Origin of the sequence: Xanthomonas sp. BRIP62409, from assembly GCF_003992965.1 — a bacterium.
Classification (GTDB): Bacteria; Pseudomonadota; Gammaproteobacteria; order Xanthomonadales; family Xanthomonadaceae; genus Xanthomonas; species Xanthomonas euroxanthea.
On sequence record NZ_QEZJ01000023.1, the window covers coordinates 115343 to 162337 of the forward strand.

Below are 46995 nucleotides of genomic sequence, written 5' to 3' on the forward strand. Positions count from 1 at the left end.
CATCAGCGGCAGTGCGGTGACGGCGCCGTACTGGCCCGGCAGCGGCGTACCGTCCGGACGCCCCACCCACACCCCGACCGTGTAGCGACGCGTGCCGCCGATCGCCCAGGCATCGCGGTAGCCGTAGCTGGTGCCGGTCTTCCAGGCCACGCCCGGGCGCGTGGCGGTGTCGAAGGTGCCGCTGCCGTACCCGGGGCGCGGATTACTTTGCAGGATCTCGCGCACGATCCAGGCCGCACCCGGCGACATCAGCCGGCGCTCGATGCGCGGATCGTCCGGCGTATAGCGCACGCGCCCGGCGATACCGCCACGATTGAGCGCCGCAAATGCACCGACCAGTTCCTGCAATTGCGCGCCTGTGCCACCCAGGATCAACGCCAGATTGGGCACGCTGCCGTGCGCAAAGCGCAGCTCGATCCCGGCATTGGACAGCCGCGCAGCAAACCGCGCCGAGCCGATCCGGTCGAGCAGGTCCACCGCCGGCACGTTCAGCGACAACCGCAACGCCGTTGCCGCGCTCACCGGCCCATTGAAGGCCGCATCGAAATTGCCGGGCCGGTAGCTGCCAAAACTCTGCGGCGCATCCACCAACAGGCTTTCGGAGTGGATCAACCCATCGTCCAACGCCATGCCGTACAGGAACGGCTTGAGCGTGGAACCGGGAGAGCGCCAGGCCTGCACCATGTCCACATGCCCCAGCCGTTTGCGATCGCCGAAGCTGGCCGAGCCCACATACGCGCGCGCTTCCATGGTGGTGTTGTCCACCACCAGCAATGCCGCAGAGGTGCGCTCGGGCAGCTGCGAAAAGTATGTGGTGACGCGTTCTTCCAGGGTGCGCTGCAGCTCCACATCCAGCGTGGTCACGATGCGTGCCGCGCGCGGTTGCGCGCTGTGCAACCGCTGCGCGAGCAGCGCCGCATGCAAGGGCGGTTTGAGCGAGCGCGTCACCACCGGCTCGATCCGCGCATCGTCCACCTGCGCGCGCGACCACACGCCCAGCTCCACCATGCGATCGAGCACCTTGTCGCGCGCGCGTTGCGCTGCTTCGGGATGGCGATCCGGGCGCAGGCGGCTGGGCGATTGCGGCAACACCGCCAGCAACGCAGCTTCGGCCTGCGACAAGGCCTTGGCCGGCTTGCCCAGGTACGCCCAGCTGGCCGCTTCCACGCCTTCGATGGTGCCGCCATAGGGCGCGCGCTCCAGATACAGCGTCAGAATCTCGCGCTTGCTCAGGTGCGCTTCCAGCTGCAGCGCGCGCAGCAGCTGCTTGGCCTTGCCCCACGGCGTGCGCGTATGCGGGTCGAGGATGCGCGCCACCTGCATGGTCAAGGTCGAACCGCCGGAGACGATGTGCCCCTGCCCGATCCATTGCCCGCCGGCACGCAACAGGCCCCACGGGTTGACTCCGGGATGGCGCCAGAACCAGCGGTCCTCGTAGTTCAGCAATGCCTGCAGGTACAGCGGCGACACACTCTGCGGGCTGGCCGGATAACGCCACACCCCGTTGCGGTCGGCGAACGCGCGCAGCGGGGTGCCATCGCGTGCCACCACCAGCGTGGAGGTGTCCCGTGATCTGGGCAGTGGCAGTGGGAAGGCCAGGTCCAGCAGCAACACCGCAGACAACAGGGCCACGGCGCTCCAGCGTAGCCCCGTCAACCAGCGCCGGCCACGCCGAGCAACACCATCCTTGCCAGCGACGCGTTCCTGCGTCTGGTCGATCCTTGCCTGCGCGTGCTGCTGCTCATCCATCCTGCCAAGGATGCAGGGCAAAACGCATTTCGGCCACCATCGCGCGCGGCAAGCTGCGGCGTTGAGCGATCAACGTGACTGGACGCTCCTGCTTGCGCGACGACAGCTGCGCTAGCCCACCACGTCCGCGTGCGGCGAGCGACGCGGCCTTACGAACAGCCGCAGTAACCCCATCGCCAGGAATACCGCAGACAGGCGCAACGCAATGCCGAGCCAGCCGCTGGCCGCCGAATCGGAGACCGCAAAGACCGTCCAGGCCGCGTTGAGCGAGACATGCAACACCCAGCCGCTCCAGATCGTGTAGCCATCCTGCGCGTCCACGATGGCAAACAGCAGCGCACCGATACCGGTAATGGCGAAGATCAGCAACGCCTCGCCACCTCCACCGCCGGCCCCGAGCCAATGCACACCGCCAAACACAACCGCCTGCACCAGCGCGGCGATTGCCGGACGCCAGCCCAGCGCACGGCAGGCAAAGACGAAGCCGAAACCGCGAAACACGATTTCTTCCGCTAGCGGAAACAGCAGCGCCAACCAGAGCAGGCCAAGCAGATCGTCGGTGCCGACCGAGCTGGACTGCGTCCACAGCCCCAGCCAACACGGCAGTGTGGCCAGCAACGTCAGCGCCGGGCCGCGTAAGCCGTTCCAACGCAACCCCAGACGCGCCGCGAGCTCGCCTGGCATGCCAGGACGCAGCAACGCCGCTGCGACGAGCACGACCACTACGCTGAGCAGATTGTCGAGAATCCCACCGCCGTAAGGCACCGGAATTTTCGGGATTGGAAAACCAAGGGCCTTGGCCACATCACGCACCTGCAGCGCGACCAGCAGCACCAACAACCAGACGACATGCGGCGTGAGTCGGCGCAGGGATGTATCGAGCGGCATGCAGACGCCCTTGCGTGCAAACGAACGCTGACTATAACGGCAACACCACCGCCGCAGTTCCACGGATCACATTGCGCGGCGACATCCGCTCCCGTCGCAGGCCAGCTGCATGCGATGATGCAACGCGACGCTCACCGCTGCTCCAGCGACGCGCGATAGCGCAGCAAGGCTTCTGGCGCATCGGTCTGGATGATCGACACGCCTTCGCGGTACAGGCGGCCCCACACCTTGTCGGGATCGCGCTCGGCATCGGCGTCGCCGCCGTAGCCGGCGATGAAGCCTTCCCACAGCGAGTTGACCATCAGCCGCACCTTGTGTGCCTTGCTCACTGCAACCAATGCCGGCAATTGCGCTGCCGACATCTTGGGCAGCTCGAACGCGACCGGATGCGCGTTGCGTGTCTGCGCAGTGGCGATCGCGGCCAGGTCGGCAGTGCCATGGGCGTTGATCAGGATCGGGAAGAAATACACCTTGTCGAACGGCAGCATCGCCGCTAGGGGCGGCGTGGCGATGCCGGCTTCGGCCTTGACGATCACCTGGTGCTGCATGCCGGCACGGGCAACCGCATCGACCACCTGCACGTAGATCGCATCCTTGACGTCCAGATTGAGCAGGATGTGGCCCTTGGACCTGGCCAGCATCTGCTCGAGCGTGACCACGCGTTGATCGGTCAGCGGTGCCTGCGCGCCACCTTCGTCGCTGCGCAGCCGCAATTTTTGCAGATCGGCCAAGGTCAGCTCGGACAGCTTGCCGGTGCCGTCCGTGGCGCGGTCCACGGTGGCGTCGTGCAGCATCACCAGGGTGCCGTCGGCGGCGCGGCGCACATCGGTCTCCATCACGTCGGCACCGATGGCGATGCAGCGCTCCAGCGCGGCCAGCGAGTTCTCCGGTGCGCTGTCCTTGAAACCATGTTCCGGTGCCGGCGCATGGCAACCGCGATGGGCCACCACCACGATGCCGCCGTCAGGATTGGTCAGCCGGGCCTGGATTGCAGCCACGCCGGTGGGCGCCGCGCTCGCATGGGTAGCCAGTACCGCCCACAGCATGGCGGCGACGGTGGCGGCAGTACGTAAGCTCATCGAACAACTCCGCTTGAAGGGATTAACAGAACCACTGCGCTACCGTCAGGTGAGCGCGGTCGGCACACGGCATGGCCTCTGCCAGGTGCACATCTTGATTTCCACGCACCGCGCGCACTTGCCTGAGCTCTGCTCGCAATGCCAGCTTCGCCGCGCCTAGAACGTTGGCGTAAAACGCAAGCCGAACCAGTACGTCGTGGGTACCGAATAACTGTCCTTGAGCAGGTTCTGCCCGGGGCCGGTCACGCTGGTGATGCGGCTGTGGGTGAGGTTGCTGACCTGGCCGATCAGGCTGAGCTGTTTGCTGATCGCATAGGTCGCGGTGAAATCCAGCTGCGAACGCGGCGACCAATACAGGTCCTGCCAGTCGATATTGCTGACGATGGCACGCAAGGCCTTGCCCTGACGATTGTAGGCCGCGCGCAGCTCCAGTCCGCCGCTGTTGTAGAACAGCGTGGCATTGGCGGTGTAGTCGGGCTGCCCGACCAGGTTGTCGAGCTTGCGCTCGCGCTGGCTCATATTGCTGCCGCTGCCAACGCTGTAGGGCACATCCAGGCTGCCATCGAGCACCGCAAAATTCGCACTGAAACCGACCCCACTCAGCCACGGCGCGATCGGCGCCAGGGTGTTGACGATGCCGTTGAACTCCACCCCGCGGATACGCGCCTTGGCGGCATTGGCCGGCGTGCTGATCAGCGCGTTGGCGTAGGTGGTGCCGTCGAACGTGAAGCTGTCGGTGCGCGACAGCGTAAAGATCTCGTCCTGGATGCGCTTATTGAACACGGCCGTGGACGCGAACGCATCGAAGTCGCCAGGCAGGCGCCATTCCAGCGACAGATCCAGGTTATTGGACACGCGCGGTTTGATGTCCGGGTTGCCGATGGTGACGGTGACGCCTTGCGCATTCGGGTTGCCGGCATCGGCCGTGTTGACGAAGCCGATCGAGGTGCGCGCCGCGTACGCATCGTATGGCGGGCGGCCGAGCGTACGGCTTGCGCCGGCGCGCAGGTCCAATGCATCTGTCAGGTGGTAGGTCATGATGGCCGAGGGCAGCAGATAGTGGTAATCGGCACTGGTCGGGTTATCGACATACACATAGCGGTTGGTCGCGGCATCCAGCTGCCGCTGGCGGCCGACCGTATCGAGCCTGGTGCTGTCGAAATGCAGGCCGCCCTGCACATTGAAACGCTCGCTGCGATAGCTGACCAGGCCATAGCTGCCGAAGGTCTTTTCGGTATGTGTGAAGTTGTCCTGATTGCTGAAGGCCTGCTGGTCGGTGCTGTTGAACGCGCTCAGCGGCGTTGCAGCCAGCGCACGATTGGCCTTGTCAGGATCGATGGTGATCAGGTTCAGGCCGGCGTAGCGCATCGGTGCCCGGCCGGTGCCCGCCACATCGGCCAGGCCAAACGCCGGCGCACTGGTATTGGGCTGATATTCGACGCGATAGATGTCGTAGGACGGTTTGTCGGTGGTGTACGACACGCCTGCGGCAAAGCCGATCCCCTGATCGCTCTCGCCCTGGTTGAAACCGTAATCCAGCCGGCCGGTGAGGATGCGATCGGCGGCAGTGCGTTTGTAGTCCGGGCGCCAGTACGACAGGCTGTAGTTGCCCAGATCGTTGTAGGCCTGCGGCGACACGCCGAAGCGCTGATCGAAGCCGGAGGTGTCGTAGTTGAATGCGTAATTGGGCGTGGCATTGATGGTCACACCGCTGCCGGTCTGGCCCACCTGTACCGGTGCGGCGCGGGTGATGCCGGTGGCGTACTTGATCATGCGGATCGGCTCGTCGTAGGTCGCATCCGACCACGCGCCGCGCGCGGAGAACTGTTGCCGATCGGTGGGCCGCCAGATCGTGCCCAGCTGCGCGACTTTGGTGCGTGTGGTGACGATCTGGTTCGAGTAACCCACCTCGATATCGCCGCCGGGATAGCTGCCGGAGCTGGCAGTCTGATTGAACACCTGGCCACGGTTGCGCGGGTCGATGATGACCTCGTTGCGCTCCATGTTGTCCTTGAAATAGTAGTAGCCGGCCGTTGCATAGGCTTCCAGCGCGGCACTGGGATGCACTTCGAACTTGCCGGTGACGCCATAGCGGTCGCGCTGGTTCTGCACGTACCAGTACTTGTCCTGCTGCGGCACCGCCCAGCCATTGCCGAGATTGGCGCCGGTCTGCAGCACGCCGTTGTTGTCGTAGAACCCGTAATGCACCGTGTCGGTGGTCATATGGGTTTCGGTATAGCTGCTCAGCGTCTGGTAGTTGGCCGACAGGGTGACCCCGTACTGCTGCTCGCTGCCGAAGGTGCGGCTGCCGGTGGCGTTCAGGCGGTAGCCGGGGTCGTCCTGGTCGCGCGGCTTGCCGACATCGTTGGCGTGGCCGAGCGCCGCTTCGGCACTGAAGAAGGGCTTGCCGCCGTTTTCGAACGCGCTGCGTGTCTTGAGGTTGATCGCCCCGCCCGTTGCGTTGGGGTCCAGGTCGGGCGTGAAGGTCTTGACCACCTGCAATTCGCTGACCATCGACGCCGGCAGCAGGTCCAGACGCACGCCGCGGGTGATCGAGCCGAGCGTGCCGTTCGGCGTGCCGGGCGATGCAATGGTCAGCCCATCGATGGTGACGTTGTTGTAGGACGGGCCCAGGCCGCGCAAGACCGGGGTGGCGGCCTCGTCGCGCGGATGCTCGTTGTCGGTGGCCGGCAATACCGACAGACCGGGCACGCGGCGCAGCGCTTCGACGATGGTGCTGTCGGGCAAGGCGCGCACATCGGTGGCGCTGATCACATCGGTGATATTGGTCGCCGCGCGCTTGCTTTCCACCGCAGCGGCATTGGCACGGCGCACGCCGGTGACCTGCATGGCATCAAGGGTCTGCACGCCGGCTTTGTTGGTGACCGATACGTCGCTAGTGGATGCCTCGCCTTGTGCGGATGCAGGCAAGGTGGGCGATGCAGGCGACGTGGACGATGCAGGGGATGCAGGGTCTATGGAATCAGCGGATGCATCTGCTGGCAATGGAGAACGTTGCCTTGCAGTCGCAACTTCAGCCCCGGGCGTGGATGCCTCGTCATTATGAGCTGTAGCTGTAGCTGTAGCTGTATCTGTAGTTGTAGCTGCGCTCGCTGATGCGCCCGCGGTCGCGGTCATGGCCGCAGCAGACGTTTGAGCGAAGTCACCGGCTGCAATAGCCGCCCACTCGTGGGCGCATGCCTGCGGAGCTGGCGAACACGCCGCAATGGCAACGGCGAGAACGGACAAGTGCAAACGGTACGAATCGGAGCGCTGCATGGAATCCCGAGATCGCGCAGCGGGAATGCCGCGCCTGTGAGAAAGCACGCCACCGTAGCCAGCAAAAATGACCCCTGCATGTCGCTTACATCGCATCGAAAAGACAGTGCGCAGCGATGTCGCCGTAAGCGAAGAAGCGCTGGCGTAGGAGCGCGCTTGCGCGCGATGGGGCTTTCCCGGTGATGCCCGATCGCGCGCAAGCGCGCTTCTACGGCAGCCAGATTGCATCCCAGAATGGATAATCGCCGACCCGCTCGACCAGTCCGGCGCGTAGCGGGTTGGCGATAAGGTAACGAGCCGCGAGGCGCAGATCGTCTTTCCCAACGATCCTTGCGTGTCGCTTACATCTCATCGAAAAGACAGTGCGCAGCGATGCCGCCGTAAGCGAAGAAGCGCTGACGTAGGAGCGCGCTCGCGCGCGATGGGGCGTTACCGGTAACGTCCCATCGCGCGCGAGCGCGCTCCTACCTTGTTGTCCTACGGCTGCACCACCGTCATCGTCGCTGGCGTGCTGCGCCCCACGCCGCGCAGCTCGGGCCGGTACATGTCTTCCACCAACGATGGCGGCACCGTGTAGGTGCCCGGGGTGACTGCGCGCACCAGGTAATACAGCTGTGCCTTGCTGCCCGAGGACAGCGCCAGCGCGGCCACATAGCGGTCGTCGCGGAACTCTTCGTGCTTGACGTCGGCGGCGCTGGAACGCTCGCTGATGCCGATGCCGTCCACCACCACATCGGCCCACTGCTTGGCATCGCCGAGATTGAAGTTCTCGATCTCCAGGCCGGCCGGCAACAGGTCGGTCAGTAGCGCGTCCGGCATGTCGCTGTTGGCGGTGATGGTGACGCGCACGATCAGCGCTTCGCCTTCCTTCAATGCACGTGGGGTCCAGGGTTTGCCATCGGTGGTGTACCAGCTGCGCTCCACGCTGAGGTTGCGCGTGTCCGGCTCCGGTGCGCTGCGCGGGATGCCGGCCACTTCCAGGCTGGCGTACATCGGTGCCTCGCCCTGCGGTGCGAACTGCACGCCGCGCGCCAGGGCGGCGCTGTCGAAACTGCGCCCGAACAGGCGTGCCGGCGCAATCTCCTGCGTCTGGCCGCCAACAGTCAAGGTGCCGGACACCTGCTTGCCCTGCCCGACCATCAAGGCCTTGCCCAAGCGCGCCAGCGCCACCTGCTCCTGCGTACTCAGCCACAGCCAGCCGGTGGCGCGGCGTGCATCCAGCGCGCGGCCCAATGCCACTGCGCGGGTGTCGTACTCGGGCTTGGACAAGCCACGCTCGTGCAGCAACGCCATCATCAAGGCATCGTCGCGAATCGCGCTGCCGTAATCGGCGAAGTACGGCGGGCGCTCGCTGCTGTCCTTGGCAAAACCCGCCTTGATCGCCGCCTGCCCACGCTTGGTGTCGCCCTGCAGCGACAACGCCGCGCCCAGATGCACCAGCGACAAGCCGGTCAGCGCCTTGTCGCGCTGGTTGTCGTACAACGCGCGCAGCGTGCCCAGCGGCGCGCGGTTGACGCGTGCCAGCACATAGCCAGACCAGGCCTGGTTGGCGAACTTCAGGCTATCGCGGCGGTCCTGCCCGTAGAACTCGTTGCCACCGGACAGCAGGTCCTCGCTGAGCCGATTGAGCGCCTTCTGCAGCACGTTGTCGGGCACCGCAAAACCGGCGTCCTTGGCGTCGAGCAGGAACTCGGCGATGTAAGGGGTCAGGCCCGGATTGACGTAACCGTCGTCGCCCCACATCGAAAAATGCCCGCTGGCGATCTGCATCGAGGCCAGGCGACCGAATGCGCCTTCCATGCGCTCGCGGCGCTTGCCCGCCTCCAGCCCCTTGGTGCCCAGCGCCCTGGCGGTGGCATCGTCGAGCAAGAGTGCGGCATAGCCCTTGCTGGTGGTCTGCTCGGCGCAGCCATACGGATAGTCCAACGCCCCCTGCAGGGCGCTGGCGAACGGAATCGGCGGCAGCGGGCTGACCACCATGCGCGCGGTCACCGAGCCGGCCATCAGGCCATCGGCAAAGCCGCTGTCCAGGGTGATCGGCGCCAGCGGATCGAGCACGCGCGTCTGCGCACGCAACACCTGCGGCCAGCCGGCACGCACCGGCAGGTCGTAACTGCGGTCGGCCTTGAAGCCGTTGCCGTCCACACGCACGCGCACCTTGGCCACGCTATAGCCTTCGGTGGCGCTCAGCGGGAAGCTCAGCGTCTGCTTGGCATCCACACCAAGCTTGACGCTGCGCGCCGCCTCGGCGATGGCCAGCGGGCCGATCCCGTCCACGCGCACATTGAACTCGCCCGGCTTGCCGGTGAAGTTCTGCACATCCAGCGTCACCGTGCTGCGGTCGCCCGGTGCCATCACACGCGGCATGCTGGCCTCGGCCAGGATCGGGGCGCGCACCACGGTTTCCAACGCGTGGTTGCCGAACCGCGTATCCGAATACACCAACGCCGACACCCGCAGCGTGCCGTTGAAATCCGGTACCGGCAGTTGCACGCGCGCATTGCCCTTGGCATCGAGCTTCACCGAGCCGGAGAACAGGTCCACGGTCTGCACGCGCGCGGTCGGGCGCTTGGCCTGCGGCAAGGCTTCCAGCGCCATGTCGCCGCCGAACTTGAGCTTGCCGCTGGCGCCTTCGAAGCTCTCGATCACGCGGCCGTAGATGTCGTAGGCATCGGTGCCCAGACGACGCTGCGCGAAGAACTGCGCGTTGGCATCGGGCACCGGGAAGCGGGTGATGTTGAGGATGCCCACGTCCACCGCCGAGATGGTCACGTGCGCCGCCTTGCCGGCCAGCTCCGGCACGCTCACCGTCACCGGCAACGCCTGCTCGGGGCGCATCTGCTTGGGCGCAGCCAGGCCCACCGCAACGCGTCGCGCCTTGCGATCCATCGGCACATACGCCACGCCCACCGCACGCGCCGGGGTGATCTTGCTCGGCGCACTGCCGCCGCGGAACACCAACGCGGTGACGTAGACATCGTGGCGTTCCCACGCGTCGGTCACCGGAATTTCGAAGCTGCTGCCCGGCTTGACGTCGATGTCCTGCACGTACAGCAGCTTGTCGCTTTCCACCAGCAGCACGCCCTTGCCGGCATGCGGCGGGGTCAACGTGACGGTGAGCGTGTCGCCGGCGCGGTAGCCGGTCTTGTCCAGCGCCAGCTTGACCTTGTCCGGGCGCGCGTCCAGGCCGCGGTTTTCGTCGTTCCAGCTCCAGCCGGCGCGGAACGGGTAGCGCGTGGTCAGCCCGGTGGCCGGGTCGAACACGTCCAAGCGGTACTCGCCCCACTCCACCGGGACCTCGAGCTTGGCGTTGCCGCCGGCGATGTCGAGCGTGCGCGTGTCCTTGTTCTCGAAGCGGCGGGTGAAGTCGTAATCCCAATGGTCGTCGGTGTAGTTCCAGTGGTAGTCGCGCAGCTCGCGCACCAACGTGGCCTTCAGGCCCTTGGCCGGTTGCGGCTTGCCATCGGCATCCACGCGGGTGATTTCGAAGCGCGCGGTGCCGTTGGCATCGGTGCCGTCCTTGTCGTCGAACAGGGGGCGCACGCCGACCAGCGCCTTGGCCGGCCACAGCACGCGCTTGACGCTGCGGGTGACGGTACGCCCGCCGGTCTCGTACACACTGCCCGAGACCACCGCCGCAATCGTGCTGACCGGCTTGGCTTCGGCAGGCAGCGCGATGTCTTCGCGCAACACGCCATCGCTGCCGAACTCGGTGTCGATCACGTCCTTGGCGTCGCGCGGCAGCTCCAGCGTGGGGTCGCCGAAGAACCAGCCCGGCAAGGACTCGAGCGGATGCTGCTCGACGCTGACCGCAAGCTTGGCGGTGAAACGGTTGCCATCGGCCGGCGCGCCATACAGGTACGCGGCATTGGCGACCAGCGTGAACGGCTGGCCGGCGCTCAGGGTCTTTTGGGTGCTGTCCAGATCCAGCTTCATGCGCTCGGGCAGGAACTCTTCCACGCGCACGGTCATGCCCTGCACGGCGTCCTTGCTGGCCGGATCGGTGCGGAATTCCACCTGCCAGCGACCGGTCGGCGCATCGGCCGGAATCTGCTGGCTGAACTCGAAATAGCCCTGCTCGCCCGGCTGCAGCTTGGTCTCGCGGAAGGTCTTGCCGTCCGGCTGCTTGAGGCGCAGGAACACCGGCTGCGGCTTGGTAGGCTTGCCGTCGTTGTCGCGCAGGATCGCCGACACGCGCATGGTCTCGCCGGGGCGATACAGGTCGCGGCCGGCCCAGGCGAAGACGTCGAACCAGGCACTCTCGCGCCCGGCCACCGCAAATTCGCTCAGGTCCAGCGCCGGCTGGTTGAACGGCAGCACCGAGATATCGGTCTTGCTGCGCGCCACCAGCACGTGGCCGGCATCGAGCGTGTAGTTGAGCAGCGCATTGCCGTTGCCGTCGGTGGCGCCCTTGAGGAACAGCTCGCCCTTGGCATCGAGGACGCGCACTTCCACGTTCTTGATCGGCTCGCCGCTCTGCAGCGAGGCGGTGTGCACGAACAGCTTGTCCTTGTAGGCGCGCGTATGCAGGCCGATGTCGCTGACGGTGAAGAACGCCGTCTCCTGTTCGTTCTCGAAGCTGCCGGCGCGCTTCATCACCGCAAAGTACAGGCCCGGCTCCTGCAGCTCCTTGATGTCCTGCGTCGGCAGGTAGGTCAGCACGCGCTCGTTCTGCTTGCCGCCCAGGATGAAACGATTGACGTACACCGGCTCGGCCAGCCTGGACAACGGCTGCTTGTCGTTATATTCGCTCTCCAATTCCCAGCTGCCGCGACGACCGCCGCGCTGAAACTGCTGGAAGAACGCGGGCAGCGACTTCTCGCGCACGCGCAGGAACTCCACGTCCACTTCCGGTACATTGACCGACACCACCGGCAGACCGCGGCTCTCGCGTGCCGGCAGCACGCTGCCTTGCGAAGCGAACCCGGCCACTGGCTTGAGCGCGCCGGTGTAGACCTTCTGCTTGAGCGGCTTGCCCAGGCGGCTGCCATCGGCGGCCAGCAGGTTGGCGTCGACCAGCACGGTGTAGTCCTTGGCCGCTTCCACGTACGGGTAGCGCAGCGTCTTGCCGTCGTCGGACAGCGTCCAGCTGCTGTCGCCGGTGCCGACCTTTTCCTCGAAACGCACCAGCGCATCGAAGTCCTGCGTGCCCACCAACGGCCGCGAGAATTCCAGCGCCAGCGACAGGCCGTCGCTGGTCTGGTCGGGATAGGCGCGCGCCAGCGCAAAACCGGTGATGGCCTGCTTGTCGGCCTTGATCGCCTCGCCACTGGCGGCAGGCAGCTGGCCGCTTTCGTTGCGCTTGCACGCCACCGCGCCGATCGCCACGCCCAGCAAGACCACCCACAGCAACATGCGCCGCGTACCCGACCACGTCATCCCTGATTCCCGGCTATCCATTCGCACTACCCCATGACTGAGGACGCAAGTATAGCGATGCCGTTCACTTCACCGATGGCGGCATGGGGCGACGCAAGGACTTGCCGATGGGCGGCGATGACGCGCCATCGGGCCAGGGCTGCGATGGCACCGGCGCGCCCGACCAGTGGTGAGCGCAATGGTTTGACACCGGTCCATGGCAGGCCGCTGAGTTGCGGCTTGGCTGCGGGGCCCTTGCCCGCCCACCATCGCAGGACACGCCGCAAGTACGTCCATGTAGGCTCTTACGCGACATCCATGCCGCGTAAGGTCCCGCGACGGTGGCCGGGCAAGGACCAGTCCAGATGGTCGGTGTGCAGGGGCGCACACAGGGCATGGCGTGCATTGTTCGGAGGATGGTGCGTCCAACAAACGTTCCATCACAAGCAGAGCAACAAGCAGGCGTTCAACCAAGCAACCGACGCATTTTCTGGTGCGGTGTCCTCGCCGATTGCGGGACCGTGTGGCGGCATGGATGCCGCCACCGAGCCTACAAGGACGTACTTGCGGCGTGTCCCGCGAGCGGTGAGGGCACCGCGCACACGACCAACCAGGCTTTTGACTGCATCCCAAAGTACGGCCAATAAAACCACTGCGCTCGCCACCAAGCCGGCGCTCACCACATCTTGATAGCCACTCCTAGCGCAACTGCAGCACCGTGCGCATGTACAGGTCGATCAACGCCGGCTTGCCCGCGCGCAGGCAGGCCTGCACGTTCGGTGTGCCTGCGCCTTCGCGGGTGTAGCCCTGCGCATCGACGTCCAGATGCAGCGGCGTGGTCGGGCACAGGTCGGGGCGCAGCAGCCAGGCCACCGGCACTGCGTCGAACAAGGTCGGCGTGGCGCTGGCCCAGGGCTGGTCGGTATTGCGCCACTGGTAATACAGCTGGGTGAGCGCATCGGTGAGCCCATCGCCATGTGCAAACAAGGCGATGCGCTCGGGTTCTTCCAGCGTGATCTGGGTGGCGTCCAAGGGCAGCAACACGATCGGCACGCCGGCCGCGAACACCCGCTGCGCCGCCGGCACATCGGCCAGGATGTTGTACTCCGGCGCCGGCGCGCTGGCCGGACGGTAGGCCGACTTGCCGTAGCCGACGCGTACCGACCCGCCCATCGCCACGATACGCTTGAGCTTGGCAAAGCCGGCCGGGTCGCGCTGCTGCGCCACTGCGGCGTCGGTCATCGGCCCCAATACCAGCAAGGTCACCTTGCCAGGGTGCAGGCGCGCCTGCTGCAGGATCATCGCCGCCGCATCCGGCAGCTTGCCGGGCAACTGTCCCCTGGCGGCCCAGCGCGCCTGGCTGAAGGGGATCGCGCTGGTGGTGCGTGCGCCCACCGCCAACGGAATCTCGCTGCGCCCGGCCTGCTGCAACAGGCGCTGCAGCAACTGCGCACGCAAGCCGGTGTCGCCCCAGGCCGATGCGATGCCCAGCACATGCAGCTGCGGGCTACGCAGCAACAGCCCGAGCGCAAACGCATCGTCGATGTCGTCGCCGATGTCGGTGGAGACCACCAGCAACTCGGAGGACGTCGACGTAGACGTGGGCATTGGCGCCAGCTGCGCGGCAGTGGCGGCAGGCGTCTGCGCCCATGCCACTGCCGACGCACACCACAACCCCAGCATCCACCACATGTTTCGCCATCTCCGCTGCATGCATCCACTCCTGCGACCATAAAAAAACCGCCGGCATGTTGGCCGGCGGTTCGATAGTGCTACACCACGACGCCGATCAGAAGTTGGCGCGGAACTGCGCGCCGACGATGCGCGGGTCGTTGATGAAGCCGGTGAGGTTGTTGAAGTCGATCGCACCGGTCACGCGGATCTGGTTGGTGCAGTTGCGGCAGAACACCGACAACTCGTACGCGCCCGCGCCCCAGTTGTAGCCGATCTTGGCGCCGCCCTCGACCAGCGGCTGGCCGGTGAACTCCTTGGAGTCGTACAGGAAGAAGTTCACTTCGCTGCGGTAGGACCAGTCGGTGTAGAAGAACAGCTCGCCGTCGTTGCCCATCGGGATGCCGTAACGCAGGGTGGCGTTGGCCATCCACTTGGCAGCCTGCGGCAGGTCGTTGCCGTCGATGATGGCATTGCCGGCCGCATTGAGCGGGTCGGTCACGGTGCAGGTGCGGCACACGCCCACCGACAGGGTCGGGTCGTCGATGCGGGTCCAGTTGTAGGCGCCGCCGGCGGTGACGCGCAGGTTCTGGGTGAGCAGCGCTTCGAAGTCGAACTCTGCGCCGCGCGCCTTGGTCTTGTCGGCGTTGAGCAGGCGCACGTCGTTGGAGACGCCGCCCACTGCGGTGAGCTGCTGGTTCTTGACGCGGAAATCGTAGATGTCAAAGCTCAGACGCGCGCGGTTGTCGAACAGGTCGGACTTGATGCCGATCTCGAACGAATCCACCGTCTCCGGCTCGGCCACGGTCAGCGGCGCGGTGCCCGAGGGCACGCCGAAGCTGGCGCCGCGGAAGCCGCGTGCGGCACGGGCGTACACGTTGACGTCGTCGTTGATGGCGAAGGTGGCGGCCAGATCGCCGGTGACCTTGGAGTTGTCGGTCTCGCCGCTGGACGGCTCGACCAGCGTGACGCGGTCCAGCGCCAGCACGTCGAAGGTCTTCTTGTCGTAGGTGTAGCGAATGCCGGCGCGCAGGTTCAGGCGATCGGTGGCCGCATAGTTCAACGAGCCGAACGCCGCCCACGAGGTATTGCGCTGGCGGGTCAGCTGGTAGCTGGCCAGATCGCCGCCGCTGAAGGTGTTGTAGGTGTAGTTTTCGCCTTCCACATCGTCGTGGAAGTAGTACAGGCCGGCCTGCCAGTTGAGAGGGCCTTCGTATTGCGATTCGGCACGCAGTTCCTGGCTGTACTGGTCCAGGCTCTTGATGCCGCCGGCGGTTTCCACCGGGAACGGAATCACGCCCGGGCCGGACGGCGGTGCGAACACCGCGCCGAAGCCGCCGTCGATATCGCCGCGGCTGTAGTACTTGCCGATGCCTTCGTAGGCAGTGATCGAGTGCAGCGCGATGTCGCCCAGGTCCCAGGTCAGATTGGCGCTGCCGCCGTAGGTCTGCAGTTCCTGGTTGTTGGCGCCGTCGATGAAGGACTTCTCTTCGTCGAAGCCGTCCACCAGCTGGTTGGTGCCGGGCTGGATGATGTTGGCGCGGAACAGCCGCGCGGTGCCGTCCAGGTGACGCGCATGCGCGTTGAACAAGGCGCTGAAATCGTCGCTGGCCTGGTACAGCAGCTGCAGGCGCACGGCCGAGTCGGTATAGCCTTCCAGATCGCGGCCATCGCGGTTTTCCACCCAGTCGTCGCGGCGCTGGCCCAGCGTGGACAGACGCGCCGCCCAATGGTCGCCCATGGCGATGCTCAGGCCGCTTTCCAGGGTCATGGTGCCGTAGGTGCCGTAGGACAGGCTGGCGTAGCCGTCATTGGCGCCGATGGCCGGCTTGACCGAGTTGAACTTGACCACGCCGGCCGGCGTGTTGCGGCCGAACAGCGTGCCCTGCGGGCCGCGCAGCACTTCCAGGCCTTCCAGATCGAAGATCGGGAAGCCCTTCAGGAATGCGTTTTCCTGCACCACGTCGTCATAGATCAGCGACACCGGCTGCGAGGCATAGGTGTTGAAGTCGGTGTTGCCGTAGCCGCGGATGTACACGCGCGGGAATACACGGCCGTTGGACGACTCGATGTTGAGGCTGGGCGCCTTGCCCGCGAGCACGCGGATATCCGAGCCGCTGGTGGAGATGGCATCCAGGAATTCCGGACGCAGCACCGATGCCGAGACCGGTACGTCCTTGGAATCTTCCGAGCGGCGCTCGACCGTGACCTTGACCGCGTCCAGGCGCACGACACCGTCGTCGCCGGGCGCCTGCTGGGCAGCGGCATGAAGCGGGAGAAGGGAAGCAACGGCAACGGCGAGCGCGCTGATCTTGAGCGACCGGCTGGCGGACATGGGAAGACTCCGAATTCGGTTGGCGGAGCGGCCTGATCTGCATGCCGCGTTGCAACAGAATTAACACGATTTACACAAATTTGGCAGAGCGCGTGCGAAAAAGTTTTCCGAATTCGAAAAGGCGTTCGAATTAATGCAACACGCGCATGCAATTTGTGCGTTGGGGCCTGCCCGGTCTCAGCGGGCGATCAGCCGACCCCGGCGGCGTCGACCGGCACCCGCACCCAGCCTTCCATCAGCACCCGCGCACTGCGGCTCATCAGCGCCTTGGTCACCTGCCACTGGCCGTCCACCAGTTGCGCCTCGGCGCCGACGCGCAAGGTTCCGGAGGGATGTCCGAAGCGCACCGCAGAACGCGCCGCGCCGCCCGCTGCCAGATTGACCAGGGTGCCGGGCACGGCGGCCGCGGTGCCGATCGCCACCGCGGCGGTGCCCATCATGGCGTGATGCAACTTGCCCATCGACATCGCGCGCACCAGCAGATCGAGCTCGGCAGCGTGCACCGGTTTGCCGCTGGAGGCGGTGTAATCGGCCGGCGGCGCCACGAACGCCACCTTCGGCGTGTGCTGCCGCGTCGCAGCGTCTTCCACCTTCGCAATCAAGCCCATCCGCACCGCGCCGTGCGCACGCAGGGTCTCGAACATCGTCAATGCACGCGGGTCGCCATTGATCGCTTCCTGCAGCTCGGTACCGGTATAGCCCAGGTCGCGCGCGTTGACGAAGATGGTCGGGATGCCGGCATTGATCAGCGTTGCGGCGATCGTGCCCAGGCCGGGAATCTCCAGCTGATCGATCAGCTGGCCGGTGGGGAACATCGCACCGCCCTCGCCTTCGGCATCGTCGGCCGGGTCGAGAAATTCCAGCTGCACTTCGGCGGCAGGAAAGGTCACCCCATCCAGTTCGAAGTCGCCGGTTTCCTGCACCTGGCCATCGGTCATCGGCACATGCGCCACGATGGTCTTGCCGATATTGGCCTGCCAGATCCGCACCGTTGCCACGCCGTCGCGCGGCACCCGCGCGGCATCGACCAGGCCATTGGCGATCGCAAACGGCCCCACCGCCGCCGACAGGTTGCCGCAGTTGCCGCTCCAGTCCACGAACGCGCTGTCGATGGACACCTGCCCGAACAGGTAGTCCACATCGTGCCCGGCACGCGTGCTGGCCGACACGATCACGCTCTTGCTGGTGCTGGAGGTCGCCCCACCCATGCCATCGATCTGCTTGCCATACGGATCGGGGCTGCCGACCACCCGCAGCAACAACGCATCGCGCGCAGGCCCGGGCTGCTGCGCGGCAGCGGGTAGATGCTGCAGGCGAAAGAACACGCCCTTGCTGGTGCCGCCACGCATGTAGGTGGCCGGGATGCGGAGTTGGGGGAGAGGGGTCATGGGCTTGGTCTATCTCGGTTGATCGTGATCGCGGCGAAGACGCATCGACTGCGGCGCTGCCGGAGAGTTGAGGCAAAACTCGCGTCGAACCGCTCAGGCGTCGCCGCTCATCCACGCAGGAATGTCGCGCTGCATCTGCAGCACACGCCAGATGACGATGTCCGTGTCGCGTTCGATGTAGAAAATCAAATAGGGAAATCCCTTGAGTGGCCACACCCGCAGGTCCTGCAGCTTCAACAGCACCGCATGTCGGCTGGAACCGACACCCGGGTGCTGCATCAGCATCTTGACCGCCGACTCCAGCGCGTCGGCAAACGCCAGTTCCAGCGCGAGCCCGGCTTGTTCGCCATACCACGCAGCGGCTTCGTCGACGTCACGCAGCGCCAATGGGCGCCAGCGCGCCGGCTTCACTTGCTGGCAGCGCGTGCCTGCGCGCGCTCACGCATCTTGTCGAAGAAATCAGGTTCCGTTGCCACGGCCGGCCCGGAGTTGGCCCCATCCAGCAGCAACCCACGCAGCTGTTCCACATCACGTTGCTTGCGGATCAGTTCGCGCAGGTACTCGCTGCTGGAACCGTAGGCGTGCTCCTGGACTTGCTGATCGACGAACTGCTTGAGCTCGTCGGGCAAAGAGATATTCATTGTGGCCATGCGACCTCCTGATGGCAAAGATTGCCAAAGTGTGCGCGCCTGCACGGGTGGGTGCAAGCGGGCGACCTGGCGTCCTCGGGCGTCGACGCCATCAGGCTGCCGAGGCCTCAAGAAAATCCTGCGCAAACCGTTGCAGCACGCCGCCCGCCTCGTAGATGGACACTTCCTCGGCGGTGTCCAGGCGGCAGGTGACCGGCACCTGCACCTGCTCGCCGTTGCGCCGATGGATCGACAGCGTCAGCGTGGCGCCCGGCGTGCGCTCGCCGACCACATCGAAGGTTTCGCTGCCGTCGATGCCCAGCGTCTTGCGATCGGTGCCCGGCTTGAACTCCAGCGGCAACACGCCCATGCCGATCAGGTTGGTGCGGTGGATCCGCTCGAAGCCTTCGGCCACGATCACCTCCACCCCGGCCAGACGCACGCCCTTGGCCGCCCAGTCGCGCGAGGAGCCCTGCCCGTAATCGGCACCGGCAATGATGATCAGCGGCTGCTTGCGCATCATGTAGGTTTCGATCGCCTCCCACATGCGCAGTACCTGCCCTTCCGGTTCCAGCCGCGCCAGCGAACCGGCGGTGACCTGTCCATCGATCACCGCCATTTCGTTGACCAGCTTGGGGTTGGCGAAGGTGGCGCGCTGCGCGGTGAGGTGATCGCCGCGATGGGTGGCGTAGGAATTGAAGTCTTCCTCCGGCACGCCCATCTGCGCCAGGTATTCGCCTGCCGCGCTGCCGGCCAGGATCGCATTCGACGGCGACAGATGGTCGGTGGTGATGTTGTCGCCCAGCACCGCCAACGGGCGCAGGCCCTGCAAGCTGCGTGCACCGGCGAGCGCGCCTTCCCAGTACGGCGGGCGCCGGATGTAGGTGCTGGCCGGCCGCCAGTCGTACAACGGGCTCACCTGGATGCCCTGCCCCACGCTGCGCTTGAACATCGGGTCGTAGACGCTGCGGAAATGCTCCGGCTTGACGCTGCGCGCCACCACCGCATCGATCTCCGCATCGCTCGGCCATAGATCCTTGAGCGTCACTGCAACGCCATCGGCATCGATACCCAGCACATCCTTTTCGATATCGAAGCGCACCGTGCCGGCGATGGCATAGGCAATCACCAACGGCGGCGATGCCAGAAACGCCTGCTTCGCATACGGATGGATGCGCCCGTCGAAATTGCGGTTACCCGACAACACCGCGGTGGCATACAGATCGCGGTCGATGATCTCCTGCTGGATCGCAGGGTCCAGCGCACCGCTCATGCCATTACAGGTGGTGCAGGCAAACGCGACGATGCCGAAACCCAGTTGTTCCAGCTCGCCCAGCAACCCGGCCTCTTCCAGGTACAACTGCACCGCCTTGGAACCCGGCGCCAGCGAACTCTTCACCCAGGGTTTGCGCGTCAATCCGCGTGCATTCGCATTGCGCGCCAGCAAGCCTGCGGCAATGACGTTGCGCGGGTTGGAGGTATTGGTGCACGAAGTGATCGCGGCGATGATCACCGCGCCATCGGGCATCTGGCCCGGCACGGCATCCCAGACGCTGGCAATGCCGCGCTCGGCCAGCTCGCTGGTGGCCACGCGTTTGTGCGGATTGGATGGCCCGGCCATGTTGCGCACCACGCTCGACAGGTCGAACTGCAGCACACGCTCGTACTGCGCTGTGACCAGGTCATCCGCCCACAGGCCGGTCTGGCGCGCGTAGGTCTCCACCAAGGCGATCTGTGCGTCCTCGCGCCCGGTCAGGCGCAGGTAATCCAACGTCTGCTGGTCGATATAGAACATTGCCGCGGTGGCGCCGAATTCCGGCGTCATGTTGGAGATGGTCGCGCGATCGCCGATGGTCAGCGCGCTGGCGCCGGCCCCGTAGAACTCCAGATAGGCACCGACCACACGTTGCTGGCGCAGGAACTCGGTCAGGGCCAGCACGATGTCGGTGGCGGTAATGCCGGGCGCCGGCCGGCCCAGCAGTTCCACACCGATGATGTCGGGCAGGCGCATCCACGAGGCGCGCCCCAGCATCACGTTTTCCGCTTCCAGCCCGCCCACGCCCACTGCGATCACACCCAGCGCATCCACATGCGGGGTGTGACTGTCGGTACCTACGCAGGTATCGGGGAATGCCACGCCGTCGAGCGTGTAGATCACTGGCGACATCTTCTCCAGATTGATCTGATGCATGATCCCGTTGCCCGGCGGAATCACTTCCATGTTTTCGAATGCGCGCTTGGTCCACTCGATGAAGTGGAAGCGGTCGGCGTTGCGGCGATCTTCCACGCTGCGATTCTTGGCGAAGGCCTGCTTGTCGAAACCGGCGTATTCCACCGCCAGCGAGTGATCGACGATCAACTGCACCGGCACCACCGGGTTGACCTGCGCCGGGTCGCCACCCTGTTCGGCGATTGCATCGCGCAGCCCGGCCAGGTCGACCAGCGCGGTCTGCCCCAGAATGTCGTGACAGACCACCCGCGCCGGAAACCATGGAAAATCCAGGTCGCGCTTGCGCTCGATCAGCTGGCGCAGGTACGCCTCCAGCATCTGCGGTTCGGCACGCCGCACCAGATTCTCTGCGTGCACACGTGCGGTGTACGGCAGCCCTGCGTAGGCGCCGGGTTGCAGCGCATCCACGGCGGCGCGTGCATCGAAGTAGTCCAACGAGGTGCCCGGCAAGGGCTTGCGGTACTGGCTGTTCATGGCTGGCGATATCGAAGCGGGCGGGGGTATTTCGGGATTCGGGATTCGGGATTCGGGATTCGGGATTCGGGAATCGGGAATCGGGAATCGGGAATCGGGAATCGGATTCAGGATTTCAGGCGTGTGGGGGGACTGCCATCTCTCGTTGCGGTTGCCATCGCCTGATCGCCTTCGTTGAACGAAGGCGATCGTGGCGGATCAATCCAATCGCTGGCGCTTCCTCAGGAACGCTGATCCAGCGGCACGAAGACCTGATCTTCCGGGCCGGTGTAATTGGCCGAGGGACGAATGATCTTGCCGTCCATGCGCTGCTCGATGATGTGCGCGCTCCACCCGGCAGTGCGCGCCAGCACGAACAGCGGCGTAAACATCGCCGTCGGCACGCCCATCATGTGGTAGCTCACCGCACTGAACCAATCCAGGTTCGGGAACATCTTCTTGATGTCCCACATCACCGCCTCCAGGCGCTCGGCAATGTCGTACATCTTGCGGCTGCCCTGCTCGTCGGAGAGTTCGCGCGCCACCTCCTTGATCACCTTGTTGCGCGGATCGGACACGGTGTAGACCGGGTGCCCGAAGCCGATCACTACTTCCTTGCGTTCCACACGCGCCTTGATGTCGGCCTCGGCCTCGTCCGGGGTGTCGTAGCGCTTCTGCACCTCGAAGGCCACTTCGTTGGCGCCGCCGTGCTTGGGCCCGCGCAATGCGCCGATGCCGCCGGCGATGGCGCTGTACATGTCGCTGCCGGTGCCGGCGATCACCCGGCTCGCAAACGTGGACGCATTGAATTCGTGTTCGGCGTACAGGATCAGGCTGGTGTGCATCGCACGTACCCACGAGTCCTTCGGCGCGAACCCGTGCAGCAGATGCAGGAAGTGCCCGCCGATCGAGTCGTCGTCGGTTTCCACCTCGATGCGCTTGCCGTTGTGGCTGTAGTGGTACCAGTACAGCAGCATCGATCCCAGCGAGGCCATCAGCTTGTCGGCGATATCGCGCGCGCCGGGATGATTGTGATCGTCCTTCTCCGGCTGCAGGCAACCCAGCACCGACACGCCAGTGCGCATCACATCCATCGGATGCGCCGACGGCGGCAGCTGCTCCAGTGCAGTTTTCACTGCCGCCGGCACGCCGCGCAGCGAACGCAGCTTGGCCTTGTAGCCGCGCAGTTCGCCGTTGTTGGGCAGCTTGCCGTGCACCAGCAGATAGGCAATTTCCTCAAACTCGCTGGTGGTGGCCAGATCCAGGATGTCGTAGCCACGGTAATGCAGATCGTTGCCGCTGCGGCCCACCGTGCACAGCGCGGTGTTGCCTGCAGCAGTGCCGGACAGTGCGACGGATTTCTTCGGCTTGAAGCCGGGATTGACGGTGTCGTTCATGCGATGCGCTCCCAAACGGTGTCGTGTTGCAGTGTCACGGATGAAGTGGCCAAACCTGCACGCAGCAAGGCGCGATCATGCGCCTTTGCGTGCAAACAACGCGTCCAGGCGCTGCTCGTAGCCGTGGTAGCCGATGCGCTCGTACAGCTCTTCGCGCGTCTGCATGGTGTCCAGCACGGCCTGCTGATGGCCGTCGCGCCGAATCGCGGTATAGACCGCCTCGGCCGCCTTGTTGGCCGCACGGAATGCCGACAGCGGAAACAGCTGGATCGCCACACCGGCCTGCGCAAGCTGGTCGCGCGTGAACAGCGGCGTCTTGCCGAATTCGGTGATGTTGGCCAGCACCGGCACGCCCACTGCATCGACAAACCGCGTGTAGGTGTCCAGGTCGTACGCGGCTTCGGCAAAGATGCCGTCGGCACCGGCTTCCACGCAGGCGATCGCACGTTCGATCGCCGCATCCACGCCTTCCATCTGGATCGCATCGGTGCGCGCAATCAGGAAGAACGCCGCATCGGTCTTGGCATCGGCTGCCGCCTTGACCCGGTCAACCATCTCGGCCTGGCTGACGATCTCTTTGCCCGGCCGATGCCCGCAACGCTTGGCGCCGACCTGGTCCTCGATATGGCAGCCGGCTGCACCCGCCTTGATCAGCGACTTGATGGTGCGCTCGATATTGAACGCGCTCGGCCCGAAGCCGGTGTCCACATCCACCAGCAGCGGCAGCTCGCAGACATCGGTGATGCGGCGCACGTCGATCAGCACGTCTTCCAGCGTGTTGATGCCCAGGTCCGGCAGCCCCAGCGAACCGGCCGCTACACCGCCGCCAGACAGGTAGATGGCCTGGTAGCCGGCACGCTGCGCCAGCAGCGCATGGTTGGCATTGATCGCGCCGATCACCTGCAGCGGCGATTCGGCAGCCAGCGCAGCGCGGAAGCGCGTGCCGGCGGAAGCGGTGGGTGAGGACGTCATGGCGATTCCAGAGTTGGGATGCGGGACAAGGCGCAAATGGCATGCCAACGCCAAGTCATTGATTCCGCTCGGCCACAGCGGACCATATGTTGCAAATCTGCAACGCAACGCGCAGCATGCAACATCTTTGCAACGCGACACCAACGATGCGCAGCCCCAGGTTTACCGAGCCGATGGAGCCCTCTCCACCGGTCATCTGGACCGTCAGCGTCTCTCGCCTGACCGGCCTGCTGGCCGACGTCATCCCCGAGTTCGACCAGCGCGCGCGCATCGAGCAGGTCAACCTCGGCTTTGCCGAGGCGGTGGAGGTCATCGGCCAGCGCCTGCGCCGCGAGCGCTGCGACGTGCTGGTCGCCGGCGGCTCCAATGCCGCCTATCTGCGCAGCCGGCTCGCACTGCCGCTGGCGCCGATCCAGGCCACCGGATTCGATCTGATGGAAGCGCTGGCGCGCGCACGCCGCATCGCACCGCGCATCGGCGTGGTCACCCATGCCACCGACGTGCCCTTGTTCCGCGCGTTTCAGGACAGCTTTGACCTCGACATCGAACACCGTCGCTTCGTCACCGCCGAGGACGCGCGCGACTGCATCGCCGACCTGCGTGCCAGCGGCATCCAGGTCATCGTCGGCACCGGCATGGCGATCGATTTCGCCGAGCAGGCCGGCTTGCCCGGGGTGCTGCTGTACTCGGCAGATTCGGTCCGCCTGGCACTCGAGCACGCCATCGCGCTGGGAAGCGCACCCGGCCACGATCACTCCGCCAGCCGCACCGTCACGCGCCGGGTGCGGCGCACCGACGCATTGCTGGGCGACGATGCTGCAATCACGCAGGTGCGCGAGCTGGTGCAGCTGTACGCCCCACATCCGGGCACCGTGCTGATCAGCGGCGAGACCGGCACCGGCAAGGAACTGGTCGCACGCCAGTTGCATGCCGGCAGCCGCCGGCGTGGCCGCTTCGTCGCCATCAACTGCGGCGCCATCAGCGAGTCGTTGCTGGAGGCGGAATTGTTCGGCTACAGCGACGGCGCCTTTACCGGCGCACGCCGCGGCGGCCATGTCGGCCTGATCGAAGCCGCGCAGGACGGCACGCTGTTTCTCGACGAAATCGGCGAACTGCCGATGCCGCTGCAGACACGCCTGCTACGCGTGCTGGAAGAGCGCGAAGTGCTGCGGGTTGGCGCCACTCTGCCGGTCGCCGTGGACGTGCGCGTGGTCGCCGCCAGCCTGCAGTCGCTGCAGGCACTGGTCGAGCAAGGACGCTTCCGACGCGACCTCTTCTATCGCCTGGCAGCGCTACGCATCGCCCTGCCGCCACTGCGCAACCGCCCCGACGAGATCGCCTTGTTGCTGGCGCATTACTTCCAGCACCTCGGCGGCATACCTTCCCCGCTGTCATCGACAGCACTGCAGCGGCTGCAACAGCACCTATGGCCGGGCAACGTGCGCGAATTACGCAATCTGGTCGAGCGCCTGTGCATTCATTGGAAGGCACAACCGCGCCACAGCCTTGACCTGGATCAACTGGAACGCTGGGCACCTGAGCTGTTCGAGATGCGCATTGGCGATGGCGATGGCGCAGCAGCACCCGGGCACACCGATCTTGCGAGCTCGCGCCTGCAACTCACCGCAGCGGTGGTCCGCGCAGCGCTCGATCGCGCAAACGGCAATCGCGCCCTCGCCGCACAGGCACTGGGCGTCTCGCGCACGACGCTGTGGCGCTGGATGCAGGCACACGCGGCGGCATCGCGGGATTGAGATACAGGCCTCGCCTGGCGGGGCTGCACGCGCAGACCTGTTTCGCGAATCTTTACAACGCCAGCCGCGCGCTCGCGGCGACAGGTCATGCGCCGCGTTCCACACGCCGGGGGTGCTGCCCCATTGGTGATGTGATCACACGCAGCGCCGCTATCCAGCACCCGCCCATTGAACGAGTGCGCAGCGATCACTTGACCCGCATGTACTCGGTATCGCCCGTACTCAGGTGCCCGGTCGCCTGGTCGATCGCATAGTTGACGGTGCCATCGGCGCCGGACACCTGCAGCACGCCCTTGTTCAAGATCGCCGGATGATTCTTCGTCCTGACGCCGCCGCCGAGCCGCTCCGGCGTGGTATCGCGAATGATGAAGCTCTCGCCGTTGTGCTCGATGCTGAGCACGTTCTTCTCCGACGTCATGTTGACCCACCTGCCCACGTACTGCTCGCCCACATCGCGTGCACAGCCGGCCAGCAACGCCATCGCAACCAGAGCACTTCCAAGCAGCGCCTTCATCGCCACTCCTTCTTCAACGCGGGGGACTGCAGGATGGCGATTCGTTCCTGCGCCTGCAACAAGCAGGCACAACCGGATGAACAGGCCTGTCAGCGAGTTGAACAAGTCGTTGGGATCAACGGGCTCTGCATCCCACTCGCACGGATAGCGGCGACACCTGCGATTTGACGGCATCGGCTGTGGTCCACACCACTTCAACCGAGCCAGACGCCCAAGGCGGTTGCAGGAGCGCCTTCAGGACAACAAAAAAGCCGGCGCATGGCCGGCTCTTCTTCTCGCGTTGAAACCCTTGTTGTTGCTGGATTTCGATGGTGGGCGGTACAAGGTTCGAACTTGTGACCCTTGCCGTGTGAAGGCAATGCTCTACCGCTGAGCTAACCGCCCGGTGACGCGAGCCGCACATTATAGGGCAGCTGCGGCGATCGTCAACAGGTTCATCGGCGACGGCGGCAATGCGCTCGAAAACGCCCGTTCCGGTGGCTGGGCGTGGCGCCATGACTCCCTGGCGCGACGCTGTGGCAATCGATTCGGCGCCGTTCAGATGCCCGATACGCCCGTCGATGCCCCGCGCCAGACGGCGATCACGCGCGCGGCCGCGGCGCGCCGCATCACATCGTGTGCGTCGGCTTGTCCGAGGTCGTCAATCCCGCCAGCAGCGTCTCGATCTTGTTGCGCACACTCTCGCCTTCCTGGCCGTCCGGGAACTGCACGCCGATGCCGGCGGCGCGGTTGCCTTGCGCACCGGCCGGGGTGGTCCAGATGACCTTGCCGGCGACCGGCAGGCGTTCGCTGGAGTCCGGCAGGGTCAGCAGCAGGAAGACCTCGTCGCCGAGCATGTAGCGCTTGGGCGTGGGCACGAAGATGCCGCCACCTTTCACGAACGGCATGTAGGCACTGTAGAGCGCCGGCTTGTCCTTCAACGCCAGCGACAAAATGCCCTGGCGTGCATTCATTGCACTCATCGAGTTCCCCTAGAACGTGCCGGACGCTCTCCCTCGCGCCAGGCCAGCAACAATTCCGTCACCGCCAGATCGGCGCGGACGGTGGTGCGCAGCAGGTCGCGGGTGCGATTGGCGGCGTCGAACCAGGTCGCCAGCTTGTGCAACCGCGATGGATCGGTCAAGCCGGCCGATGCCTGTGCCAGCGCAAGGTCCGCCGCGTGGCGCAGCCGTTGGTCGGCCTGGCCGTCGTTGGTCCAGCGCTGCGCAACCTCCACTGCGCCGGCGCGGCCGGCGGCGACCTGTTCCAGGTCCTGCGCCACCGCGCGCCGCACCGCCAGGCCGTCCTCGCGCAGCCACTGCGCCGCAAGCCCCGGATGACCACGCGCGGCGTCCAGCGCTTCCTGCGCAGCCCGCTCGTCGACGCCCTGCGACAGCAGCCAGGCCAGCGCCTCGTGCGCGGGCGGCAGCTTGAATTCCAGGCGCTGGCAGCGGCTGCGGATGGTCGCCGGCAAGCGTGCCGGCTGCGCGCTGATCAGCCACAGGTAGCGCCCCGGCGAGGGTTCTTCCAGCGTCTTGAGCAACGCATTGCAGGCAGCGCGATTGATCGCATCGGCCGGGTCGACGATCACGATCTGGGCGATGCCGTACTGCGGGGTCAACGAGAGCTTTTGCGAAATCTCGCGCACCTGCTCGATCACGATCTCGGTGCGCAGCTTGTCGCCGGTGCGGTTGGGAATGAACGAGATCAGCTGCAGATCCGGGTGGGTCCCGGCGGCAATCAGCTGCCGGCTGCGCTGCGCCAGCGCCGGGTCCGGCGCGCTGGCCAGCACGTGCTCGGCCAGCGCCAGGGCCACCGCACGCTTGCCCAGGCCATCCGGCCCGCAGATCAGCAAGCCGTGGCCAAGCCGGCCGGCGTCCAGCGCCGCCAGCGTCTGGTCGTAGGCGCGCTGCTGCCAGGGTGAGAACACAGTGGTCATGGAGTGGGCTCCGGTTGCGGCAGGCGGCGACGCTGCAGGTAACGCGCCACCGCCGCATTGTGTTCGGCCAGGGTGGCCGAGAACACGTGCGCGCCGGTGCCATCGCCGACCGCCACGAAGTACAAGGCATTCCCCGGTGCCGGACGCACTGCCGCCAGCAAGGCCTCGCGGCCGGGCATGGCGATCGGGGTCGGGGTCAGGCCGGTGCGGGTGTAGGTGTTGTACGGCGTATCGGTGGTCAGGTCGCGGCGGCGGATATTGCCGTCGTAGCTGCTGCCGATGCCGTAGATCACGGTGGGGTCGGTCTGCAGCTTCATGCCCAGCTGCAGGCGGCGCAGGAACACGCCGGCAATCAGCGGACGCTCCGCACCCAGCGCGGTTTCCTTTTCGATGATGGAGGCCAGGATCAACGCCTGTTCCGGCGAGCCGAGCGGCAGATCGGGCGCGCGCTGCGCCCAGGCCTGCGCCAGCGCTTTGTCCATGGCGAGGTGAGCGCGCTTGAGCACGTCCAGATCGCTGTCGCCGTGCTGGTAGAGATAGGTTTCCGGCAGAAAACGGCCTTCCGGGTGCTGGTTGGCAAAACCCAGCCGCGCCATCACTGCCGCATCGTCCAGCGCAGCCATGGATTGCCGCAGCGGCGTGGCGGTGGCGATCGCGGCGCGCAGCTGGCGGAAGTTCCAGCCTTCCACGATCGTGAAGCGGTACTGGATCACCCGGCCCTGGCGCATGCGTTCGAGCAGCTCGCGCGGCGACAGCGCCGGGGCCAGCGCGTATTCGCCCACCTTGAGCTTGCCGGCCGCATCGACCTGGCGCGCGAGCAGCTGCCATTCCAGATCGGTGCCCTGTGCCACGCCGGCGGCGCGCAACTTGCGCAGCGTGGCCTTGAGTGAATCGCCAGGCGCGATCACCACGCTGGGCGCACTCGCGCTCATCGGCGTCTGGGCAAAGTGCAGGTAATGCCGCCACGCCACCACGGCCGCAATCGCCAGCAGCGCTGCAAGCAACAGCACCGTGCCCAGCACGGCCAGACATCCACGTTTGCCAGTCACCGCCACACGCACCTCGTCATTGCCCCAGCGCCGCGCAGGATACCGCGCGCCGGTGATGTCCCGTTGAAGCGCTCATGCCTGGTCGAAGGCGCGCAGCACGCCGCGCGCCTTGGCGCGGGTTTCGTCCAGTTCGCGCTGCGGGTCCGAATCCACCACGATCCCGGCGCCGGTGCGGAAATGCACCTGGTCCCCGGCCACCTCGGCGGTGCGGATCAGGATGTTCAGATCCATGTCGCCGTCGCGATTGAGCCAGCCGAATGCGCCGGTATAGGCGCCACGCGCGGTGCCTTCGAGCTCGGCGATGATCTGCATGCAGCGCACCTTCGGGCAACCGGTGATGGTGCCACCTGGAAATACCGCAGCAACCACCTCGCCCGGGGTGACGTCGGGGCGCAGACGGCCACGCACGTTGCTGACGATGTGGTGCACATGCGCGTAGCTTTCCACGCCCATCAGCTCGTCCACCTCCACCGTGCCCGGTGCGCAGATGCGCCCCAGGTCGTTGCGTTCCAGGTCGATCAACATGACGTGCTCGGCGCGCTCCTTCGGATGGCCGACCAGCTCGCGGATGCGCGCGGCATCGTCGTCGCCGGCAAAGCGCGCGCGGGTACCGGCGATCGGGCGCGTCTGCACCACATCGCCCTGCACCGACACCAGCCGCTCCGGCGAGGAACTCACCACCGCGCGGCCTGCCGCGACGAACAGGCCGGCAAACGGGGCGGGATTGGCCGCGCGCAGGCGCGCATGCAACGCCGCCGGATCGACCGCAGCGGCGAATGCCGCATGCCAGGCGCGCGAGATATTGGCCTGGAACACGTCGCCGGCGCGCAGGTAATCGAGCACACGCTCCACGGCAGCGGTAAAGCGCTCCGGCGCATCTTCTTCGACAGCCACCGGCCCGGCCCACGCTGGCAACGGCGGCAGCGCGGCGCAGGCGGCGATGTCCTCGACGATGCGGGTCAGCAGATCTGCACGGCCCGGCTCGGCCAGCGCGATGCAGCGGCCCTGCACCCGATCGCGCAGCACCGCGGCCGGTGCGCGCAGCGCCAGCGCGCTCGGCAAGCCATCGCTGCGCGTGGGTAGCTGCAGAATCGGTTCGACCTGCGCGGCCAGCTCGTAATCCAGCAGCACCGCCCAGCCACCGCGAAACGGCCACGGGCCGGTCGCAGCGTGCGGCAGGCGCTCGGCCTGCCAGGCCGCATCCAGTGCCTGCAGAAATCCGCCGTCCAGCACCCGTCCATCGCCGTCGCGCGTGCGCCCGTCGGCGTCCAGCCGCAGGCGTGCGCCGTCTGCCAGCAACAACACATCCCAGCGGCCGTGGGCGGTGCCGGAAGCAGTGGATTCGAGCAGTGCCGGATAGCGCTGCGGCGCCAGCCGATGCAGCGCCAGCAGGTCGATGTCCGCGTGCAGGGGTCTGGTGAGCGTCATCGGCCTGGTGTGGCGTGGGGTGCTAAGACGCGCCACCCTGCGATGGAGGCAGGGCACGCATGATGAGAGGGATCAGGTCGCGCAGCGACGTTTGGCAGCGCTAATGTCCGGCTGCGTGGCGGGCGGAATCCCATGCGTCATGTACCGCGAGACATCGCTCGCGGTACACACGCACAGTGATCTCAGATGCGCTTGAACACCAGCGTGCCGTTGGTGCCGCCGAAGCCGAAGCCGTTGGACATCACCGCGTCCACCTGCACTTCGCGCGCCACGTTCGGCACGTAATCCAGGTCGCAGCCTTCGCTGGGCTCTTCCAGGTTGATGGTCGGCGGAATGATGCCGGTGTGCAGCGCCATCACCGAGAAGATCGCTTCCACGCCGCCGGCCGCGCCGAGCAGATGGCCGGTCATCGACTTGGTCGAGCTGACCATGGTCTTGTAGGCGTGGTCGCCCAGCGCGCGCTTCATCGCCAGGGTTTCGGCCAGATCGCCCAACGGCGTGGAGGTGCCGTGCGCATTGAGGTAGCCGATCTGCTCGGGATTGAGCTTGGCATCGCGCATCGCCGCGGCCATGCTGCGCGCCGCGCCCTCGCCGTCTTCGCTGGGCGCGGTCATGTGGAAGGCATCGGAGCTGGCGCCGAAGCCGACCAGTTCTGCATAGATGCGCGCGCCACGCGCCTTGGCGTGTTCGTACTCTTCCAGCACCAGCACGCCGGCACCGTCGCCCAGCACGAAGCCGTCGCGCTGCTTGTCCCACGGACGCGAAGCGCCGGTCGGATCGTCGTTGCGGGTGGACATCGCCTTCATTGCGCAGAAGCCGCCCACCGAACTCGGCGAGGAGCCGCGCTCGGCGCCACCGGCCAGCATCACGTCGGCGTCGCCGTGCTGGATCATGCGCATCGCGGTGCCGATCGAATGGTTGGAGGTGGCGCAGGCCGACACCGCCGAGAAGGTCGGGCCCTTGAGGCCCTTGATCAGGCTCACCTGGCCCGGCAGCATGTTGATGATGGTGCTGGGCACGTAGAACGGCGAAATCTTGCGCGCGCCGCCCTCGTGGAATTTGATGGTCTGCTCTTCGATACCGAGCAGCCCGCCGATGCCGGAGCCGAGAATGGCGCCAACGCGTTCGGCATTGCTTTCGTCGATTTCCAGGCCGGAATCGTCCAGCGCCATGAACGAGGCGCCGACGCCGTAATGGATGAACGAATCCATCTTCTTGACGTCCTTGGCGGACACGAACAGCGTGGGATCGAAATTCTTGATCTCGCCGGCAATCTTGGTGGTGAACTGCGAGGCATCGATCTGCGTGATCGGGCCGATGCCTGAGCGCCCGTGGATGATTCCATCCCAGCTGGTGGCCAGATCATTGCCCAGCGGCGACACCATGCCCATGCCGGTAACGACAACACGACGACTCATTGCAGATCTCCTCACCACGGAACGGACGGTGCTTGCGGTTTGCGGATGACGCTTGAAAAACACAGGGCCGCATCAGCGGCCCCATGGAATGTCTGACGCAGCAACGGCTTGACGCACGCCGCCGCAGTCAGGAACAACGCATCAGCTCTTGACGTGAGCCTTGACGTAGTCGATCGCCTGCTGGACCGAGGTGATCTTCTCAGCCTCTTCGTCCGGGATCTCGCACTCGAACTCTTCTTCCAGCGCCATCACCAGCTCGACGGTGTCCAGCGAGTCGGCACCCAGGTCATCGACGAACGATGCGCTGGTGGTGACTTCCTCTTCCTTGACGCCGAGTTGTTCGACGACGATTTTCTTGACGCGTTCTTCGATGGTGCTCATTGGGGATATCGCTCCAGATGGAGTAGTGGTGGTACGAAAAAAACGCCATCGCCGCTGCGATGGCCGCGTTGGATAGTGTAGTGGAAGCGACCGAGCCTTGCATTGCATCACAAGTCCCCGCCAATCAGCCACTTAGCGCCTCCCGGCGCCGCACGCTCACGGCATGTACATGCCGCCGTTGACGTGCAGGGTCTCACCGGTGATGTAGCCGGCACTCGGCCCGGCCAGGAACGCCACCGCGTTGGCGATGTCGTCCGGCTGGCCCAGGTGGCCCAGCGCAATCTGCTGCAGCAAGGCGGCCTTGGCCTCGTCCGGCAGCGCCTTGGTCATGTCGGTATCGATGAAGCCGGGCGCCACCACATTCACGGTGACCCCGCGCGAGCCGATCTCCTTGGCCAGCGACTTGGAGAACGCAATGATGCCGGCCTTGGCCGCGGCGTAGTTGGTCTGGCCGGGATTGCCGGTCACGCCCACCACCGAGGCGATGTTGACGATACGGCCCTTGCGCGCCTTCATCATGCCGCGCATCACCGCCTTGGAGGTGCGGAACACGCTGGTCAGATTGGTGTCGATGATCGCCTGCCAGTCGTCGTCCTTCATCCGCATCAGCAGGTTGTCGCGGGTGATGCCGGCATTGTTGACCAGGATCGAGATCGCGCCGAACTCTTTGCCGATCGCATCGATCAGGCCATCGACCGCCGCAGCGTCGGTGACATCGAGCTCACGGCCGTGGCCGCCTTCGGCAGCCAGGCGCTCGCCGATCGCCGCAGCGCCGGAGGCCGAGGTCGCGGTGCCGATCACGGTGGCGCCCTGGGCGGCCAGCGTCGCGGCGATGGCCGCGCCGATCCCGCGACTGGCACCGGTGACGAGGGCGATCTCGCCCTGCAGAGGCTTGCTCATGAATGCTGTTCCTCGAGTGGGAAGCGCGCGACCGCAGCCGCGAGCGGTGAGGGCTGCCGGCAGGACCGGCAGGTGCGTCGAATCAGTGGGTCCACGCCTCGAGCGCGCCGGCGTAATCGGCCGGCGTGGCCAGCGGACGGGCGTCCAGGCGCTTGTCGATACGCTTGATCAGCCCGCTCAGCACCTTGCCGGGGCCGCATTCGGCGATCCGGGTGATGCCCTGGGCGGCCAATGCCTGCACGCAGCCGGTCCATTGCACGGGCAGGTACAACTGCTCGGCCAGCGCCTGGCGAATCGCCTCGCTGCCGGTATGCACGCGTGCATCGACGTTCTGCACCACCGGAATCTGCGGGGCGTGCCAGCTCAGGCCGGCCATCGCTTCGGCGAGCTGGTTGGCGGCATCGCGCATCAACGGGGTGTGCGAGGGCACGCTCACCGCCAGCTTGACCGCCTTGCGCACGCCACGCTCGGCCAGCAAGGCCAGCGCGCGATCCACCGCCGCCGCATCGCCGCCGATCACGATCTGACCGGGCGAGTTGAAATTGGCAGGCACCACCACCTGGCTGCCTGCCGCCTCGGCACAGACCTCCTGCACCAGCGCATCCTCGGCGCCCAGTACCGCCGCCATTGCGCCGACACCGGCCGGCGCGGCGGCCTGCATGAACTGGCCGCGCAGCCGGACCAGGTGCGCGCCGTCGTGCAGCGACAGGGCGCCGGCAGCGACCAGCGCGGTGTATTCGCCCAGGCTGTGCCCGGCCAGGACCGCCGGGCGCTGCCCGCGCTGCGCATTCCACAGCCGCCAGACCGCCACACCCGCGGCCAGCAGGGCCGGCTGGGTGTATTCGGTGCGGTTGAGCATCTCTTCCGGGCCGCCCTGGGACAGGGCCCACAGGTCGACGCCGGCGCCATCGGAGGCTTCGGCAAATGTTTCGCGGATCTGCGGGTGCAGTGCGGACAGTTCGGCCAGCATCCCTAAGGACTGCGAGCCCTGGCCGGGAAACACGAAGGCGAGAGTGGATTCGGTCACGCGTTGCTGCCTACAAAAATCGAGCCGGGATGATACGTGCGAAATCGTCCCGGCGTCTGTACTGCCGCGTATGCAAGCCCCCGCCAGCGGGGCCGCCGACACGCCTACAGCAAGGCGTTGAGCAGATCCATGTCGCCATCGGCCAGCCAGTCCACGCACATCACCAGCACCAGCAAGACGCCGAGCGAGGTTGCCGCGTGGATGGCCAGGATGGCACGCGCCAGCGCCCCGGCAGAGCGGCCCAGGCGGCCGGTGAGCTGCGCAAACCGCTGCAATCGCCCGGTCACCACATGCGCATGCGCCGCCACCGCCGGGCCGGCCGCATCGAAGGCGCACGTCATCAACCGCTGCAGCACCGCGCGGCGGCCGCGGTAGTACTTGGCCACCCCGTAGCCGAACACCAGCCAGTCGCGCGCCTGGGCCTGCGCCAGGTCCATCACTTCCAGCGGGTCTTCCTCGAAATCGATGAAGCCGACCGCCTGCCCGTCGAAGGTCATGTTGCGCGGAAGCGGCTGGCCGAAATAGGCGCCATCGCGATGGGCATCGGCGATGGCCGCCACCGCCAGCGAAACCAGCCGGTCGCGCTCGGGCGCATCGGCCTCGCGCAGGCAACTGGCAAAGGAACGCCCGTTGTCGCTGAGCACCAGGGCCGCCTGTCCGCAACCGACCACGCGCGGCACATTGACCGCTTGCGCCTGCAGCTCGCCGAGCCGGCGTGCCTCCAGATCGCGCGCAGCATCGCCGCCACGGTGCGGCGGTGGACGCAAGGCATCCAGGCCCCAGCGGCGGGCAACGAAGTTGAGTGCTCCAAGCGAGACCGCGCGGCTGTGGCGGCGGTACTGCTTCAGCCAGACGCGCTGTCCGGCGATGACGATGGGTTCTGCCATGACGGGCCCGTCCCTGATGCTGTCAGGCAGCGCCGGCGGACGCGGCGCTGCCTGCCGGACTCAGTAGCGCAGCAGCGCCGAGCCCCAGGTAAATCCGCCACCGAATGCTTCCAGCAGCAGCAATTGACCACGCTGCACGCGGCCGGAGCGCACCGCTTCGTCCAGCGCCAGCGGCACCGAGGCCGAGGAGGTATTGCCGTGGCGGTCCACGGTGACGACCACTTGCTCCATCGGCAGATCCAGCCGCTTGGCGGTGGCCTCGATGATGCGCAGGTTGGCCTGATGCGGGATCAGCCAGTCCAGGTCGTGCTTGTCGTAGCCATTGGCGGCCAGGGCCTCGTCGACCACCGAATCCAGGGCCTTGACTGCGTACTTGAACACGTCGTTGCCCTTCATCAGCAACGCGCCGCCGCCGTTCTTGCCCTCGCCGAAGCCCACCGATACGCCAACCGGATCCCACAGCAGTTCCTTCTTGCTGCCGTCGGCATGCAGATGGGTGCTGAGGATGCCGGTTTCTTCGTCGGCCTTGAGCACGACCGCGCCAGCGCCGTCGCCGAACAACACGCAGGTGGTGCGATCGGTCCAGTCGACGATGCGGGTCAGGGTTTCGGCGCCCACCACCAGCACGGTCTTGGCGTCGCCACTGCGCACGAACTTGTCGGCCACGCTGAGCGCATAGACAAAGCCCGAGCACGCCGCGTTGACGTCGAAGGCACCGCAGCCGACATTGCCCAGCCGCGCCTGCAGCAGGCAGGCAGTGGACGGGAAAATCAGGTCTGGGGTGGTGGTGCCGACAACGATCAAGTCGATCTCGTCGGCGGTCACGCCGGCCGCTTCCATCGCCTTCAACGAGGCGAAATACGCCAGGTCGCTGGTGGTCTGGTCGTCGGCGACGATGTGACGCTCACGGATACCAGTGCGCGAGAAGATCCATTCATCGCTGGTGTCGACGATCTTGGACATGTCGTCGTTGGTCAACACCTTTTCGGGCAAATAGCTACCCGTGCCCGCGATTCTGGAATAGATCCGCTTGCTCATACTGTTCCCTGTTGCAAGAGCCGCGGTGGTCGGCGGCTCCGGAAGAAGCGAGGGTCACCCGGCCGCGTCGAACGCACCGGGTGCCACGAATCAATCTTCTTGGACGGCCGACGACTTGGTCGCAATCACCTTCTTGCCGCGGTAGTAACCGTCAGCGGTGATGTGGTGGCGCAGATGGATCTCGCCGCTGGTCGGATCGGTCGACAGCTGCTTGGCGGTCAGGGCATCGTGCGAACGACGCTGGCCACGACGCGACGGGGTAACTCGGGATTTCTGCACAGCCATGGGATTGCTCCAACTTAAGTTCGATAACTTGTCTGTCGAGTCGAACTGGACGCTTCACGCCCGCGCCGACCTGTCTTTCCGCCCTTCACAGCGGCGGTTACTGTTTTTTGAACGCTGCCAGCGCCGCGAACGGACTGGCCTTGTCTTGCTCTTCCTGGGTCGGAACCCACTCGGCCTCGACGGCCTCGCTGCCCGGCGCCATCGGCACCACCGGGATCGACAGGACCAGCTCGTCCTCGACCAGGTCTGCGGCCCGCAGCATGCCATCTTCCGGCACCAGCAAGGCTTCGTACTCGGCCGGCAACGCCGCTTCGTCGGCTTCGTCACGGATCAAACCAAGACGCTGCCTGATTTGCACCGGATACAGGAAACGCTGCAGGCTGCGCTGGCAGGCCAGCGGAAGCTCGACATCGACACTGAGCTCGACGTAGGCGACCTTCAACAGGCTGTCCTGATCGAACTGGAGCGAGTAGACACACTCGCCCTCGGTATCGACCAGGCTGCCTTGCAGGCGGGTCATCGCAGAGAGCGGGATGCGGCCATCGAAGCGCCTGCGCGCTGCGACCATCCGCCAAGCATCCAGCATTTCGGGTACGTTCGCGGACATAAGCCGCAGAATGTTAAAGATCCGCCGACGCCCTGTCAAATGCCCTTATTCACGCACATGGCGCGGCGCCAAGGCTGCCAGACTTCCCTACCCGTCCGACGCAGCGCCCCATGATGCCACGCCTGATTCTTGCCTCCACCTCAGTCTATCGGCGCGAGCTGCTTGGCCGGCTGCGACTGGACTTCACCACCGCCCGGCCGGAGGTCGACGAGCAGGCGCACCCCGGGGAGGCCCCGGACGTGCTGGCCAGCCGGCTGGCCGCGGAAAAGGCGGCGGCGGTGGCCGCGCAGGCGCCCGACGCCTGGGTGATCGGTTCGGACCAGGTCGCCGATCTGGACGGCCAGGCCCTGGGCAAACCGGGCACGCTGGAGCGGGCCCATGCGCAGCTGACGGCGATGTCCGGCCACGTGGTGCGCTTCCATACGGCAGTGAGCCTGGTCGGCCCTGGCCGCACCACGCACGCGCTGGACCTGACCGAGGTGCAGCTGCGCCCGCTGACGCGCGCCGAAATCGATCGCTACCTGGCCGCCGAGCCCGCACTGGATTGCGCCGGCAGCTTCAAGTGCGAGGGCTTCGGCATCAGCCTGTTCGACGCCATTCGCTCGCAGGACCCCACCGCCTTGGTCGGCCTGCCGCTGATCGCGCTGGCGCGGCTGCTAAGGCAGGCGGGGTTCGAGATTCCGTAGGAGTTGCATTGCGGCCGAGCGTGGAGGCCGCACACGGAAAGATCGGGCATCAGCAAAAATTCCGAGTCCCCAGTCCCGGCATCCATGCAGGCGGATTCGGCCGCACACGGCCTTAATCGGGCCGAGCCAGCGGGCAGAACTGATACGGATAGTCGGCCTGCCCCACATGCGAGGACAGCGTGCGGCAGCGCGCAGGGTCCAGCGTCAGCCCGTACGCGGCCAGGCGCTGCTGCGCGGCCTCGCGCACGGCACGGTCTGCAGCGGCGATGTCCGCCGCCCTGCCCTTGGCAATGGTGAGTACGCAGTGGCCCGGCTGAGATGCATCCAGCTCGGCGCGCAGGCCGCGCGCGATCAACCAGCGCAGGTGCGTGCATTGCGGTTGCACGCTCCACCCCAGCTGCTGCGCCCAGCGATTCATCCGGTCGACCCGCAGTTGCTGCTTGTCGCGCGCCGCGCCCAACATGGCGTATAGCTGCGGCCGCTCGGCAATCAGCGTGCGCACGCGCTGCCGGTACTGGTCGGTCTCGGCGATATTCGTCGCCACACCGATATACCGCGCCTGCCGCGGAAGCAGCGGCACCCGCCAGGATTGCGGCTCGTCGCCGACCAGCAACACCGTGGAGGCGGCAGGTTCGCCCATCGCCGGTTGCTGCACCTGGAAGCTGTCGCGGGCCCAGGCTTCATGCCCCCAATCTTTCCACCCGACCACCGCGACCAGGGCACATAGCCCGATCAACCAGGCCGCCTTGCGATCGGCGCGTATGGCGAATGCGTGCCGACACACGATCCAGAGCACCAAGGGCGCAAGCAGCTCCAGCACCACCAGATAGCGATGAATGCTGAAAATGGCCTGCCACAGCGCGTAAGCAACGCTGAAGAACATCAGCAGGACCATGGCCGAGCGATCCAGCTCAACCTGCCGTACGGGCCGGCGCAGCACCCCGCGTCCTGCAGCGACCAGCGTCACCGCATACAGCACCGCCCAACCGGCTTGCACCAGACCAAGATCGCCGATCCGTTGCGGCTTGAAGGTAAACAGCAGCGGCCAGATCAGCTGCTCGCCGAGATTGCGCGGCAACCACCGCACATCGGCGATCGACACCGGCTGCGCCAGCGGCGATTTGAAGACTCCGTTGAACTGCGGAAACAGCGGATTGCCAAGGTGTTGCCAGACCTGCCAATACCAGGGCCCGGCTATCAGCACCAACACCAGCACCGCAACGCCGGCCAGCACGCCGAGGCCCAGCACGCGCGAGCGCATCCGCCCGCCATCGCAAAGGACCGCCGGCACCAACGCCAACGCGTAGAGCGCATTGGTGAGCTTGAGCGAGACGGCCAGACCCATCAGTGCGCCAGCGATGGCCCATCGATGCACAGCGTGCGCACCGTGCCGCGCACGCGCTTGCGCTGACAACACCAGCGCCAACGCTGCCAGCACAGGGATCGCACTGGCGGTATCGCCCATGGTGCCGCCAAGTTCGGACAGAAACACCGCGCTGCACATGCCGGCCACTGCTAGCAGCGGCGCCCACTGCGCGCGCCGCGCTTGCCCGGCCAGTACGCGCCATGCCACTGCCGCCACCGGAACGAACACTAGCGCATGCAAGCCGCCCAGCAGCAGCCCGACCACCGGCCCGGGAAGCTGCAGCATCAGCCAGGCATGCAGGGCATCGAGCAATGGGCTGAAGTAACTCTGCATCTGCGCCGACGCCAGATCCACGCCCAGCCGATCATGTGCCCAGGCATCGCCAATATAGAGGTGGTAGTTGCGCAGGTCCCAGTTGGCGTCCTGGCCCAGCCCAAGCGAGAGCAGCGCACCCAGCAGCACGACCGCCGTCACCGCTGCGGCGATCTGGCGTGGCGAATGAAAGCCGAACTGGCGATCGGCCCAACCCAACAGCCGCTGTCGCCGGCCCACCGGTGTCGATGTCGCGATGGCTGCCATCAGCGGGCAGCTACAGGCGCACGCGGCGCCACGAGAGTGGCGACGCCCGGCTCGGCCAGATACGCCAGATGCTTGGCCTCGACGCGTCCGCGCGTGACCGTGTCCAGGATCAGCCCGCACGCCAGCAGCAGGAAACCCAGCAGCATCAGCGCCACGCACAGGATCGCCGTGGGGAACCGCGGCACCAGTCCGGACTGGAAATAGGTTTCGAGTAATGGAATCGCCAGCACGATCGACAACGTGGCGCTAAGCACAAAGCCGATGGAGAAGAACAACAACGGCCGCTCGGCCTTGAACAGCTTGGCGATGGTGGTGAGGATGCGCCAGCCGTCGCGCCAGGTGTTCAACTTGCTTTGCGAGCCTTCCGGGCGCACGCCGTAGGCGGTTTCGACCTCGGCCACCGGCATGCGCAACTGCAATGCGTGCACGGCCAGTTCGGTTTCGGTTTCGAATCCGTGCGCATGCGCAGCGAAGGATTTGACGTAGCGCCGGGAGAACACGCGATAGCCGGACAGCATGTCGTCGAAGCTGCGACCGAACAGCAACCCCGCGCAACGCGTCAGCAACACGTTGCCGACGCGATGACCAGGCCGATACGCGGCCTGCTGCTGATCGCGCCGCGCCCCGACCACCATGTCCAGGCGCTCGTCGATCAGCTTGCGCACCAGCACCGGTGCGGCAGCCGCATCGTACGTCGCATCACCATCGACCAGCACGTAGATGTCGGCCTCCACATCGGCGAATCCACGCCGCACCACATTGCCCTTGCCCTGCAATGCCACGCGATTGACCTGCGCGCCCGCCGCCGCTGCGACTGTCGCGGTGGCATCGCTGGAATTGTTGTCCAGCACATGGATCGCCGCGCCCGGCAAGGCAGCAGCAAACGCGCCGACCACCGAGGCGACCGTGGCCGCCTCGTTATGGCAGGGCACCAGCACGGCGATTCGGATCCCGGGCACAGGCACGGGAGGGACAACAGTCATGGCATCGGTCATTGCGTGATCTAAGGTGTGGAAATGGTAATGGGCTGTTCCCACCAGTCCTCGACGCTGCCGTCGTGGCCGTGCAGGCGCAGTCCCAGCCAATGCGTGCCCGGCGGCAGCGCATGCGTGTCGAAGGTGGCGCTGAAACCGACATTGGGATGCTGCGGGTCGGTGGAGATCTTCCAGTACGGGCGCACATCCAGCAGCGTGCCGTACTCGGCCTGCGCGACCGGACGCCCGTCCAGCAGCAGCTCCACATTCGACAGGCCGACGCCATCCTTGAACGCCCAGCCACGCACCTGCACCTGCCCGGACACCTGCACGTCCGGCAGCGGCGTATCGATCCAGGCCATCGCCGGGGCGATGCACGGCCCGGGCTGGCGCTGCGCCGGCAGCGCGAACAGCAGGAAGCGCTGGTAGCCGTGATCGGTGGACACCACGGTGGGCGGCGGCAGCGGCCCGACCATCTCGCAGATGGCGTGATAGCGCTTCAGCAGGTCGCGATAACGCTGATCGCTGGGCGAGAGCACCAGCAGCCGCGGCCCGTTGCGCGTGCCGTCGCTGAGCAGCCCCCATTGCAACAACTGCGCGCTGCGCCCGTGCTTGTCGTTCAACTCTGCACGCAGCACCTCGACATTGGCATCGTGCAACTGAAAGCCCAGCTCGGCACCGACCTTGAAATTTTCCGCCAGCACGCGCGTACCCGGCGGCATCTGCGCCAGCCGGGTCTTGACCGCGCGCGCCAGGTCCTGCCACCCGGCGAAGTTGCGCGGATAGTATTTTTCGCCGGCCGCATGCGCGCGAAGCGACGGCACCGATACCGCCAGGTAGTAGCCATACGCCCCCAGGGTGCCGAGCAGCGCGATCACCCAGGCTGCGCGACGCAGCGTATGCGGCCAACGCATCAGGATCACCGGCACCGCAACCAGCAAGGCCAGGTAGCCCGGCAGCGGCCAGTGGAAACTGATCCGCTCGGCATCGCTGAAGAAACCGAGCACGAAGATCGCCACCGTCGAAATCCCGCCCAGCAGGCCGAAATAGCGCCATTGCGCCCGCGAACCGCCACCGGCGCGCGTGCCGGCCAGACCGACCTTGAGCATCGCCCAGGCCAGTGGCGGGGTCACCAGCACCGCCTGTATCAGCAAGAACCACAGCCCGGTGACCTGGAAACGCCACGGATGCCGGTCGACCAGCTGGAAGCGCAGCCCGGCCTCGTCGTGCTCGGTATTCCAGAACAGCAGCGGCAACCAGCTCACCGCGCCCAGCGTCAGCGCCATCCAGATGCGCGGGTCGCGCATGACCGCGCGCCCCTGCGGAATGCACAGCAGCGCGATGCAGCCCACCCCGATCACGCCGGCAAAACGGTAGTGACTGAGCGCGCCGATCACCAGGCCGATGGCGAGCTCGAGCGCACTGGTGGCATCGACCTCGCGCAGCAGCCGCGCACCGGCATCCATGCACAGCACCGCCGCCAGCGCCATCGGCACATCCGGCACCGCCAGGATGCCCAGCGTGGCCGACAGCGGCATCAGCAAGGTCAGGCTGCCGGCCTGCCAGCCCAGCGTGGAGCCGAACCAGCGCGTGGCGATATGCGCGATCAACCAGGGAATCAGCGCGGAAATGGCCAGAAACGGCAGGCGCAGGGCCAGCAGGTGATGCCCGCCCAGTTCCACGCCCAGCCGCGCCAACCAGGCCGTCATGCCCGGCAGATCCGAATACGCGGCGGCCAGATGCTGGCCTTCCTGCCAGTAGAACGCCTCGTCGACGAACAGCGGCAGCCGCGCGGCGATCAACAGCTTGACGGCCGTCGCCAGTGTCCACAGGATCACGAAGGTGCGATGTGCGCGTTGGTCCCCCTGCATTGCCCTATGCACTCTTCTTCCACCTACGGAATTGTGATGTCGATACCGCCGCGTTCCACGGAAATGCTAACCGATGCGCTGCGCCAATCGCTGCGGCGCGCACAAGACCAGGTCAATTCGCTGCTGTTGGGCAAGGCGCAGGAAGTGCGTCTGGCGTTCGTGGCGCTGCTGTCCGGCGGCCATCTGCTGATCGAGGATCTGCCCGGCCTGGGCAAGACCACCCTCGCCCACGCGATGGCCTCCAGCCTGGGGCTGGGCTTCCAGCGCGTGCAGTTCACCTCCGACCTGCTGCCGGCAGACGTGCTGGGCGTGTCGGTCTACGACGCCGCCTCACGCCAGTTCCAGTTCCATCCGGGCCCGGTGTTCACCAACGTGCTGCTGGCCGATGAAATCAATCGCGCCCCGCCACGCACGCAAAGCTCGCTGCTGGAGGCCATGGCCGAACAGCAGGTCACGCTCGATGGCGTCACCCATGCGTTGCCGGAGCCGTTCTTCGTGATCGCCACGCAGAACCCGGTCGATCTGTCCGGCACCTTCCCGCTGCCGGATTCGCAACTGGATCGCTTCCTGCTGCGGCTCAGCCTGGGCTACCCCAGCGCCGATGCCGAGCGCGCGCTGCTGTCGGGCGTGGACCGGCGCGAATTGATCGCCCAGGCGGCGCCGCAACTCAGCGACACCGACGTGGTGGCGCTGCGCACGGTGGTGGGCCAGATCCATACCAGCGATGCGCTGATCGGCTATGTGCAGGCCTTGCTGCTGCGCAGCCGCCAGCACGCCGGGGTGCGCGTGGGGCTGTCGCCGCGTGCCGGCATCGCGCTGCTGCGTGCGGCCAAGGCCTATGCGCTGCTGCTCGGGCGTGAGCACGTGCTGCCGGAAGACGTGCAGGCGCTGTTCGTGGCCGTGGCCGGGCACCGGCTGGTGCCGGAGGCCGAATCCTCGTTCGGGCCAGCGCTGGCCAAGGCGCTGCTGCACAGCGTGCCGGTGGACTGATCCCGGTGCGTGCGCACGTGCGCGGCATCGGCCGCCGACTCAGCCTGCTGGCGCGCCCGCGGGGCGCGGAGGCCTTGCCGATCGTGCTGGACCGGCGGCGCATCTACGTGCTGCCGACGCGCTTCGGGCTGTTCGTCACCGCCTTGCTGCTGGCGATGCTGCTGGGCGCATTGAACTACAACAACAACCCGGCCCTGCTGCTGGCGCTGTTGCTGGCCACCGCCGGGATTGCCAGCAGCATCATGGCGCACCTGCAGCTGTCGGCGCTGCGCATCGAGGCGGTCTCGGCCGAACCGGTGGTCGCCGGCGAGCCATTGCGCATGCGGGTGTCGCTGGCACGTCGCGACACCCGCGCACGGCGTGGGCTGCGCCTGGATCATCGGGACAGCAGCGGCTTCTGTGCGTTGCTCGCGCACGACATGGCCGAGGTCGACCTGCTGGTGCCCACCGAACGGCGCGGCTGGCAGGACATCGAACGCATCCGCCTGTCCAGCACCCAGCCACTGGGGCTGGTGCGCGCCTGGTCGTGGGTCTGGCCGGAAACGCCGCTGCTGGCCTATCCCAAGCCCGAAGAACAGGGGCCGGCATTGCCAGAGGGCGCCGGTTCGCCCAACCAGACCCGCCTGCACCCGCAAGGCGAGGAACTGCACCAGCTGCGCCCGTATCGCGCCGGCGATGCGCCACGCACGATTTCCTGGAAGCACTCGGCGCGCCGCGACAGCCTGCTGGTGCGCGAATACGAGCAACCCCTGGGCATCGAAGTCACGCTGGACTGGCGCACGCTCAACGCGCTGCCGTACGAGCGCCGCATCGCGCGGCTGGCGCGCTGGGTCAACCTGGCCGAACGCGACGGGCGGCGCTACCGCCTGCTGCTGCCGGGCCAGCCGCCGCTGGGGCCCGCACAAGGCAGCTCCCACCATCACCTGTGTCTGCGCGCCCTGGCCCTGCTTCCCCATGACTGAGCCGTCCGTCCCGATCACCCAGGCCAGCCGCGGCTGGGTGCTGGTCACCAGCTGGCTGGCACTGGCGCCATTGCTGCTGCAGCTGCCTGGCCTGCTCGCCGGCACCATTGCCGTGGCCGCCGTGCTGGTCGGCGTGCTGAGCTGGCGCGCCACCCTGATGGCACCGGTGCGGGTGTTGCTGGTGGTGGCGATGCTGGGCGCGGTGTACTGGCAGATCGGCATGCGCTTCGGCCGCGACACCGGTTGCGCGGTACTGGCGTCGATGCTGGCGATCAAGGCCTCCGAGCTGCGCACCCTGCGCGATGCGCGCAGCCTGCTCGGCTTTGCGTTGTTCGCCCCGTTCGCGGCGTTTCTGCTCGACCAGGGGCCGGCGACGATGGGGCTGGCACTGCTGGCGGTGGTGAGCGCACTGCTGAGCATGCAACGGCTGGCCGACGAGGAACACCGCACCGCCACGCCTGGGCTGCGGCTGCAATTGCGCGGCATCGGCAAGCTGGTCGCCATCGGTGTGCCGCTGGCGCTGGCCACGTTCTGGCTACTGCCGCGCCTGAGCTCCCCGCTGTGGGGCGTGCCCGAGCGCGCGCTGTCGCGGCCCGGCCTGTCGGACACCATGTCGCCGGGGGAATGGATCGACCTGATGGCCGACGACAGCCCGGCGCTGCGCGTACAGTTCACCGGCACGGCGCCACCGCCGCAACAACGCTACTGGCGCGGGCCGGTGATGTGGGACTTCGACGGCCGCACCTGGCAGCGCGCGCGCTGGACCGGCCGCAGCCAAACGGCATCGGTCACTGCCGGGCCGCAGACTTATCGCTATCGCCTGGACTACGAGCCCACCGATCGTCGCCAACTGGTGTCGCTGGACCTGCCCACGCAAGCCGTGGCCAATGCCGATCTGTCGCCCGACTACGAACTGTTCGCACGGCGGCCATTGAGTGCGCTGACCCGCTGGGAGCTGCAGTCGGCACCACCGGCCCGCTTCGACACCGACCTGCCCGACCCGCTGCGCAAGCGCGCGCTCGCGCTGCCGCCGGGTTTCAATCCACGCACGCTCACGCTGGCACGACAATGGCGCAGCGAGGCCGGCAGCAACGACGATGCCGTGGTGCAGCGGGCGCTGCAGTGGATCACCCGCGAGTTCGCCTACACCCTGGACACCCCGCTGCTCGGCCGCAACAGCGTCGACGAATTCCTGTTCCAGCAGAAGGCCGGTTTCTGCGAGCACTTCAGCTCTTCGTTCGTGGTGCTGATGCGCGCGGCCGGCATCCCGGCGCGCGTGGTCACCGGCTATGCCGGCGGCACCTACAACGGCTTCGGCAATTACTGGGTGGTGCGGCGCATGGATGCGCATGCCTGGACCGAAGTCTGGCTGGCCGGGCGCGGCTGGGTGCGGGTGGACCCCACAGCCGCGGTGGCGCCGGAACGCATCTACGACACGCTGGAAGACCGCGTACAGGTCGGCGCGGGCAACAATTTCGCCCAGCTCGGGATGTGGGCCAGCCTCGGTCAGGTCAGCGACCTGCTGCGCCGGGGCTGGAACGACCTGGTGCTGTCCTTCGATGCGGACCGCCAGCAACGGCTGTTGCAGCCGTTCGGCATCGATCGCCTGGACACCTCGCAACTGGCCGCCATCTTCGGCATCTTCGCGGTCAGCGCACTTGCATGGATGGGCTGGCTGCTGGCGCGCGGCGAGCGTGAGCGCGACCCGCTACTGCGCGCCTGGCATCGCCTGGGCCGCCGCTACGGCAAGCTCGGCCTGGCCCGCGAAGCGCACGAACCGGCCATCGCCTGGGCGCAGCGTGTCGCCCGTTCACACCCGAATCCGGCATTGTTGGCGCTCAGCCAACGTTTCGCTGCCGCGCGCTACGCTGGCGCTGATTCGGACAGCGCCTCACTCCTCAAAGATCTGCAGCAGCATCGCCCGCGAACCGGAGCTTCCTCATGAGTACCCGCTTTCTCCTTCCCATTGTCGCCGTGCTCGGGCTCGCCGCCTGTGCCACCGCGCCCAAGCCGCTGCAGGGGCAGTTCCCTACGGTCAGTCCGAGCGATTCCACCGCCAGCGCCCAGGTCGGCACGTCGGTGCGCTGGGGCGGCAAGATCATCCAGACCAAACCCGGCCAGGGCCAGACCTGCTTCGAGTTGATCTCGCGGCCGCTCAATGCCAGCGGCCGCCCGGACCGCAATGCGGTGGACGCCAGCGATGGTCGCTTCCTGGCGTGCCGCTCGGGCTTCTACGATCCGGCCGTGTTCGAGCCGGGCCGCGAAGTGACCTTCATCGGCAAGATCGAAGGGTATGAAACCACCAAGATCGGCGAGTACGACTACAAGCTGCCCAAGGTCAATGCCGACGTGGTCTATCTGTGGCCGGTCGTGCGCGAAGTGGACGTGGTGCCGGCCTACCCGTACGGCCCGTGGGGAGACCCGTGGGGTCCGCGCTGGGGCGGTGGCTGGGGCTGGGGCCGCGGCTGGTGGTAACCGGCTGCTGAGTCAGTGACACGCAAAAACGCCGCTCCCAGGGAGCGGCGTTTTTGCGTGTGCGTCTCGGCTGCTCGAACAGGCCCATGCGCTCGCTCGCGCAAAGAGGTCAGGGCGTGCCGAAACGTCCCAGCGGCGCGCCGGCCAGCAGATGCAGGTGGATATGGAACACGGTCTGGCCGGCATGCTCGCGACAGTTCATCACGATGCGATAGCCGTCCTGCGCCAGTCCCTGCGCGCGGGCATATGACGCTGCGGCAAGTGCGAGCTTGCCCACCAGCACCGCCTGCTCGGGCGGCACATCGTCCAGCGTGGGAATGGCGTGCTGTTTGGGAATGAACAGCACATGCACCGGCGCCTGCGGTGCGATGTCCTGAAAGCCCAGCACCTCCTCGTCTTCATAGACGATGCTGGCCGGGATTTCGCGACGAATGATCTTGCCGAAGATGGTGTTGGAC

General features: G+C 66.5%; 36 protein-coding genes, 1 tRNA gene and 1 pseudogene (1 of these 38 running past the window's edge). 6 read left to right on the forward strand and 32 right to left on the reverse strand.

What is annotated here, in order from left to right:
- The 14 genes and pseudogenes from pbpC to prpB all read right to left on the reverse strand — a co-directional run.
- A protein-coding gene (gene pbpC / locus EO170_RS14705) for a penicillin-binding protein 1C (protein ID WP_126945996.1) crosses the window boundary here: on the reverse strand, positions 1–1749 show its 5' portion. It extends 672 nt beyond the left edge of the window; only the first 1749 of its 2421 coding nucleotides appear in the window; its start codon is at positions 1747–1749; the stop codon falls past the left edge of the window.
- Between the two features lie 111 nt (positions 1750–1860).
- Positions 1861–2637, reverse strand: a complete 777-nt coding sequence (locus EO170_RS14710) for a CPBP family glutamic-type intramembrane protease (RefSeq protein ID WP_180969771.1) — start codon at positions 2635–2637, stop codon at positions 1861–1863.
- Positions 2638–2768: 131 nt separating this feature from the next.
- The gene (locus tag EO170_RS14715; RefSeq protein WP_164741053.1) at positions 2769–3716 is read right to left on the reverse strand and encodes a glycerophosphodiester phosphodiesterase family protein; all 948 of its coding nucleotides are present in this window, start codon (positions 3714–3716) and stop codon (positions 2769–2771) included.
- Between the two features lie 156 nt (positions 3717–3872).
- Complete coding sequence (locus tag EO170_RS14720; protein WP_126945999.1) at positions 3873–6995, reverse strand: TonB-dependent receptor; 3123 nt, start codon at positions 6993–6995, stop codon at positions 3873–3875.
- 208 nt (positions 6996–7203) lie between these two features.
- Positions 7204–7320, reverse strand: a pseudogene (locus EO170_RS21825) (transposase); the annotation flags it as partial.
- A gap of 152 nt (positions 7321–7472) precedes the next feature.
- A complete protein-coding gene (locus EO170_RS14725) occupies positions 7473–12374 on the reverse strand; it encodes an alpha-2-macroglobulin (RefSeq protein WP_206514021.1) in 4902 nt (1633 codons plus the stop codon).
- A 678-nt stretch (positions 12375–13052) separates the two neighbouring features.
- Complete coding sequence (locus EO170_RS14735) at positions 13053–14036, reverse strand: nucleoside hydrolase (RefSeq protein WP_126946077.1); 984 nt, start codon at positions 14034–14036, stop codon at positions 13053–13055.
- Between the two features lie 106 nt (positions 14037–14142).
- Complete coding sequence (locus tag EO170_RS14740; protein ID WP_039523923.1) at positions 14143–16359, reverse strand: TonB-dependent receptor; 2217 nt, start codon at positions 16357–16359, stop codon at positions 14143–14145.
- 188 nt (positions 16360–16547) lie between these two features.
- Positions 16548–17747, reverse strand: coding sequence for a 2-methylaconitate cis-trans isomerase PrpF (gene prpF / locus EO170_RS14745; protein WP_126946005.1), 1200 nt, complete (start codon positions 17745–17747; stop codon positions 16548–16550).
- A 93-nt stretch (positions 17748–17840) separates the two neighbouring features.
- Positions 17841–18134: a type II toxin-antitoxin system RelE/ParE family toxin gene (locus EO170_RS14750; RefSeq protein ID WP_202397434.1), complete on the reverse strand. Its 294-nt coding sequence runs from the start codon at positions 18132–18134 to the stop codon at positions 17841–17843.
- A gap of 20 nt (positions 18135–18154) precedes the next feature.
- Positions 18155–18397 (reverse strand): type II toxin-antitoxin system ParD family antitoxin, encoded by a 243-nt coding sequence (locus EO170_RS14755; protein WP_029220676.1) that lies wholly within the window; start codon positions 18395–18397, stop codon positions 18155–18157.
- Positions 18398–18488: 91 nt separating this feature from the next.
- Positions 18489–21080: a Fe/S-dependent 2-methylisocitrate dehydratase AcnD gene (acnD, locus tag EO170_RS14760; protein ID WP_126946008.1), complete on the reverse strand. Its 2592-nt coding sequence runs from the start codon at positions 21078–21080 to the stop codon at positions 18489–18491.
- 221 nt (positions 21081–21301) lie between these two features.
- Entirely contained in the window at positions 21302–22456 is a 1155-nt protein-coding gene (gene prpC, locus EO170_RS14770) for a 2-methylcitrate synthase (protein ID WP_126946014.1), read from the reverse strand.
- A gap of 75 nt (positions 22457–22531) precedes the next feature.
- Entirely contained in the window at positions 22532–23428 is an 897-nt protein-coding gene (gene prpB, locus EO170_RS14775; RefSeq protein WP_126946017.1) for a methylisocitrate lyase, read from the reverse strand.
- 146 nt (positions 23429–23574) lie between these two features.
- Here prpB and prpR point away from each other — a divergent pair, with 146 nt between their 5' ends.
- Entirely contained in the window at positions 23575–25182 is a 1608-nt protein-coding gene (gene prpR / locus EO170_RS14780) for a propionate catabolism operon regulatory protein PrpR (RefSeq protein ID WP_126946020.1), read from the forward strand.
- A gap of 187 nt (positions 25183–25369) precedes the next feature.
- On the opposite strand, the gene EO170_RS14785 is transcribed toward prpR, so the two are convergent.
- The 14 genes from EO170_RS14785 to EO170_RS14850 all read right to left on the reverse strand — a co-directional run bounded on the left by EO170_RS14785 (position 25370) and on the right by EO170_RS14850 (position 36634).
- Complete coding sequence (locus EO170_RS14785) at positions 25370–25696, reverse strand: hypothetical protein (RefSeq protein ID WP_104582334.1); 327 nt, start codon at positions 25694–25696, stop codon at positions 25370–25372.
- Positions 25697–26005: 309 nt separating this feature from the next.
- A tRNA-Val gene (locus EO170_RS14790) sits at positions 26006–26080 on the reverse strand.
- 224 nt (positions 26081–26304) lie between these two features.
- Positions 26305–26658 (reverse strand): PilZ domain-containing protein, encoded by a 354-nt coding sequence (locus EO170_RS14795; RefSeq protein ID WP_026064467.1) that lies wholly within the window; start codon positions 26656–26658, stop codon positions 26305–26307.
- On the reverse strand, positions 26655–27614 hold the full coding sequence (locus EO170_RS14800; protein WP_104582333.1) for a DNA polymerase III subunit delta': 960 nt from the start codon (positions 27612–27614) through the stop codon (positions 26655–26657). The genes EO170_RS14795 and EO170_RS14800 overlap by 4 nt, the downstream gene beginning before the upstream one ends.
- On the reverse strand, positions 27611–28675 hold the full coding sequence (gene mltG, locus EO170_RS14805) for an endolytic transglycosylase MltG (protein WP_126946023.1): 1065 nt from the start codon (positions 28673–28675) through the stop codon (positions 27611–27613). The genes EO170_RS14800 and mltG overlap by 4 nt, the downstream gene beginning before the upstream one ends.
- 60 nt (positions 28676–28735) lie before the next feature.
- On the reverse strand, positions 28736–30091 hold the full coding sequence (locus EO170_RS14810; protein WP_126946026.1) for an aminodeoxychorismate synthase component I: 1356 nt from the start codon (positions 30089–30091) through the stop codon (positions 28736–28738).
- 182 nt (positions 30092–30273) lie between these two features.
- Positions 30274–31509: a beta-ketoacyl-ACP synthase II gene (gene fabF, locus EO170_RS14815; protein WP_104582330.1), complete on the reverse strand. Its 1236-nt coding sequence runs from the start codon at positions 31507–31509 to the stop codon at positions 30274–30276.
- A 141-nt stretch (positions 31510–31650) separates the two neighbouring features.
- On the reverse strand, positions 31651–31890 hold the full coding sequence (gene acpP, locus EO170_RS14820) for an acyl carrier protein (RefSeq protein ID WP_002814322.1): 240 nt from the start codon (positions 31888–31890) through the stop codon (positions 31651–31653).
- A gap of 156 nt (positions 31891–32046) precedes the next feature.
- Positions 32047–32790 carry a 3-oxoacyl-ACP reductase FabG gene (gene fabG / locus EO170_RS14825; protein WP_047130408.1) on the reverse strand — a complete coding sequence of 248 codons (744 nt, stop codon included), beginning with the start codon at positions 32788–32790 and terminating at the stop codon, positions 32047–32049.
- A gap of 82 nt (positions 32791–32872) precedes the next feature.
- The gene (gene fabD, locus EO170_RS14830) at positions 32873–33817 is read right to left on the reverse strand and encodes an ACP S-malonyltransferase (RefSeq protein ID WP_126946029.1); all 945 of its coding nucleotides are present in this window, start codon (positions 33815–33817) and stop codon (positions 32873–32875) included.
- 104 nt (positions 33818–33921) lie between these two features.
- A complete protein-coding gene (locus EO170_RS14835) occupies positions 33922–34704 on the reverse strand; it encodes a serine/threonine protein phosphatase (protein ID WP_119129157.1) in 783 nt (260 codons plus the stop codon).
- A gap of 60 nt (positions 34705–34764) precedes the next feature.
- Positions 34765–35742: a beta-ketoacyl-ACP synthase III gene (locus tag EO170_RS14840; protein WP_047130405.1), complete on the reverse strand. Its 978-nt coding sequence runs from the start codon at positions 35740–35742 to the stop codon at positions 34765–34767.
- A gap of 90 nt (positions 35743–35832) precedes the next feature.
- Positions 35833–36027: a 50S ribosomal protein L32 gene (gene rpmF, locus EO170_RS14845; protein ID WP_003483870.1), complete on the reverse strand. Its 195-nt coding sequence runs from the start codon at positions 36025–36027 to the stop codon at positions 35833–35835.
- Between the two features lie 97 nt (positions 36028–36124).
- Complete coding sequence (locus EO170_RS14850) at positions 36125–36634, reverse strand: YceD family protein (RefSeq protein ID WP_047130404.1); 510 nt, start codon at positions 36632–36634, stop codon at positions 36125–36127.
- A 110-nt stretch (positions 36635–36744) separates the two neighbouring features.
- Between EO170_RS14850 and EO170_RS14855 the strand changes: the two genes are divergently transcribed.
- Entirely contained in the window at positions 36745–37320 is a 576-nt protein-coding gene (locus EO170_RS14855; RefSeq protein ID WP_126946032.1) for a Maf family nucleotide pyrophosphatase, read from the forward strand.
- A 112-nt stretch (positions 37321–37432) separates the two neighbouring features.
- Here EO170_RS14855 and EO170_RS14860 read toward each other — a convergent pair whose 3' ends face one another.
- Genes EO170_RS14860 through EO170_RS14870 form a run of 3 tightly spaced genes read right to left on the reverse strand, consistent with a single transcriptional unit; the run spans position 37433 to position 42110 of the window.
- Positions 37433–39265 carry a hypothetical protein gene (locus EO170_RS14860; RefSeq protein ID WP_126946035.1) on the reverse strand — a complete coding sequence of 611 codons (1833 nt, stop codon included), beginning with the start codon at positions 39263–39265 and terminating at the stop codon, positions 37433–37435.
- On the reverse strand, positions 39265–40260 hold the full coding sequence (locus EO170_RS14865) for a glycosyltransferase family 2 protein (protein ID WP_164741054.1): 996 nt from the start codon (positions 40258–40260) through the stop codon (positions 39265–39267). The genes EO170_RS14860 and EO170_RS14865 overlap by 1 nt, the downstream gene beginning before the upstream one ends.
- An 8-nt stretch (positions 40261–40268) precedes the next feature.
- A complete protein-coding gene (locus tag EO170_RS14870) occupies positions 40269–42110 on the reverse strand; it encodes a glycosyltransferase family 39 protein (protein ID WP_164741055.1) in 1842 nt (613 codons plus the stop codon).
- Positions 42111–42146: 36 nt separating this feature from the next.
- On the opposite strand from EO170_RS14870, the gene EO170_RS14875 reads away from it, so the two are divergent.
- From EO170_RS14875 to EO170_RS14890, 4 genes are read left to right on the forward strand one after another with little or no spacing between them, the layout of a single operon-like run.
- Positions 42147–43100 carry a MoxR family ATPase gene (locus EO170_RS14875; RefSeq protein ID WP_126946080.1) on the forward strand — a complete coding sequence of 318 codons (954 nt, stop codon included), beginning with the start codon at positions 42147–42149 and terminating at the stop codon, positions 43098–43100.
- Between the two features lie 5 nt (positions 43101–43105).
- The gene (locus EO170_RS14880; RefSeq protein ID WP_115676289.1) at positions 43106–44062 is read left to right on the forward strand and encodes a DUF58 domain-containing protein; all 957 of its coding nucleotides are present in this window, start codon (positions 43106–43108) and stop codon (positions 44060–44062) included.
- Positions 44055–46007, forward strand: coding sequence for a DUF3488 and transglutaminase-like domain-containing protein (locus EO170_RS14885; protein ID WP_126946044.1), 1953 nt, complete (start codon positions 44055–44057; stop codon positions 46005–46007). Before EO170_RS14880 ends, EO170_RS14885 begins: the two co-directional genes overlap by 8 nt.
- Positions 46004–46537, forward strand: a complete 534-nt coding sequence (locus tag EO170_RS14890) for a Slp family lipoprotein (protein WP_024938444.1) — start codon at positions 46004–46006, stop codon at positions 46535–46537. The genes EO170_RS14885 and EO170_RS14890 overlap by 4 nt, the downstream gene beginning before the upstream one ends.
- A gap of 109 nt (positions 46538–46646) precedes the next feature.
- Here EO170_RS14890 and EO170_RS14895 read toward each other — a convergent pair.
- A partial coding sequence (locus EO170_RS14895; RefSeq protein ID WP_241239454.1) for a histidine triad nucleotide-binding protein occupies positions 46647–46995 on the reverse strand: 349 nt, incomplete at its 5' end.

Bases quoted from the DNA above. Each gene is read 5' to 3' on its own strand.
- EO170_RS14710 (WP_180969771.1), bottom strand. From the start codon at position 2,637: ATGCCGCTCGATACATCCCTGCGCCGACTCACGCCGCATGTCGTCTGG.
- EO170_RS14715 (WP_164741053.1), bottom strand. From the start codon at position 3,716: ATGAGCTTACGTACTGCCGCCACCGTCGCCGCCATGCTGTGGGCGGTA.
- EO170_RS14720 (WP_126945999.1), bottom strand. From the start codon at position 6,995: ATGCAGCGCTCCGATTCGTACCGTTTGCACTTGTCCGTTCTCGCCGTT.
- EO170_RS14725 (WP_206514021.1), bottom strand. From the start codon at position 12,374: ATGACGTGGTCGGGTACGCGGCGCATGTTGCTGTGGGTGGTCTTGCTG.
- EO170_RS14735 (WP_126946077.1), bottom strand. From the start codon at position 14,036: ATGCTGGGGTTGTGGTGTGCGTCGGCAGTGGCATGGGCGCAGACGCCT.
- EO170_RS14740 (WP_039523923.1), bottom strand. From the start codon at position 16,359: ATGTCCGCCAGCCGGTCGCTCAAGATCAGCGCGCTCGCCGTTGCCGTT.
- prpF (WP_126946005.1), bottom strand. From the start codon at position 17,747: ATGACCCCTCTCCCCCAACTCCGCATCCCGGCCACCTACATGCGTGGC.
- EO170_RS14755 (WP_029220676.1), bottom strand. From the start codon at position 18,397: ATGGCCACAATGAATATCTCTTTGCCCGACGAGCTCAAGCAGTTCGTC.
- acnD (WP_126946008.1), bottom strand. From the start codon at position 21,080: ATGAACAGCCAGTACCGCAAGCCCTTGCCGGGCACCTCGTTGGACTAC.
- prpC (WP_126946014.1), bottom strand. From the start codon at position 22,456: ATGAACGACACCGTCAATCCCGGCTTCAAGCCGAAGAAATCCGTCGCA.
- prpB (WP_126946017.1), bottom strand. From the start codon at position 23,428: ATGACGTCCTCACCCACCGCTTCCGCCGGCACGCGCTTCCGCGCTGCG.
- prpR (WP_126946020.1), top strand. From the start codon at position 23,575: ATGCGCAGCCCCAGGTTTACCGAGCCGATGGAGCCCTCTCCACCGGTC.
- EO170_RS14785 (WP_104582334.1), bottom strand. From the start codon at position 25,696: ATGAAGGCGCTGCTTGGAAGTGCTCTGGTTGCGATGGCGTTGCTGGCC.
- EO170_RS14795 (WP_026064467.1), bottom strand. From the start codon at position 26,658: ATGAGTGCAATGAATGCACGCCAGGGCATTTTGTCGCTGGCGTTGAAG.
- EO170_RS14800 (WP_104582333.1), bottom strand. From the start codon at position 27,614: ATGACCACTGTGTTCTCACCCTGGCAGCAGCGCGCCTACGACCAGACG.
- EO170_RS14810 (WP_126946026.1), bottom strand. From the start codon at position 30,091: ATGACGCTCACCAGACCCCTGCACGCGGACATCGACCTGCTGGCGCTG.
- fabF (WP_104582330.1), bottom strand. From the start codon at position 31,509: ATGAGTCGTCGTGTTGTCGTTACCGGCATGGGCATGGTGTCGCCGCTG.
- acpP (WP_002814322.1), bottom strand. From the start codon at position 31,890: ATGAGCACCATCGAAGAACGCGTCAAGAAAATCGTCGTCGAACAACTC.
- fabG (WP_047130408.1), bottom strand. From the start codon at position 32,790: ATGAGCAAGCCTCTGCAGGGCGAGATCGCCCTCGTCACCGGTGCCAGT.
- EO170_RS14835 (WP_119129157.1), bottom strand. From the start codon at position 34,704: ATGGCAGAACCCATCGTCATCGCCGGACAGCGCGTCTGGCTGAAGCAG.
- EO170_RS14840 (WP_047130405.1), bottom strand. From the start codon at position 35,742: ATGAGCAAGCGGATCTATTCCAGAATCGCGGGCACGGGTAGCTATTTG.
- rpmF (WP_003483870.1), bottom strand. From the start codon at position 36,027: ATGGCTGTGCAGAAATCCCGAGTTACCCCGTCGCGTCGTGGCCAGCGT.
- EO170_RS14850 (WP_047130404.1), bottom strand. From the start codon at position 36,634: ATGTCCGCGAACGTACCCGAAATGCTGGATGCTTGGCGGATGGTCGCA.
- EO170_RS14855 (WP_126946032.1), top strand. From the start codon at position 36,745: ATGATGCCACGCCTGATTCTTGCCTCCACCTCAGTCTATCGGCGCGAG.
- EO170_RS14860 (WP_126946035.1), bottom strand. From the start codon at position 39,265: ATGGCAGCCATCGCGACATCGACACCGGTGGGCCGGCGACAGCGGCTG.
- EO170_RS14865 (WP_164741054.1), bottom strand. From the start codon at position 40,260: ATGACCGATGCCATGACTGTTGTCCCTCCCGTGCCTGTGCCCGGGATC.
- EO170_RS14870 (WP_164741055.1), bottom strand. From the start codon at position 42,110: ATGCAGGGGGACCAACGCGCACATCGCACCTTCGTGATCCTGTGGACA.
- EO170_RS14875 (WP_126946080.1), top strand. From the start codon at position 42,147: ATGTCGATACCGCCGCGTTCCACGGAAATGCTAACCGATGCGCTGCGC.
- EO170_RS14885 (WP_126946044.1), top strand. From the start codon at position 44,055: ATGACTGAGCCGTCCGTCCCGATCACCCAGGCCAGCCGCGGCTGGGTG.
- EO170_RS14890 (WP_024938444.1), top strand. From the start codon at position 46,004: ATGAGTACCCGCTTTCTCCTTCCCATTGTCGCCGTGCTCGGGCTCGCC.